Genomic DNA, 55,879 nt, shown 5'->3' with positions numbered 1-55,879 from the left:
TATTTTATTTATTCAGCATCCATGATGATAAATTCAAGAGAGTCCTACTCTTGTGATTTTGGTCTCAACATTCTATCTTGTTGGCGTAAAACATATCTTATCCATTAAAATTTTTTACTTTTCTTTAACTGGACGCATTTTACCCACCCTGAACAAGTTATGGCCATTGCCCTATGGGCTTATCAAGATAATAGTCAGTATAATTGTTTTGAAGAGTAAAATTAAGATGGCAAAGATTTTTACTAAAACTTTTCTGATAAGAGCGCAAATTTTCAGATGAAAAGTATCAAAAAATGACACCAATCGATTTATAAAAGCGTGAGATCACAATTGGAAAGTGAATCTATGGAAATTTTGAATTTCAATGACCAGTAAAAACCTTGTTATATTCTGAAAATAACAAGGTTAATTTATAAAATAATTATTGAAGTAAGATCATGTTATTAAGTCAAAATTATATCTGGCTCACATATTTCTTTTTCTCGCCACCATTGTTTATTTATATGTTCTTGATGAACGTAAAAACTCTCCCCCGGCATTGGCGTCAGCAGCGTTATATGTTCTTTTTGACAATGGGCAAGCAAATCTAAAATCGGTTCGTCCCAGCGGTGAGTAAATAGCTCGTATGTAGCCCAATGTACTGGCAACAGTTTTTTCGCATTTAAATCGTGAAACGCTTGCACGGTATGATGAGCCTGCATGTGCCCCCAGTTTTCGACCGGATAACCTTGGCCTTTCACATCGGCAGCCACTTCCAAACAAGCAATGTCGATTGGTCCACATCGCTGTGCTATCTCGGAAAAGTGCGAATCGTAAGCTGAATCGCCACTAAAATAGAGCGTCTCTTCTTTGCCTTTGATGACCCAAGACGCCCACAGGGTCGCGTTTTTATCGAAATAAGTACGACCCGAATTATGGTTAGCAGGCGTACAAATCAGTTCGATTCCAGCATAGTGCACGCTATCCCACCAATCGAATTCCACGATGTTGTCTGCGCAAACGCCCCACTTTATCAGATGCTTGCCAACCCCTAAGGGTACATAAAACGTCACGGGTTTATCGGCGTAGAAACGTATGGTCGATGCTTCTAAATGGTCGTAATGATCGTGCGAAATCACGATAATTTCAGGAATCGGCAAACAATCTCTGGCATGGGTATTGGGAATATTGCGTTCAAACCACGCTTTTGCGATGAACGGAGAAGCGTAATCAAATACCGGATCGGTCAGAATTCGAATGCCATCGACCTCCACCAGCATGGTGGAATGGCCCAGCCAAGTAAGGCGCATCGATTCACTTCGCTGCGCAAACTGCGTAGGTTGAATTGGGGAATGTGGCAGATGCTCGTTAGGACTCAACGGCGTTCTACCACCAAGATAACTCCAACACACCTGCCAGAATGATTGCGGACTAGGCACATTTGGCATCTCGTTTTTAACGCGGCCGTTTTCAAATTGAGGCGAGTGGTGAACACGATGCGCCAACTGCGCATGGTAGGTTTGAGGTGGAATCAGTGAACTTGGCTTTTGTGTCTTTTGTTCACTCGTTAGGTATGTGCGCTTAAGTATCGTCTCAGACATATCGTAGTTTTGTCTCGCTTGCGAACGCTCAACAGTAGGTTTATTAAAACGTGCGTGTATGTCTATTTCGTGACCAAAATGAGGTGTAAGATGAAGATTCAGTTTCAATCAAACGTCTTCTATTTAAGGATACGGTTCTCAAACCTTCTGAATACTGCGTCGGTTTGAAAGGAGAAAACTATGGTGACTTGCAGCCAATACGATTTTATTGAAATCGCCTGTATGTTTAAGCTCCCTATCGAGATCACACTAAAAAATGGTGAAACTCATCAGGGCAACGCGTTCGACACAGGCTACGACATGCAGCGACAAGAGTGTTTGTTTTTAGATATGGATGGAGAGCACACCGCCTTCCCGACTGAACAATTAGTCGCAATGCGCGCGCTCAAAGCCAATCCGCATTTTGACGAAGTGACGTTTGAGTAAACGTCCTTCTTTCACTGACACCGTCCAATAAAAAATGCCTCTCAAGCTGACACAACTTGAGAGGCGTTCTCTTACACGGTTCACCTGAACTTGTTGTTATTCACGCGACCGGATGAAAACCAGCATCGGCATCATGATCACGAACATCACTCCCACAAGCTGGAAGGTGTGCACAAACGCGACCATTTGCGATTGCTGCTGCAACATCTGTTGGTATTGGTCTAACGCAACCGGGTCGGTAATAGAAAGCCCCTGATTGGCCGCCCAGTCATGCAAGTTAGGATTATAAGGATTAATACCCTCTCCCAGCGCATGCCATTGCTGCTGACTATCACGATATTGGAACGTGGTGGCGATAGAGATACCAAACGAACTACCAATCGTACGGAACAGATTGTAAATACTTGCCGCCGCGACAGATTGCTCTTTCGGAATCGTTAAATACGCCAAGGTGGACAGCGTCGAGAAGGTTAAACCAAGCCCCATGCCCTGAATCATACTCGGCATCACAATCCAAAATGTATCGATCTGCAGTGAGTATTGCGTCATCAAATAACTACCAATCCCGATGCAGCTCAAGCCAAAGACTATTTTGATTCTGGGATCGAATTGCGGATTGAGCTTAATCACCAAAATCAACATCGCCGCTGACGCCAACCCACGCGGTGCCATTAATAAGCCAGTGGTTGAGACCGGATAATCCAGTAAGCTTTCCAACAACATAGGTTGTTGAGTCGTCAGGCCAAACATCGCCATCGACACCACGGCAATCATCAACGACGAGACCATAAGATTTCGGTCTTTAAGCAGCCATAATGGCGCTATTGGGCTTTTGGTTTTCCAGCTGCGATAAATCCACATCACCGACCCCATGACAGCGAGTAATATCGCGGTCTGGATCATACGTGAGTTGAGCCAGTCTTCTTCGTTACCTTTATCCAACACAAACTGCAACGCGCCAACACCTAACGCCATGTAACCGATGATCCACCAGTCAAAGTTAGGTTTGGATTTGTTGTCGATGTGGATATAGCGATAAATCAAAGAGGTACAGATCAAACCGAATGGCAAGTTGATGTAAAAAATCCAGCGCCAGTTGATGTTGTCGGTGATCACCCCACCCACGACTGGGCCCAAAATAGGACCAAGCAAAATGCCGATGGAGAAAATCGCCATCGCTTTGCCTTTTTGCTCGTACGGATAAATCTGCACTAATGTCGACTGCGCCAATGGAATCACCGACGCGCCGAAAGCGCCTTGAATAATGCGAAATAGCACCATCTCTTCAAGAGACTGTGCTTGCCCACAAAGCGCACTGGCAATCACAAAACCGATCACGGCAACCAGCATGACTTTGCGTTCACCAAAGCGCGACACCCAGAAACTGGTCATCGGAATGAAGATCGCTTCCGCCATGCTGTAACCCGTCAGCACCCAAGTAATTTGGTCTGCTGTTGCGCCCAACGCGCCCATCATGTGCGATAGCGACACGTTCGCAACGGTCATATCGATTAACACCATGATGGCAGAAAGCATCACGGCGACGGTGGCAATCCCCCGTTTGTCTGCCGTAATTTGATGACTCATTGCACGCTACTTTGCAAATCAATGGTGACTTCTGAGCTCGCACCCACGCGAAGTTGCGGCGCATCGGCCGGTACTTCTAATGCCAAACGTACAGGGAAACGCTGTTTGATTTTAACCCAGTTACCCGTTGCGTTTTCTGGTGGCATCAAGGAGAACGATGTACCACTCGCAGGCGACATTTGTTCTACCGTTGCTTTCCACACCACGTCTGGGTACATATCAATCACCACATCCGCATGCATGCCAGGTTTAATATGAGTAAGATCGGTTTCTTTAAAGTTCGCGCGTACCCAATAGCTGTCTTTTAAAATCACAGGGAACAGCGTTTGACCCACGCTAACGACCGAGCCTACGTGCGTATTGATTTCACCGGCAATGCCATCCACTGGTGACGTAATGTCGGTGTAACTCAAGTTCAGCTCCGCTTGCGCTAACTGTGCTGCCGCTTGTTGAACGACCGCAGCCTCTGCGCCTTCTTCACCACGGTTCGCAATGGCTTTTTCTACCGTCGCGCGCGCTTGCTCTAGGCTCGCTTGGGCATTGGCTAGTTTGTTTTTCGCCGTATCTAAATCTTGGTCCGACGCCAGTTTGCGTTTCACCAGAGAATCAGTACGTTTGTACTCTACTTGCGCTTCTGTCAGGTTAGAGCGCGCCGCATCTAAGCCCGCAACAGCTTCAGTTACCTGCTTATCGGCAACGTCATGTTGCTGGACCGCCAATTGGTATGCCGCTTTTGCTTGCTTCACTGCCAACAAATATGGGCGTGAATCTATCTTCAGCAGTAGGTCACCTTTGTTAACAGATTGGAAGTCTTTGACATCTACAGAAACCACCTGGCCTTTTACCTGAGGCGCTACCGACAAAATTTTTGCCCTAACATAGGCATCTTCCGTACTTGGGTGACTGTCTGAATACTGCCAAGACCAATACATCGCACCAAATGCGATAACACAGAGAGTGAAGAAAAGAGTTTTTACCAGCTTAGATCTGGCGGAAGAATGCTTCGCGATGTCGCCACTCATTTATATTGTCCACTTGTTCAATTATGTGACCAGTGTAGGACTTTTCGATCTTGGAACAATAAAATGATCTGCAAGGTTAAGATCCAGTTTTAAACCTTGAACTATTGCTTGAATCGTGTGCAATCTAATACACACGGAAATGCAGATAAAAAAAGGGGCAGTCCCCGTAACCGCCCCCAAAGTCATGCCAATAATTGTAATGCGCGTGTAATGTGTGTAACTACCGCTTTTCTTAGAACTTGTAACCGCCGCTGATCATAAATACCCAAGGGTTAATTTTGACGTCAGTTTTTTGCTTCGCTCCACCAAATTTGTATGTTGCTTCTGTTTCAATGTTTGCATACCACGCTGATGCGTTAAGGAACCATTGATCATTGATCATGTAGTCCACACCTACGTTTGCTGCTAAACCAAATGAATCGTCTAGCTTAAGATCAGTTAAGCCCACGTTTTTCGCTTTGTTGTTAAAGCCTTCATCAAAAAAGATAGTGTAGTTGAGACCTGCACCAACGTATGGACGGAACTTACTTTGTGGCTCGCCAAAGTAGTACTGAACCATAAGCGTTGGTGGAAGGTGTTTGGTGTCCGCGATATCACCAAGACCTAACAAGTCTGTTGAAATATCGTGGCTGAATGGTGTTGCTGCTAGAAGCTCTAGACTGATGTTATCTGTGAACATGTAGCCAAACGTCAAACCAAGCTGCGTATTTGAATCCACTTTCAATTCTTCTTGAGAACCAAGAATCTTATCGCTGCTGTCATTTGGAACGACAGAGGCCGCACCAACACGAAGAACGAAGTCACCTTGTTTATGAGCGAACACACTTGGTGACATGAGTGCAGCAACCACTGCTAGACTGCAGATTGTTTTTTTCATTTTTTATTTCCTTTTGTAGGGCTTCGTTATGTCGTACCCAAAGGTGTGCCTGCTGAATGGCCTTAGGTTTCAAGTAAACTCAGCGCCTTGAAGCACACGGGCATCTATATTTTTTTTTGAGCTGCGCGCAATCTAGCACATAGAAACCCTACTATTTTGATGGAAATCAATTTGTGAAAAATATAGGTTTTTTGTATAGAAAAACGCCATACCGATCAACAAATTATGCAAATCGGATACAATTCTGTAATGCAAACTGTGCGTGTGAGAAGCCATGCATACTCAAAAATACGAATCCTCTCGCTAAGGCTCGTAGCCAGCAAAAACTTTTTTCTTCCTCTACGTCTTCTATTTTCAAAAAACAACCCACTTAAAACGCTCTTTTTCCCCTTAAAATCTCGATTTGAGGGGTTTGTAAAACACTGAAATACAAGAAGTTATTTTTCTGGAAAATCAGTCACTTGGAGTGCTAGTCTGCTCGCAGATAAGGAGAAGACATGTTAAAAACCGATCTCATTTTTGAACGAGAAAACTTTTCTCATCACGATTTTCAGAATGCCACCTTTAAAAACTGCCACTTTTATATGTGCAGTTTCGACCATGCCGATCTGCGCGATGCTAAGTTCATCGACTGTCGCTTTATCGAATCCAAAGCGCTAGAAGGGTGTAGTTTTCGCTTCGCGAACTTAAAAGACGCCAGCTTTACGAACTGTATGTTGGCGATGAGCCTGTTTAACGGCGCAAATTGTATGGGCTTGGAGCTGCGTAAGTGCGATCTCAAAGGGGCAAACTTCCAAGGTGCGAACTTTGCTAATCGCGTCAGTAACACCATGTTTTTCTGTTCTGCTTTTATTACTGGCTGCAACCTCACCTACTGTAACTTCGAGCGAGTGTTACTAGAAAAATGTGACCTCTTTGAAAACCGTTGGAACGGTGCGAACCGCGCAGGGGCAACTCTCAAAGGCTCGGATTTATCTCGCTGCGAATTCTCGCCAGAACAATGGGGAACCTTTAACGTTGAGCAGTGTGATCTGACTCATGTCGAACTAGACGGGCTAGATGTTCGCCGCGTTTCTCTGTTTGGTGTTAAAATTTGTGATTGGCAACAAGAGCAATTGCTTGCGCCTTTTGGACTGATCATTCTCTAAGGAAAGGCCATGAACCTGTTTAAAGACTTACCGAATAACCTCGACGAGGAAGTGTTCGAAGACCTGCTGACCCACAAAAACCTGCGTATAGAACGCATTGTCTCAACGGGGCAAACCTCGCCCGAAAGTGGCTGGTACGATCAAGAAGAACATGAATGGGTATTGGTTCTTAAAGGAGCTGGAGAGCTGACTTTTGAATCAGGTGTCGTGCAACGGCTTGAGGCAGGCGAGCACGTTACGATTCCCGCTCATACCAAACACAAAGTGAGCTGGACTGACCCAACGCAAGAAACCATCTGGTTGGCGGTGTTTTATCAATAAACACAAAACGATCTTAAACCCAAAAATAGGCGCTGAATTTGCTCGATACTACTAAGCCGTCACTGGCACTGTTTGATTTTGATGGCACCATCACCCGAGAGGATATGTTTAGCCTTTTCCTCCACTATTCTGCTTATGGTCTGCGCAAACGAGTAGGAAAGGTCGCTATCATGCCATTTTATGCGCTGTACAAACTCGGAGTGTTACCCGCTCGTCTTATGCGCCCACTCAGCAGTTTTATTGCATTTTCAGGGAAAGAAACGCAGCAAATTGAAGCAATTGGCGCTCAGTTTGCCCACGAAGTGATCCCGCTGTACTTACGGCCAGAAGCGATGGAAAGATTGGCGTGGCATCAACACAGAGGCGATACCATTGCGGTGGTGTCGGCATCACTCAATGCGTATCTCAAACCTTGGTGTGAAGCGAACGGTTACCACTTGCTGTGCAGTGAACTGATCTCAGAACTGCCAAAACTGAGTGGCTTTTACCAGCAAGGTGATTGCAGTTTAGAAAGAAAAGTCTCGCGCGTTAAGGCGGCGTTTTCGCTCGACGAGTTTGCGTCTATTTATGCCTACGGTGATACGCACGAAGACATTCCGATGCTCAAACTGGCAGACTACGCGATGCTCAACTGGAGCGAGTGGAGAGCAAGCGAATAACGATATGTGCTCTGATTTTCAAGACAACCACTCGACCAAAGTGGTCATTTTAGACTGAAAAAATAAACCCTTCTCACATGAGAAGGGTTTTACTGTTCAGGGCCAGAATAACTGGCTTAACGCCATACCCCCCATTGACCTGTAGTGCCTGGTTCCTCACCAGACGTCCACCACTGGGCAGTCCATTCTTTGCCGTTGTGCGTCACCACATCACCTTGGTTGTAAACGGCCGTCTTGTCCCACAAGTTGGTTGGTTCAACTGGTGACGGTACATCCGCTTTGATCAGTGACAACGCATAACTGAAGTCTGCACTTGGCGCTAATACTTGGTTTGCATTCACGTTCTTACTATCGAACATGTAGTGATTCATCTCTTGATGCCAAATGCCCACATACCAATCGCCCGTTTGCTGCGCGTTAAATTGATCTGCTATTTCTGCCGCCCAAGTCGCCGTATTGTTTGTGCTGATTGGTAGTGAAATATCGACAATTTCATTCCCCGTCGCATTAAACGTACGGAAACGCACCGTATCGCCAGACTCTACTGGCCCAAAACCTTGCTGAACAAAGTAGCCTAGAGATGTCAGATTGTTGCCCGGTTCGGTTGGATCAACAGGGTCAGTCGGTGGCGTCGTGCCCGTTCCGTTTAACGTAATGTCACTACAGTTGTAGAAACCTTCCCCAGCGACATCAATGCGCTGCCAACGAGTATAAAGCACCGCATCGCCGGAACGATCAGCAGGGAAAGTCACCTGAATACGGTAGCGTTTTTCCGCATCAACATACACATCACCTGCGGTGTCGATCAGCTCTAAATCACTCCAAGCAAGAGGCTTTGAGTCATCATAAGTTGGCTTGGTGAGATAGAATTCCCAGTACGATGGATTGTGCGGCGCTTTGCCGTAAAACACCAATTCAATCTGGTTGTTTGCATCTGGCGTAACATTGGTGCGCTGCCAGTTTGGAGAAGGAATGTTCAAGCCTTTCTTAGCCGCATCGCCGGCAGAACACAGTTCACCGTCACGAACCACCGCCTGAACGTGTGCCATGTCGCGGTAGTTTGGTACGTTCGCCGCAATTTCGCTGCGCTGCACAAACGGGTACGCGCCAGATTCTTCAAAAGCCGCTTTACACGCTTGGTTAGGGATCTCGTTGGTCCAAAAGCCACCGTCTAAATAACACGTATTTTGACGAGCACTTGGAAACTCTACCCAGCCATGGGCGTTGACGTTAAATGAGCTCAATGCGGCAACAGCGCTTAAGCTCAAAAGAGGAAGTGTTACATGTGATTTCATCGTTCATCCTTAATTTTGCTGACTCGCCGCTCTGAAACACAAGCGGTTTAAGCAAAACTAGCAGGATGGGATTATTTAGAAGGTGAGAATAAATATGGAAATTGTAAGAGTGCCATCTGCTTTCCAGCATTTGTTGTGAACCATTCTCATACTCGACTGACTCTTTCGAGTCACTTCAAATTCGTGTGCCACAAAAACTTTCACTCTCGTTTGGCTAGCGCTCGTCTTTTGGTGTGTCCATCACCACCATGGTTGTGATCGACTTGACGTGTTCGCACTCACCCAACACATCAGCGTGAAACGCTTTATAAGCGGCGAGATCTTGCGTTTCCACACGCAGCAAATACTCGTTCGCACCAGTGATGTTGTGACATTCCACCACCTCGTTTACAAAACGCACATGCTCTTCGAAACCCAGCTGCGCCTGCTTAGAGTGCGAGGCCAAACCAATCGACACATAAGCAACAAAACCCACGCCAAGTTGCTGATTATCCAGTACTGCTCGGTAGCCTTTGATCACGCCTTTACGCTCTAAATCTTGTACTCGGCGTAAGGTTGCAGACGGAGATAAACCAACGCGTTCCGACAGCTCCACATTGGAGATTCTTCCGTCTCGTTTGAGCACTTGCAATATTCTTCCGTCAAATCTATCCATGATGATGTTTCATTGCTTATTTAGTTTCTAATCATCAAATAAAAGCACAATATTGACCTCAGTTCTACTTATAGTTGTTCTCAACTTATCGAGAACTGATTCAAGGAACAATCTATGGAATATCATCAACTGGGCGCTTTGGCGTTGTTCGCTTTTGTCTCCACTTTTACGCCGGGTCCCAATAACATTATGTTGATGACCTCAGGGGCAAATGTTGGCTTTAAACGAACCATTCCACACATGTTGGGCATTACCTTCGGTTTTGGTGCCATGTTAATTTTGGTGGGCATTGGCTTGATGAGCCTCTTCAACGCTTACCCGATTACTCACTCCATTTTGAAAGTATTGAGCTTGAGTTATTTGCTGTACTTGACGTACAAAATCGCCACGAGCGGCAAAACCGAAGCAAAACACGATTTTCGCCCAATGTCTTTTTTAGGGGCGGTGGCATTCCAATGGGTGAACCCGAAGGGTTGGTCGATGGCGTTGACGGCCATTACGGTATACACCAGTGGCGGTTCTTGGCTTGAACTGACTTTTATCGCCGGTATCTTCTGTTTAGCCAACTTGCCATCGGTAACATTTTGGACCGCGACAGGCATGCAACTTCAACGCTGGTTGACCACATCTAGGCGTGTAAAAGGGTTTAACTATGGGATGGCAGCGCTTTTACTGCTGTCGACTATCCCAATGATATAGAAGACAAAATAGCCGTAAAACCGTGATCTAATACAAAGTTCAGGTAGATACTGAATCAATAATCACAATCTAACGCCACTTTTGGACAATGCCAGGGTCATAGTAGCGAAGCAATGCGCTATTTATTAAAAGCACACTAATCATAAGCCACAGCTATTTTAATGTTCGTTGCTTGCTCGCAGTAACTGCGATGAATCTATCACCCTGGCCAAAAGCTCATGAGCTTAAGGTCCTTTACACAAGGAGCGTTACACAATGCACACTCGCAAGCTTTTTCTTGCTGCCACTTTTGGATTATTATTGGCGGGTTGCAGTCAAACATCCACCACAACCAATGCTGAAGTCATTCCACCCGAGTATCCAGTGGATTATTTCTTTAAAAACAGCGAAGTTTCTAGCTATCAAATCTCTCCTGCTGGTGACTACATCTCAATGATGAAGCCATGGCAAGACCGTAAGAACGTCTTTGTTTATCCCACAGATAACCCCGATCAGATAAAACGCGTCACATCCGTAACAGGGCGCGACATTGCATACTACTACTGGGTTGGCGAAGACACCGTAATTTACTCTCGTGATACGGGAGGAGATGAGAACTTTTATCTCGTGACGGTTAATGTCAAAACAGGCGAAGAGAAAACCATCACACCGACATCCGGTGTTGTGGCATACGTTATCGACACACTAGACAATCAACCCGATGACATTTTGATTTCGAGTAACGAGCGTAACCCGCAAGTCTTTGATGTTTATCGACATAATCTAAAAACAGGCGAAAATACTCTCGTTGCGCAAAACCCGGGCAATGTGCGCTCATGGGGTACCGATCACGATGGCAACATTCGTGTCATCACCACATCAGATGGTGTTAATACCTCCGTTTTATATCGCGATACGGTTGAAGATGAATTTAAGCCGCTAAAGAATCTCACTTTCAAAGAGAGCTTTAGCCCCATTTCATTCACGCCGGACAACAAAAACTTATATGTGGCATCACGAATTACGCGTGATAAATCAGCCATCGTTGAATACGATGTAAAAGCCAATAAAGAAATACGAGAAATCTTCTCTCACCCAGAAGTTGACGTGAATAGCGCTCACTACTCTGAAGCGCTTAATAAGCTGGTTTCAGTCTCTTACGTGACAGATAAAAACCACTATCACTTCTTAGATGATTCCTACCAACAAACCTTCGAGCGCCTCTCAGAGAAACTGCCAAATGTAGAAATTTCTGTAACCAGTGCGACGCGAGATGAAAGTAAAATGATTGTCGTCACCTACAGCGATGTCGATCGACCAAATTACTACTTCTACGATCGTAAAGCAGACAAATTGGAGAAATTGGCAGAAAACGCTCCATGGCATAAGCCAGAACATATGGCGAAGATGACGCCTATCCAATACACCGCTCGCGATGGAGAAACCATTCATGGGTACCTAACGCTGCCGAAGGGTCGAGAAGCCAAAGATCTGCCTTTGCTTGTGCTCCCACACGGCGGTCCATGGGCTCGTGATCACTGGGGATTTCAGCCTGAGGTACAATTATTCGCTAACCGCGGTATCGCGGTGCTGCAAATGAACTTCAGGGGATCAACTGGTTATGGTCGCGAGTTTTGGGAGAAGTCGTTCAAGCAATGGGGACAATCCATGCAGGATGACATTACCGACGGTGTCAAATGGGCTACCGAACAAGGTTACGCACAAGATGGCAACGTATGTATTTATGGTGCCTCTTATGGCGGCTACGCAACTCTGGCGGGGGTGACATTCACTCCGGATTTATATAAGTGCGGAATCGACTACGTTGGCGTATCTAACTTATTTACCTTTATGGACTCCATTCCACCTTATTGGGCACCATTCCTTGCAATGTTACACGAGCAAGTAGGCAATCCGAATGATCCTGAAGACGCGAAAATGATGAAAGCCTACTCACCAGTGTTCCATGTCGACCAAATTAAGGCACCCTTATTGGTCCTACAAGGTGCACAAGATCCACGCGTGGTGAAGAGCGAGTCAGACCAAATCGTTGATGCACTGCGCGAACGAGGCGTCGAGGTCGAATACATCGTGAAGGAAAATGAGGGGCACGGATTCCGCTCTTTAGAGAACCGTCTTGATGGTTACCAAGCGATGGATAGATTCCTAAAAACACATTTACTTGAGCAGACTCAGTAAGCCTTTACTTCGTTAAGTTCGAAAGGGCATGTTGGCGTGCCCTTTCTTATTTTTTCTACGTATCTTGCTCGACCCAGTCCCCAGTACTACTGCAATACTCCAATAATCCAGCTCAATTCACAGTGTAAATTTATATAAAGACACTACCCTCTTATGAGAGATCTTGATAATCTTAAATGAGAAAGAGAATGATTATCGAGTAGAGTCAAAAATGAAGAAGAAGCCTCAACCTAAAACGATTGTTGTCACAGATACAGAGACAATTACCCCAAATATGCAGCGTATTACTTTGCAAGGTGAAGCGCTAAGCCAGTTTCCACGCGACTGCGAAGGTAGCTACATCAAGCTATTGTTCAATGAGATGGGCGGTACCGATTTGAGCACGCTAAGCGACGATAACCGACCATTAATGCGAACCTATACTATTCGTCGTTTCCATCCGGAAATACACACCATCGAAGTCGATTTTGTACGCCATACAACACAAGATTTACAGTGTGGTTTTGCCGCGCGTTGGGCGATGGCCGCACAAAAAGGCGATACGATTAATATCGTAGGTCCAGGCAGTATCTCTAATTTGAATACCGAGGCTGACTGGTTCTTTATGGCTGCCGATATGACGGCACTTCCAGCGCTTTCTGCGAAAATTCGTACGTTGCCAGAAGAGGCCAAAGGCTACGCCGTGATCAGCGTGATGTCTCCAGCCGACATCCAACCCCTACACGCGCCAGCAGGCATGGAGTTGATTTGGCTAACCGAAGGGCAAACCTTGGCTGATAGTGTTCGCGAACTCGAGTGGTTAGATGGTAACGCTTCGATATGGTGTGCGTGTGAGTTCGATTCAATGCGTGCGCTGCGCCAATATTTCCGCAATGAGAAAGAAGTCGATCGCGAGAATATCTACATCAGCAGCTATTGGAAGCAAGGCGTGTCGGAAGATGGGCACAAAGTGATTAAACGTGAAGACGCGGAATCCAATCAATAGTGATTCATGTCTTTTCGATTCCAGCTCTCATCCCAATAAAAACGCCCGGCATCACCGGGCGTTTTAGCAACATACCTTGTAGTGAGGCACTTTAAGCCGCTAATCAACAAGCTCTTGCGCCAAAAAGTCGATCAACAACCTAACTTTTGGCGACAAATTGCGACTTTGCGGATACAGCGCCCAAATGCCTTCGCGATCGTCGCGGTAATCGGTCAGTACTTCGACTAACTCACCACTGTCTAACGCTTCTTGAACGTAGTAATCCGGCAGCTGCACTAAACCAAGCCCGCGTTTCGCTGCGTCCACCAAAGCAAAACCGCTGTTGCATTTTATCCGTCCCGACACACGTAAAGATTTATCGCGTTTATTTTCCTTAAAGTGCCAATAGTCGACCGAGCCAACCAAGCACTGATGCCGTCCCAATTCCGACAACGTATGTGGCTCACCAAAACGCTCCAAGTACATCGGACTGGCACACACGTAGGTTTGACGTGAGGAAAGACGCTTGGCGATCATGCTGGAATCTTGCAAGCGGCCAAGACGAATCGCTACGTCCACACCTTGCTCAATCAAATCCAGCTTTTGGTTGGTCAGCACTAAATCAAGATCCACACGCGGGTACTTTTCCAAAAACTGATGCAAAAGCGGCGCGAGGTTCATTTCCCCATACGTCACAGGAGCCGTCACGCGCAGTAAACCGCGCGGTTCGGTCTGCATTTGCGTGACGGCAAGCTCGGCCAGTTCTAACCCTTCCACCAAATGTTTACACTGCTGGTAATAGAGTTGTCCGGCTTCGGACAGGGAGACTTTTCGCGTCGTGCGATGCAGCAATTTCACCGCAAGTCGTTCTTCAAGTGCCGATACCCGACGACTGATTTGTGCCACCGATGTTTTCAGCTTAGCTGCTGCTCCGGTAAAACTGTTGGTTTCCGCCACTGCAACAAATTCGCTGACCCCTTCCCAATTCGCCATGCTGTATTCCTGTCGACCTCTTTTAGACAAATAGTGATGAAAATGTTCTCGTCGCGCTACGCTTTGAAAACGTGAGAATTTTAGGCGTCAGGCAACGGACGAAGATCGCCGTACTGCGCATCAAGCTCAATGCCGAAGTATTCTTTCAATGCATCCAGATAGGCTTGGCCTGGCTCTAACTCCAATTCTGTCTGCTCACCTTCGCTGGTGTATTTGAGTGTGTAGTTAAGCAATGTCACCAACCCACTTTCTGTTGCTTTCGCCGCGACTCTTGCGCTGGTAAAACGCGAGTGAGGAGAAGTGGAGGTAAAAAAGTTGCCACACGCGATATCACCCGCAAACACAAACTCTAAATCGAAGCTATAAAGGTTATTCCACGTGTCCGTTCCGTCCGTTGACAGCACTTGAAGGAAGTAACCAAACTGGGCATCTTCAACAAAGCGGAAGGTTTGTAAATCCGTCTGAATCACTTGGTTGAGGATAAACGGCAATGGCGCGCGCGGCGTATTGGAGCCAAAGCCTACATCGACAATCCATGCTTGTTCATCCAGCGTCACCAACGTGATTTGATGGCTGCGACCTGTCGGCGTCCCCATCACGTGAACACGCCCAAGTAAGCTGCGCGCTTCAAACCCGAGGGTCTTGAGCACATCGAGCATTAAGCCATTCAGTTCAAAGCAGTAGCCACCACGGGAGTGATACACGGTTTTTTGAATGATGTCTTCAATCTCAACAGAGATGCCACGCTGCAACGAAATATCAAAGTTCTCAAACGGCAGGCAACGGTGCTGCGCTACGTGAATCTTGTGCAATGACTCCAAATCGGCGGGTAACTCACTCGGCAAACCGAGCTTGGTTAAATAGGCGTTCAGATCCGTCTTATTCATAATCACTCTTACTTATCTGATGGGTTGATTGTTTTCTACTCTAGTCCCTCTACCTAACCTCAGGTCAATCGCCTTTTCCGTTTTCCCTTCTGTTTTGAGGAGGCATCACACTCTTGTTGTCCACTCACTTTAACATTATTACGTATATGTAAAAATCATTTTCAAAATGGACGGATTATCATTTTTATTGAAACACCTAGAATGGACACCAACAAAACGACGCAGCGCAGGAAGCAAACCTTAACTACGCTTATTACGTCACTCCATATACTGAGAATATAAAGGAAAATCCAATGACTCTTGAAATCAAACCTGGTCAAACTCACATCAAATCCAAGGCAATGGTTGCGTGGGCGGCTGGCGAGCCACTGAAAATGGAAGAGGTGGATGTACAGCTTCCTAAAGCGGGTGAAGTGCTAGTGCGCATCGTCGCGACAGGTGTTTGTCATACTGATGCGTTCACTCTGTCAGGCGACGATCCAGAAGGCATCTTCCCTTCGATTCTTGGTCACGAAGGCGGCGGTATTGTTGAAATGGTTGGCGAAGGCGTTACCAGCGTTGAGGTTGGCGACCACGTGATTCCTCTTTACACCGCAGAATGTGGCGAGTGTAAGTTCTGTAAGTCGGGCAAAACCAACCTTTGTCAGGCCGTTCGTGAAACACAAGGTAAAGGTCTGATGCCAGATGGTACAAGCCGTTTTTCTATCAACGGTGAAACCATCTTCCACTACATGGGTTGTTCTACTTTCTCTGAGTACACAGTGCTGCCTGAAATTTCATTAGCCAAAGTGAACAAGCAAGCGCCTCTTGAAGAAGTGTGTCTACTAGGTTGTGGCGTAACGACTGGTATGGGCGCGGTTCTGAACACTGCAAAAGTTGAAAAAGGCGACACGGTTGCGATCTTTGGTCTGGGCGGCATCGGTCTTTCAGCGATCATCGGTGCGCGCATGGCAGGAGCAAGCCGCATCATCGGTATCGACATCAACGAAAGCAAATTCGACCTAGCGAAACAACTTGGTGCTACAGACGTCATCAACCCACAAAAATTCGACAAACCAATTCAAGAAGTGATTGTTGAAATGACGGATGGCGGTGTGGATTACTCATTCGAATGTATCGGTAACGTAAACGTAATGCGTCAAGCGCTTGAGTGCTGTCACAAAGGTTGGGGTGAGTCGGTGATCATCGGTGTTGCGGGTGCGGGTCAAGAGATCTCAACTCGTCCATTCCAGCTGGTTACGGGTCGTGTATGGCGCGGCAGTGCGTTCGGCGGCGTGAAAGGTCGCTCTGAGCTTCCAGAAATCGTAAACCGTTACATGGCAGGTGAGTTTGGCTTACAAGAGTTCATTACTCACACGATGGGCTTGGAAGACGTAAACAAAGCATTTGATCTGATGCACGAAGGTAAGAGCATCCGTACCGTTATCCATATGGATAAGTAATGCTGACTCAGGCTCTCCGTAGGGGGAGCCTGAATTCATTCTGTTGTTAGAGAGTTTATCCATGACCATTGAAAATGTAAGCCAAACCAAAGTGTTTGGCGGTTGGCACAAACAATATACGCACGATTCTAAAGCGTTGAACTGCACCATGCGTTTTGCGATTTTCTTACCGCCGAATGCAACCAAATCCAACCCAGTACCCGCTTTGTACTGGTTGTCGGGCTTAACCTGCACCGATGAAAACTTTATGCAGAAAGCCGGCGCATTTCGTATGGCGGCAGAACTTGGGATTGCCATCATTGCTCCGGACACCAGCCCGCGTGGTGAAGGCGTTGCCGATGATGCAAGTTACGACTTGGGCCAAGGCGCAGGCTTTTATCTCAACGCCACTCAAGCACCGTGGTCACTGCATTACCATATGTACGACTACGTCACGCAAGAGCTGCCAGCCATCATCGGAGCCAACTTCCCAGTATCGGATGTGAAATCAATCTCTGGCCACAGCATGGGCGGACACGGTGCGCTCACCATTGGCCTTAAGAATCCGACACTATACCGCTCGATTTCAGCATTTAGCCCAATAAGCAACCCAATGCAGTGTCCGTGGGGACAAAAAGCATTCACCGCATACTTGGGCACTGATATCGAATGTTGGAAGCAATACGATGCAAGTGAGCTTTTGAAGAAAGAAAAATCACCCTTACCAATTTTGGTTGATCAAGGCGATGCGGACGGTTTCTTGAGTGAGCAACTCAAACCGGAAGTCTTGTTAGCCGCAGCAAAACAACACGGTTCAGAATTGAATCTGAGAATGCAATCTGGCTACGACCATAGTTATTACTTTATATCGAGCTTTGTAGACAATCATTTAAACTTTCACGCAAAACATTTATTTGCGTAAATAACAATGAAAATAACTTGATGATATATAAAAATAAAGCCACCAAATTAGGTGGCTTTATTGTATGACGTATTTAATAAATAAGTGCAATTATTCCAATAAAATTCAACGCACACCAAACATGTTGAGCTCATTATTTAAATCTTAAATTCAATCTTAGTTCTGAGCGAGAGTTCATTAGGTGAGAATGGTATGGATTTTCATTGAAATTCGGCTAAATGACGTTAAATCGTCATATAACTCGATAATAATTTCTTTTTAATGACCTTTTAATTAAGAAGTCACTAAAGAACCTTGACGTGAAGTAAACCTACAGTTACTTTTCAAACATAACATATTATAAAATCTCATACGGTTGGCTTTGTCATTAAAATCATAAATAATTTACCGCTAGCAACTTTTTGTTCTAGCTCGGTAAAAAGAATAAAAAACAAAAGGGCGTATGATGAAAAAAATTGTATCACTCAGTTTGCTGCTGTTCGCACCATTCCTTTCTGCCAATTCCATTACTTTTAGTAGTCCTCAGCAACCTAGCGTCACACTTAAACTGGAAGAGCTTCAATCTCTCCCAACCACCAGCTACACCACTGATTTACCTTGGATTCAACAATCTTCAGAGTTTCTTGGTGTAAAGCTCAGCACGCTGCTGACTCATGTTTATGGAAGCATCCCAGAGCAAGTCGATATCGGCAGTTTAAACAACTATCACTCCACCTTATCTCGCAAAGATATTGTTCGTTATCAGCCAATTTTGGCGTACCAGCAAGATCATCATTACATCAAAGTGAGAAATAAAGGCCCTTACTGGGTGATATACCCTCTCAGTCAATATCCTGAATTGGATCACAATGAATATCATGCCCAAATGGTGTGGCAAGTTAATGAGATGAAAATAAAACAAAAATAATGAAGTTATCAGAAGCTTACCCAATTAAACAAAAAAATTATTCGACGACCAGCAAAATGCTCCTTTTGGTTTTTGCCACTTCTTTATTGCTCGCAAATGTCATATTGCTCCAACAAACTCGGGTCTTAGCGCAAAGTTTTACTGATGAGCAAAAACAAGCGACATGGTTTTTATTCCAGTTATCGAAAGAACTTTCTGAGCTCGTCAGTGAAGCACGTCGACTGGACGAAAATGTTTTAAAAATAGAAGGTGCAGAACTTCAGTATGAGCTTGCTTGGAGCCGTTTTGATTTATTAATAAATAGTAAAGACGTCTACACCTTTTTTTCTCGCAATCACATTCAACAATATTTTTTGCAACTGTTTAATGAGTTTAAAGAGTTAGAACCACTGTTGGTGGAAGCCAAAACCGGCGACAGCCAAGCGGCAGCTCAGTTTTATCGCGCCACTCAAACGCTGTATTTAAACTTGGTGGAGTTTGTGAACCAGAACTTTCGCTTAACCAGCCAAGTGTACGAGACACAAAAAGATGAAAGCCAACGATTGATGAAAGCACAATACATGCTGTTTGCCACTTTCGTCTTGTCGACTTTGTCGCTGACTTACTTCTTCTACAGAGAATCGCACTTCCATCGTAAGCTGGCGTTGAGTGACCCCCTTACTGGCCTTGGCAACCGAAATGCTCTGTTTGTCACGTTGAGAAATAACACCCGCAACCGAACGGCTTTTTCTTTGTGTCTGTTGGATCTAAACGGGTTCAAAAACGTGAATGACACGTACGGCCACCAAGCTGGTGATACGGTGTTGTGCGAAATTGCCAAGCGATTGAAAGACATGAATATTGATAGCTTCAGTACCTATCGGATGGGTGGAGACGAGTTTGCTGTCGTGATTGAGTCCTCAGACGTCGATGCAGAGGAGGCGAAAAAACACATCCATTCCGTGTTTGATACTCCGGTTCTAAACGCGAACAACGTATCGTCACTGTCGACCAGTATTGGCGTCGCGCACTACCCAAGTGACAGCGATAATGTTGACTTTCTTATCAGCATAGCGGATAAGCGCATGTACAAAATGAAATTTCAACGTTAAACGGTATTTATGATGAGAAAGTTCATGCAAGTACTGCTTCTACTGGCAGTCATTGCGGCAGGTGTGTTGGCTTGGGTATTTATCCCATCGCACGAAACCATCGGGCAAAAAACGCTTGAGCAGGCACTCAACGACGACTATAGCCTCGTTGGCCATCGAATCTACTCAACCGATCCAGATGCTGGTAACCGATTCGGTTACTTCGTATTGGCAACAGGTCAGGGCATTGAAGAGCAAGAGCCGTTTTTGGTCACTTCGGATCAGTTTATTCGTATGGAACAAACGGGTGATAACACCTTGTCTGTGACCGTCAATGGCCGTATCTACCAATACCACAACGACTTGTGGGTACCAAAATCGGATGGAAAGTTGCAGCACTTTTTAGTCAGCGCAACTGCCAACTACGTGCGCTAAAAAACGGGAACATTACTACCCCCTCCCATCACACACAAAAAAAACAAAGCCCCGCATGTACTGCGGGGCTTTTTACGTTAAGAAGAAAGTAACATCGAAAGGAGGGCGTTACTTCGCTAACACTTTCTCTTTAATCACTTTGAGTACTCCAGCCTCTTGGTTGCTTGGCGCAGAATAACGAGCGATTTTCTTAATCTCTTCATGCGCATTGGCAACCGCGTACGAATGCTCACTGACTTGCAGCATTTCGAGGTCGTTGAGGTAATCACCAAACGTCATGGTTTCGGCCGGAGTAAAATTCATCGTCTCTTGAAGATGCTTAATGGCCGCGCCTTTAGACGCCTCGGCATTCATCACATCCAGCCAAATTTTTGCGCTCACTACAACTTTATGCGTTGCGCCAAACTTCGCGTTCATAGTCGGGAACAGGAGCTCTTCCGAACCGTCAAAGTGACAAATCGCTACCTTGATGAACTCGTCTTCGACTTCAAGCAAATCCGTCACCGTTTCACAGCGATGGTAGTACTTTTGAAACTCTTCCAGTGATTGCTGATCATGCGTTTCGATGTACGCAGAGCGCTTGCCACACAATACGATGTTCGCTCCGTCAATTTCACGAGCCGCTTTCACAATCTCCGCCACTTCCGCTTTAGGAATGGTGCAACTGTAGAGCTCTTTGTCTTGGTACATCACCAAGGTGCCGTTTTCGGCCACATACAACACTCGATCTTTGATTGGCGCGAACGTGTCTCGCAGACTGTAATACTGACGACCAGACGCAGCGGAGAACAAAATGCCTTGCTCTTCCAGTTGCAAAAACAGGTCGAAAAACTCTGGATCCAAACGACCGTATTGGTCAAGCAAAGTGCCATCCATATCGGAAGCAATAAATTTGATGCGAACTTGTGACATTAACTAAAACTCTAAATGACGCTGCGAAAATATATCCATGTAAGGTACAGGATCTTGTATGAATCTCAAGTCGGGATGACGACGCCTTTCGCGATTACCAAGGGTGCAGTTTAAAGTAATCTTCACTGTGATCGATGAAGGCTCTCACCGCAGGAGACAAGTGTTTACGTGATGAATACAGCGCGTAAATGTTGAGATCATTTGGCTTCCAATTCGGCAACACCGACTCAAGCTGACCCGATTGCAGATAGATATTGCTCAAATAGGTTGGCAGCATCGAAATACCCATGCCTTGTAACGCGCCATGCAATAACGTCGTGGCCTCATTGCTGGTTAGGCGACACTCAATTCCCACCGATTCGAACTGGTCGCCCTGAGACAAATGCCACACGTGACGCTCAAAGTTTTTGTAACCCAAACAGTCGTGTGAAGATAAATCTCGCGGATGCGTGATCGCGTGGTGAGTTTGCAAGTATTGCGGCGATGCCACCAACACCGATTCACACACCGCAATCGGCTTACCAATCAAAGAAGGATCGGGATCTGACGCAATTCGGATTGCCAGATCGATACGTTGCTCGGTTAGATCACTCACTGAGTCTTGCAGATCTATGTCGATATGCACTTTGGGGTGCTTTTGCATAAAACTGTTTACTGCTGGGATCAACTGTGAGAATCCAAATGAAGTGCTAGACGCGAGACGGATTTTTCCGGACAGCTCACCATCAACGGCAATGTTCGACGTCAACGTATCGGCCTGTTTTAACCAGCGCTCAATCTGAGGCAAGCTGCGCTCCCCTGCGGTGGTGAGTGACACCTTGCGCGTAGTGCGGTGCAACAAACGAGTTTGTAGCCAGTTCTCCATAGCCTCTACATAACGAGTCACCATTGGCCGAGACATGTCTAACCGCTCTGCGGTCGCGGTAAAACTGCCAGAATACACCACATCCACAAACACTTTTGCTGCCGTTACTCTGTCCATACATTTGCTCGAAATAAGAAATAGTGATGCACATTATTGTGTATTTTTCCGAGCGTATCAATTTTCTAATATAGCTCCCGTTCCCAAGCCATCGTCGCTTGGCCCCAAATTCTTTAGGAGCTTATTATGAAAAAATTCACTTTGATTGCTGCATCCGTTTTAATGGCAAGCCCTGTCCTAGCGGCAAACCACTCTCCCCTTACTCTTGAGGTTTACAACGCCGACGGTAACAGCTTCCACGTCAACTCAACCTTGGTATACGGTGAGACTGACGCCATGGTCATCGACACTGGCTTCACCAAAGCTGACGCGATGCGCATTGCCGCTAAAGTGTTGGACTCAGGCAAAACGCTTAAAACCATTTTTATCAGCCAAGCGGACCCAGACTACTATTTTGGCGCAGAGACCCTACACCAACAGTTCCCTGATGCGCAGATCATCGCAACGCCTGCGGTTCAAAAAATTATTAAAGAGAAATTGGCTGGAAAGCTGGCGTACTGGGGACCAAAGCTTGGCGCAAACGCACCGGTAAAACCAGTGATCCCTGTCGCGTACGATAAAGCATCATTGGAGCTAGAAGGTCATAAGATTGAAATTCGTGGTAATCATGGCACATCAGCACACCGCCCTTACCTATGGATTCCAGATAACAAAGCGATTCTAGGTAACGTAGCCGTGTACTCAAACGTACATTTGTGGATGGCTGATGCCGCTGACCAAACCGCCATCAATGCTTGGGAGCAGCAGCTTAGCGAGATGCTTGCGCTTAAACCTCAAGTGGTCATTCCTGGTCACATGAAAGCAGGCACAAAGCTGAACGCAGACACCATTCGCTACTCGCAACAATACTTGCAGGATTTTCAGCAAGCGAAAAAACACAGCAATAACAGCGCTCAACTCATTGACACCATGTCAGCGAAATACCCAGAAGCTCAATTGCCAATCGCGCTAGAAATCGGTGCGAAAGTGCATACTGGTGAAATGTCATGGTAACCGTGCATTACTTCTTCGATCCCATGTGTGGTTGGTGCTACGGGGCATCACCACTCATCGAAGCCTTGATGGACACCTCTCAATTCAAGGTAGAGCTTCATCCCGGCGGTATGATTGAGAAACGCGCGATTGAGCCTGAATTTCGTCAGCACATCATCAACAGTGACGCTCGTATCGCAACCGAAACCGGAGCAACGTTTGGTGAAGCATATCTACAACGCGTGAAAAGCGAAGATGCGTTTGTTCTTGATTCTTATCTACCAACACAAGCGATCTTGAGTGCGGAGAAAATGGGGCTGAATCCATGGCACATGCTAAAGACCATCCAATCCGCGCATTATCAGCTCGGGTTAAAAGTGAATGAAGCATCGACGCTCAAAGCCATTGCAGAATCGCTAGGTTTAGCAAACGATGCGTGGGAGCAAAACATGACGTTAAGCGAAGCCGAACTAAACGAGAGAATTCGCTCTAGCCGACAATTGATGCGCCAGTTACACGTTGGTGGTTATCCAACCCTGATTGCAGAAGTAAATGGCGAGTGCTTGACCTTGCCGCACTCGACCTACTACGACAAACCGGCACAGTGGAAGCTTGCATTACAAAAACTGCAATAAGCTCTTCCCCACTCGCTCTTGTTCTTAATCCAAGAGCGAGTGCCAACACCGACATGGCAATCCTGACTCAAACAGGTACAATCCTCGCTCGAATTTTTACTCGCGCGGATACCCACCATGCACTCGCCTGAACATTGTTTTACTCGTTTTACTGCTGATACTTCTGACTATGAAATACCAACGCAGTTTACGTTTCCGTTCTACTACACGCCGCATCCTCTTTGCGTTATGGCCGCAAAGCAATTGCAACAGCACTTATTAGCGCAAACCGACTTCGAACACGATTTTGGTTTGGTTAATGAAGAAACGGGACGAGGCAAAATGTTTGGCGTATTGCTGGTAGAAAGCCCTCAAGGCGAGCTCGGCTTTTTAAGTGCGTTTTCTGGCAAAATTGCTGACCAAAACTTGATTCCAGGATTTGTCCCTCCTGTGTACGACATGCTGACCGATGAAGGCTTCTTCCGCGCAGAAACGGATGCCATCAACGCCGCCAATGCGGAGTACAAAACCTGTGCCGCGAATCCGGAATTAGCGGATCTTAAAGCGCAAATCCAAGCCGACCGAGCCGCTTATCAGCAAGAGGAGCAAACACAGCGCCAAGTGATGATTGATGGCCGAGCAGCACGCAAGCGACAGCGCCAACAGGGCGAGCAAACGCTCAATGCCGATGATCTCAAAATCTTGTTGGATGAGTTGGGTAAGCAAAGTGTCGCCGAGAAAAACGTTCTCAAATACTTAAAGCAAGCGTGGGATGAAAAGCTTGCAATCAAAGAAGCGCGCTTGGCCGAGTTAGAGCAGCAACTTGCTCATCTGAAAGAGCAGCGCAAAACACTCTCCAACGCTTTACAGCACAAACTGCATAAACAGTACCGCTTTCTAAACAGCCATGGCGAAACACGCGACTTGGTGGACATTTTTGCGGACACCACAAACCCAGTACCACCAGCAGGTGCAGGGGAATGTGCTGCGCCAAAACTGCTCCAATACGCGTTTAAATACGGATTCAAACCGCTGGCGTTGGCAGAATTTTGGTGGGGTGTGTCGCCAAAGTCTGAGGTTCGCCAACACAAAAAATTCTACCCATCGTGCAACAGCAAATGTCAGCCGATTTTAGGCCATATGATGCAAGGGCTGGATGTCGAACCCAACCCATTGGCGGAGAATTGGGCAGAAGACAAAGAGCTAGAGATAATCTACCAAGACGAAGCTATGGTCGTCGTCAACAAGCCCTCGGGCTTACTTTCAGTGCCAGGTAAAACTATCAAGGACTCTGCTTATACGCGCCTACAAGCGATGTTCCCTGATGTGGAAGGGCCGTTTGTGATTCATCGCCTCGACATGGCGACCTCTGGCATTTTGGTGTTTGCCTTAACTAAGCGCGCGAACAAAAGTCTGCAAAAACAGTTTATGGCTCGCGGCGTACAAAAACGTTATATGGCACTACTCGAAGGCGTATTGAACGCGCCAGAAGGGGAAATTTCACTGCCAATGCGTGGTGACCCCGACGACCGCCCACGTCAACTGGTGTGTTTTGAACACGGGAAACATGCAGAAACCTACTGGCAACTGATTGAAGTCAAAGATGGACGCAGCAAGGTATACATGTATCCGAAAACCGGGCGAACTCACCAACTACGTGTACACAGTGCTCATCACATGGGGTTAAACATGCCGATGGTTGGTGATGGTTTATACGGCGAAAAAGCGAATCGCTTACACCTGCATGCTGAGATGCTAGAGCTGGATCATCCATACAGCAAAGAGCGCATGGTGTTCCAAGCTGAGTGCGAATTCTAACGTCTTCCAGATTTTAAATAACAAAAAGGCACTGACTAACAGTGCCTTTTGGGTTTCTAACAACAGAATAAGCGCGATACCGAAAACCGTTAGCTCACCTTAAACTTGGTCCACACCTGAGAGCGCCAACGCCTTGCCATGATGATACCACGTACCCATTCATCGAGTGCGATTGCCATCCAAGCCCCTAAAACGCCATAACCCAAGTGGATGCCAAAGATGTAAGAGAAAAGCACGCCTAGTCCCCACATACTCAAAATACCCATTTGCACTGGGAACTTGATGTCACCCGCGCCTTTGAGCCCCGCGATAAAAATCAGGTTAAACACACGTCCGGCCTCGAGCAAAATTGAGCCCATGACTAACGAACCTGCCAATGCGAGTATTTCTGGTTGATCGGTAAATACGCGCAGAATCTCTTCTCTAAACAGGTAAATCAGTGTGGTTGCCGCCGTTGATGCCACAAATCCCACTAAGAAGTAGATTTGTACACGTTTTAAAATGCTGCTCACCCAACCTTTACCGATGTAGTAACCAGTCTGAATTTGCGCTGCCTGACCAATTGCCAACGCGAAAGCAAACGAGAAACGGGCAATGTTTTGTGCATAAGTGAAAGCTGCCAACGATGCCGTCCCCATTTGCACCACAAAGTACACAATGCAGATTTGCGCCACGTTGTAAGACAGCACTTCACCCGCGTTCATACCGCCGATTTTTAAGATCTTTTTGTAAATCTCTGCGGGCACTTGTTTCATGGTCGACATCGGTAGTTCAATGCTGCTGCGAGCGAGAATAAACCATAACATTAACGTACCGATGACTTGGCTGACGACGGTTGCTATTGCTACACCTTGCACACCATACACAGGTAAACCGAATGGCTGGTAAAGCGCAATATAGTTACCAATGATGTTGAACACACCCGAGATCAAGTTCACCACCATTGGAGAGCGTGAATAGCCATGGCTACGCAGAATGGTCGTAAAGACTATACCTATCGTAACGTTGAACGTCATCGCTCCGCTGATCAGTAAATATTCACGTGCGTATTGCTCGACTTGTGCCTCCAAACCGTAATACGGGAGCAGGAATATCGCGCCAAGCACGGCAATCACACTCAATAGCACACCGATGATCACAGACAGCGCAATACTTGCTACACCGACATTCACAGACTCTTGCTCGCGCCCTGCGCCATTGTATTGGGCAATCAAAATCCCCGTTCCGCTGCTGACAAACGTCGAAACGATGATTAAGAAAAAAGTAATCTGCGTGATCACACCAACAGCGGATACGGCCTTGTCCGAGTAGCCACTCAGCATGAACACGTCACTGGTTCCTAAAGCCGTCCGTAGCAAAATTTCGACAAGAATCGGCCAAGCTAATGCCACGATGGACATTCGTTGGTTGATGTTTTGGCTTTTAGGCATGTTTTTAACCTTTACAACAACTAAAACTGCCTCGCAGAGAACTGTGAGGCAGTCTATAAAAAGTAATTCGGGATTCGTTTGAGATGAAACTGAGATTCAGCGCGGATTTTAGTCGGAGATTGGTCACAACGACAACAATAATTCCTGTCATTTGAGGAAAATATTTCTAATGATTTTTCAAGCCCACGCGACTCATTGACGGAGCTTAGAGATCATCGACTGACGAACAATGAGCTCAATAGGTACGCGGTTAATAAGTGGCTTAACGCCGTTAAATGATGCCATTCAGCGAATTGAGAATCGACTCGCCAACAGCCGTTTTTATGCATTATCTGTATTTATCAACGTGCACACATCAAGGTAATTTTGTAACTGTCATCACCATATTGCAGGCAACATATCGATAGATATCGTAATAAACAAAACCCTTGGCGTCGTCACACCCAGAAAATTCCTTACAAGATTCAATCACCTCGCAACATGACTAAGTTCACATTTGGCGATTTTGTTATTCTATTTATCGCTAAAATACCGCCTAGAATAGACGTACATATCAATTTAAGTAGGGATAGAAGATGTCGACATTGGCCGGGGCTCGCCTAGAAGAAATGGCGGATATCCGCTCGACGAGAAAAAAGAAAATCGTTTTTCTGTGTTCTAGCATTGCCGCCACACTATTGGTGTACGGCGCTATCGTCCAATCGCTCGAAAATCATTGGGGGTTAAGCGTTTTGCATGCCTTCAGTGCCATCGCCTGCTTAGGGATCTGCTATCTCATAAAAGTACAAAGGCATCACAAATATGCCGATTTACTGCTCAGCGCCGTCATCATGTTTGAGGGGTTATTACTGCTTCTTTTTAATGATGCGCCCTCCGGAAAGTTATTGTGGCTCTACCCCATCGTCGCAACCATCATTTTGATTAACGAGTTCAAAGTCGGTTTACTCTTTAGCGCTACCTACATGATTTTGGTTTTCTTTGGCATTACGTTTTTAGACGGCTTACCTGCCACTGGCGATATGATCGAGCGTCGGTTCATGTTCACCTTGATCGCCATCAGTTTTGTCTGCCATACCTTCTCCTACTACTACGCAAAAGTCGTCAGCTACATTCAAACCCTTTACCGAGAAGGGATTGAGGAGTTAGCCTACCTAGACCAACTGACGGGCTTAGCGAATCGTTGGAGCTTTGAAACGTGGGCTAGAGCAAAACTGCACGACATTGACCACTCAGACGAACGCAGTGTCACCGCGTTGGTTTTTCTCGATATCGACAATTTTAAGTACATCAACGACACCTATGGCCACGATGTTGGCGACCAAGTGTTGAAAGCATTTGCAACTCGATTGAAGAAAAGCCTTCGCAACAGCGACCGAAAAACCGATAAACATGACTACTCCATTGCGCGCTTTGCAGGCGATGAGTTCGTGTTAATGCTTTACGATGTGCGCAGTAAACAAGACCTAGATGGCATTTTGGATCGCATCGTTAATTTGTTCCCAAAGGGATATCAAAACTACGATACCTATAATGAGCTGACGATGAGCGTAGGAGCCGCAATCTATAAACAAGACGCCAACGATTTATCAGAGCTTACCCGCTGCGCAGACAAAGCGATGTATGCCGCGAAACACACGGGTAAAAATCAGTACGCGTTTTACGAACATTGTTCTCATGCTGGTGAGCTGCGCAAACAACAAGAATCAATGCTTGAGATGACAGAGGCGTGCTAAGCCTCTGTGAGTCGCCCGATTATGCAAAAAAGTGCATCGCCCACAACCCAAGCGCTAAAAACACGATCAACCAGAAGGCTTGACGCGCCCGGCTTGGTTTTCCTTGTTGTGGTGCAATCACTGGCTTAAAAGCTCGCTCCTTCATTTTTCCGACCAAGCTTTTTTCTATCGCCTGTTTGTAAAACTTGCGTCTTTTGTGCGCCGCGTTCGCTACTTCAGTAAAGCGGTGTCGCTGTTCATTCGTTAAATCGCTCGCTTCGTAGCGAGGAGGGAGATCAGAATGCTTACGTTGTACTGCCATCACTTCCTCCTTGGTTGATGGGTGTACTTATACTAAGTATATACACAGTTGCGCATAAATAGCGCCAAGATACCGAATTCTAAGCGATATCTCGTGCGCCAGTTCAAGGAAATTACGCAACTAAAAAAGCCACCCGAAGGTGGCTTAAAGCAATTCAGCATTTGTACCGATTATAGGTATTCGCACAAGTAAGCCGTTGCGTCTTTCACTTGCAGCTCAAATGATGAGTTACCTTCAACATCAAACGACTCACCGCTGCTGTAGGTTGTCCAGTCGGCTTCACCTACGCGTTTCACCACGAGAGCACCTTTAACGACTGTCATGCGCTCAGGAGCCTGCGTACCAAATGTGTACTCGCCCGGAAGCATCACACCGACACTAACATCCTGTCCGTGCTGGTTAAAACCTAGTGACTTTACACCGCCTGCAAAATAGCTATTTTCCTTAATACTCATTATTGGTTTCCTTATCAAAAGTCCGCTCTTTTTTACCCTGTTTTTTTCTGCGACTCAAGCCTTTAAAGCACAGAGATTCTACCGAATTGAGAACTCAGTTAATCAGCACAGAATTTGGCTAACGCAACAGGAAAGAATAATTCGAAATTTGCAGTCCATTCTTAATCACTAAGGAGTCAATCATTAACGACAAATCAATCAGTAATAGTGTATCCGATTGTAAAAGTGGACATTAGATCATAGTTTCTGGGTCGCAACGGCGAGATTGTTTGTTTTTAGTGCGGAAGGTTTCCACCATATTAAAAAAGGACGATAAGAGTACTCATGGCCATACCCGCTCGCAGGAAAAGGAAACAAGATAAAGAACCGCAACTTTCATTTTGGGCTCGACACCAGCTTAAGATGATCAAAAGTGCGTTCGTTATTTTTGTCTGCAGTTTGGTGGCTTTTTTCGCTTATCAGCTCCACGTCTCCTACCAAGATTACATCGACCCCGAACACGTCTATGGTGAGTGGATCGAAATTGGTGCTCCACCTTATCAAACCGAACGCCTTATTTTTACATCCGATGGGGTGTATCGAAATCATCGTTTGATCACGACGGAGTTTGCGTTTGATGGCAAAGTCATCACCTTAAATACCGGATTAGGTGAAACCGCGTATCAACTTTCTGGCTCTCATCTGTCACCACAAATACGCCGAATTGAACCTCGAATCCCAGATCAGCGATTCATTCGAAAGGGATTTGAGCATACTGTTCAAGGTTCAGAAGTGGGCGCAGCATCAAAACGACGAGCCGCTCTGAGTGAACATTTCAGTCGCGACTAGCACGTTTTTTACCACTATTTTACCGTCCTAAGGCACTTCTACGCGATGAAATAAAACCTTAATAAACAATCAAATAAGATATTCGTCGCATTTATACCCACCCAAATTGAGTAAACAATTAATTTAATTCCTGCCAAATATTTATAAATTATTGACTCAGTCTTACATTTTCCGTGTAACAGAGTGTGGGTTTTATTTAAGTTCTCTCATGTGACTCGAAAACCGTTTTAATTTTTTTTGACGAAAAAAAACTCTCTGAAATGCTGAGTGTGATGCTTTTGCACGTGGTGTAAATCTGATCATCTTATCTGGTGCAAGAGCAGCTTATGTTCACGAAAGAACATGAATCCAAGGATTGAGAGAGAAGTTATGATTCGATTTAACCTATGTGCAGCTGGGGTTGCTTTAGCGCTATCAGGTGCTGCAGTCGCAGCTCCGACCGCACCAAGTGTCGATATGTACGGTTCTAATAACCTTCAATTTTCTAAAATTGAACTGGCTATGGAAACCACATCTGGCTACTACGACATGGTGAAATACCATGACCAAGCTAAAATCACCGTTAAATTCAACCAGTGGAGCGGTACACCTGGCGACACTTACAACATCTATTTTGATGGCGTAAAAGTCGCAACAGGCGCTATCACTGGCGGCCAAACCACAGCAACATTTGATTACGGCCAAGGCGGCTTGTACCAAATGGAAATTGAAGCGTGTGATGCTACAGGCTGTTCGAAAAGTGCTCCTGCAGAAATCACCATCGCGGATACAGATGGCTCTCACTTGAAGCCACTAACGATGAACGTTGATCCAAACAACAAAACATACAACACCGACCCTAGCGTCGTGATGGGTACGTACTTTGTTGAATGGGGCATCTATGGTCGTAACTACACCGTAGACAACATGCCAGCCGACAACTTAACTCACATCCTTTACGGCTTTATTCCAATCTGTGGTCCAAACGAATCTGTTAAGTCTGTTGGTGGTAACAGCTTTAACGCTCTTCAAACTGCATGTCGCGGTGTGCCTGATTACGAAGTGGTAATCCATGACCCATGGGCCGCTTACCAGAAGAGCTTCCCGCAAGCTGGCCACGAGTACAGCACGCCTATCAAGGGTAACTACGCAATGCTAATGGCATTGAAACAACGTAACCCTGATCTAAAAATCATCCCATCTATCGGTGGCTGGACACTGTCTGACCCATTCTACGATTTCGTTAATAAAGCGAACCGCGACACATTCGTGGCATCGGTTAAGAAATTCCTGAAAACTTGGAAATTCTACGATGGTGTAGATATTGACTGGGAATTCCCTGGTGGCGGCGGTGCTGCAGCAGATAAAGGCGACCCAGTAAACGATGGTCCAGCTTACGTTGCATTGATGCGTGAACTGCGCGCAATGCTAGATGAGCTAGAAGCAGAAACTGGCCGTACTTACGAGCTAACTTCAGCAATCGGTGTCGGCTACGACAAAATTGAAGACGTAAACTACGCAGATGCCGTTCAATACATGGACTACATCTTCGCGATGACTTACGACTTCTACGGCGGCTGGAACAACGTTCCTGGTCACCAAACTGCGCTTTACTGTGGTTCGTTCATGCGCCCTGGCCAATGTGACGGCAGCGGCGTAGATGAAAACGGCGAAGCTTACAAAGGCCCTGCGTATACAGCAGATAACGGTATCCAACTTCTTCTTGCTCAAGGCGTTCCTGCGAACAAGCTAGTCCTTGGTACTGCAATGTACGGCCGTGGCTGGGAAGGCGTAACACCAGATACGCTCACTGATCCAAATGACCCAATGACAGGTACTGCGACAGGTAAACTGAAAGGCAGCACTGCACAAGGTGTTTGGGAAGATGGCGTAATCGACTACAAAGGCATTAAGTCATTCATGCTAGGTGCAAACAACACTGGCATTAACGGCTTCGAGTACGGCTACGATGCACAAGCTGAAGCACCATGGGTATGGAACCGTACAACGGGTGAGTTGATCACATTTGATGACCATCGCTCAGTGCTAGCAAAAGGTAGCTACGCGAAATCTCTGGGTCTTGCGGGTCTATTCTCTTGGGAAATCGACGCTGATAACGGCGACATTCTCAACGCAATGCACGAAGGTATGGCTGGCGGTGTGGTTCCTCAACCAAACCGTAAACCAACCGCAGCAGCTGGCGCAGATCAATCGGTAACTGGCCCTGCAAGTGTGGTTCTAGATGGTAGCCTATCGAAAGACTCTGACGGCACTATCGCGAGTTACGCGTGGGAACAAGTATCTGGCACAGCAGTGGTACTAGCAGGCGCAAACACAGCGAAAGCAAGCTTTGATGCAGCAGAAGTTACTGTTGAAGAGCAATTAACTTTCAAGCTGACAGTGACTGACAACGAAGGTGCAACGGCATCTGACCTTGTTGTAGTAACTGTGAAGCCAGCAGGTGTGGTTGACCCAGTGAACAACGCACCAGTAGCGCAAGTTGTTGCTCCAGCAACAGCAAACGCTGGTGACGTTGTGGTTGTAGATGCATCTGCGTCTAGCGATGCAGACAACGATACTCTTACTTTCAACTGGACTCTGCCTCAAGGTCTAAACGCAACGGTAAACGGATCTAAAGTGACATTCACTGCTGCGGAATACCCGCAAGACACAAGCCTAAGTTTCACTGTAAGTGTGAGCGACGGTAAAGCGTCTTCATCGGCAAGCGCGACAGTGGTTGTTGCACAGCACACAACCGATCCAAACCCAGGTACTTGTGACAACGCATGGGATGCGAGCGCAGTGTACACAGGTGGCAACCAAGTGACTCACGCAGGTAAAACGTGGGAAGCGAAATGGTGGACTCAGGGTGACGATCCAAGCAAGTCTGGCGAATGGGGTGTATGGAAAGAAGTTGGCGTAGCTAACTGTAACTAAGCCTAACATTCTGAGTGTAAACCTTGCACTCACAGAAGCTAAAGCTAAAAACGAAAAAGGACAGCCCCCGGCTGTCCTTTCTTTTTTCATTGTGATTAAACATCATTAAGCCAATAACTACACGCGTTCAATCAAGCGGTCGAAGCCGCTAAATACTTGCTCACACTTCATGACTCGCCCATGGCCTTGACCTTGTGTTGTCACCAACTCAACATTTTCAATCTCGTCAGCGGCTTGAGCGGAAATACTGTGTTTAGTGAATTTATCTTTCTCATCATGCACGATGATCGTGGGTGCCGCTCGCTCCGAGAGTCGCTTCAGAGGGTCGATCGATTGCAATGGGTAGCCATACTGATCTTCCACTTCCGATACCACCGCTTTGAACAGTTTCATTGAATAGCCAGAACGCGCAATGCTGCCAAACAAGTTCTCTACGTAATTCAACACTGGCGCAATCAATAGCAGTGGCTTGTTTTCCAACTTATGATGACGGCACTCAAGTGCAGACGCCGTTCCCATACTATGTCCAACCAATCCGGCGACGCCTTCTTCTACCGAGTCGAGAACCTCTTCCAAACCACGCACAAAGCCCGGAATATGGCCATATTGACCATCACTTTCACCATGTGCTGGATGATCGTAAGCCAACGCTGTAAATCCACAAGCCGCGATATGTTCCATCAACGGATAAAACTGGCTCGCCGTGCCCGACCAACCATGAGTCAGAACCCACACAGGCCCCTGACCCAACGAATACGTTTTGATAGCCCCAGTGTGCCCTTGGATTTCTGCTTTAACTAATCCTTGTGGCTCCGCATTTTTTGGTTGCGTACGCGCTGGAGTAAGCAGAAGTTTTCGCGCCGTTTTCTTCGCATGCGATGGGGCTAATGTGTGGTGCAAGCGGGTACTGATGTTGACGAGACTGCGCTTCACACTAAAACGCTGCGAGGTATTAAAATAGATTTTCTCACTCATGATCTTTTCCTTAGTTATCAGCACACTTACAAAAATAGAACGGTCGTGCTTTTTATGCTGATAAGAAAGAGCGAACTCTGTCGCTCTTTAAAATGTATCTTCGTTACCCGTAGACGGTGTTAACCTCTCCATCGAGCAAGCAAGTTGTCGATGCCTTGCCAAAATAGGCGTAAGCTCTCTTCCTCACCTTTGATCGAATAGAAAACATGCGCGCTCAGGTACTGCCCGTATAAATCGAACGTCGCCTGACGAGTATCTAAGTCGCTTATAAACTCTTGGTTTTCTTTGCCTTTCGCAATTTGAATTTCTAGATAACTTAACCAAGTATCAATCGCTTTACGTAATGCCGCTTGTAACGGACAACTTTTGTCTGCGGCATCATTCCACGCATCAAGGAACATACAACTGCCTTGAAATGAATGGTTCCACGTCATCCAAGAATCCAACAACCCTCGGATTTTCCGCTCAATATTGCCATCACCAAGCCCGCGTGCAGGTTCAATCACTCTTTCAGCAAACACTTGGTTTGCGTACTCAAGCACGGAAAGCTGCAAATTCAACTTGGAGTTAAAGTGAGCAAACAGACCACTTTTGGACATGCAACACTGCTTCGCTAGTTCGCCAATGGTGAGACTTTCTAAGCCGTCTTCACTGGCAATTTCAAATGCGCGCTGCAGAATGAACTCTTTCGTTACTTTTCCTTTTTTCATAACTGTAGTTTTAGCACGGTCGTTCTTTTTTGCAATGAAGAGTTAACTGGTCTAACCATCTATCCATATTATTTTCTTGCTAAGATCGACCTATTGAGTGGGTTAATAGATGCGGAATCAAGAAGTTTGAAGTGAATCTTAAATTCAGACATTGCTAAGGTTCAAGCTGCAATGTGTTGATTTTTTCATGCATGAAGTGCGTCGCGAACTGTTACTTTCGCTGAAGTTTTTTATTCATTTAGGTAAGTAACGTATGGCGACAAACCGAAAAATAGCCAGTTTAGAATTTGCACGCATCATTGCCATGGTGGCAATTGTCGGGCTGCATTGCCAAATGGCCCTCACTTATTGGCAGTGGGATGGCGTACCTTGGGTTGGTTATCTTCTTAATCAGCTCGCTCGTTTTGCGGTTCCACTTTTTTTCCTTATTTCTGGTTACCTTATCCAACCTAAGCTGAGCAGCAATCCACTCGAAACTTTAGCCAACTATGCGAAACCTCTAATGAAAATTTGGTTGGTTTGGAGCTTGCTCAGCTTACTCATGCCGTTCCAATGGCAAGTCGTAGCAGAAGCGGGATACCTTGCCGAACGACAAGGCTACTGGGGATACTTAGCGTCTGTACCACTGAATTCATTACTAGAAGGCGGGCTTGTCCACCTGTGGTTTATTCCAGCATTGGTGATTGCGGTCGCTATCATCGCCTGCTTAGTTCGAATTGGCATGACGCAGTTACTGCTTCCAACAGCAGTGCTGCTTTACGTCTATGGTGTTTTGGCAGGCAGCTATGCACCTCTCACCGATTTACCTGCTCCGTTTTTCACTCGTAATGGGCCATTTTTCAGTACCTTTCTTGTGGTACTTGGCTACTTGATTCGAGAAAAACAGTGGCTTTGGTCACGCAACAACACCATTCGCCTGATTCTCCTCGGTATGGCTCTGCACTTTGGTGAAGCCTACTGGTTGATGCAATACGATGTGGCCTTCAACTCTAACGACTTCTTGTTTGGCACCGTCATTTGGTCGCTCGGCGTGTTCATGTGGCTGTTAGTTCATCCTAATTTTGGCAACATGCCATGGGTATTCAAGTGGGCCCCAAGTGTTTTAGGCGTTTACGTGAGCCATCTGTTGGTCATTATTGTCATGATGAACATAGCGGGCTTTTTAGGATTACAAGACTTAGCAAAAGATGCCTTCTTGTTTCCTGCCACTCTCGTCGTGACCTTGTTGTTGGTAAGGGCAATTGAAGCATCTCCACTGAAAAAAGCCCTACTCCGCTAAATGGATTCAGCAACACGCTAACACTAAAGTGTTAGCGTATTGATTTTTAAAGTGAGAGTTCTCTCTCACTCACCAAAATTTGACTTTCTAATCCTTCAGAATTTGCCGTCACTCACAAAAAACATTGTTCATTTGCTTTAGATTGACCCGACTATTACAACATTGCTCATTAAACGGAGGCTGTATGTGGGCAGGTCAGGGACTCATTCCTTTTCTAGAAATTAGCCATTGGCTAACTTATGGTTTATACGCTGTTGCGATCTTATTTGGCGCGGCGAGCATTGCGTCACTCAGAAAATAGTGGCGCAAGCTACCCAAATCTTAACTCCTACTGTTAATTCGAGCTCTCTCACAACTAACCCCTTAATTTATGGCTAATATTTCTCCAACAAGACAAGGGAGAAATGTCTATGCCAATCTATCCTATTGTGGCTTTCTGCTGTTTGTTGTTCTCAAGTTCCAGCTTTGCAGCGGCATCCGGTGATCTTAATCTGGTGAACTCCGCCGTAGGCTATATCGCTCTCATTCTTTTCTCGATCGCTTATATTCTGGTCATGCTCGAAGAGTATTTGAAGATGAGAAAATCCAAACCTGTACTTCTCGCGGCAGGTCTGATTTGGATTTTGATTGGTTACACCTTCGCCCAGCACCACCAGCAAGATGTGGCAAAAGCGGCGTTGGAACATAACCTACTTGAGTACGCCGAGCTGCTGCTGTTTTTGCTCGTCGCAATGACCTACATAAACGCGATGGAAGAGCGCAAACTCTTTGATGCTCTACAAGCGTGGATGGTCGGGAAAGGGTTCGGGTTCAAAAAACTGTTTTGGCTGACAGGCTTTCTAGCGTTTGTCATTTCTCCAATCGCAGATAACTTAACCACGGCCCTTTTGATGTGCGCGGTGGTAATGAAAGTGTCTGGCGACAATCCAAGGTTCGTCAATCTTGCTTGCATCAACATCGTTATCGCAGCCAACGCGGGCGGGGCATTCAGCCCATTTGGTGACATTACAACCTTGATGGTTTGGCAAGCCGGGCACGTGCGGTTCTCTGAATTCATGCCTTTGTTTGTCCCTTCTCTAATCAACTATGTCGTGCCAGCGTTTTTAATGTCCCTTTTTGTACCGAACACCAAGCCCAATACCATCCACGAGCATGTCGAATTAAAACGTGGTGCAAGGCGCATTGTGCTGCTGTTTGTCCTCACGATCGCTACGGCTGTCTCCTTCCATGCTGTTCTTCACTTCCCACCCGTGGTTGGCATGATGATGGGCTTGGCGTACCTACAATTCTTCGGGTACTTCTTAAGAAAAACCCTCAAACATTCGCTCGCGAAAAAAGCGGCCATGGCGATTGCGAATGGGGACGATCATGCGCTGAAACGTTTAGGCTCTGTCGTACCGTTTGACGTATTCCATCGTGTTTCTCGCGCCGAATGGGATACCTTGCTGTTCTTCTATGGCGTCGTGATGTGCGTAGGTGGCTTGAGCTTGCTCGGTTATCTCGAATTGGTTTCAAACGTCATGTACACCCAATGGAATCCGGTTTGGGCGAACGTGATGGTTGGTGTGCTTTCTGCCATTGTCGATAACATTCCGGTCATGTTTGCGGTACTAACGATGGACCCAAGCATGTCCACTGGTAACTGGTTGCTTGTTACGCTCACTGCGGGCGTAGGGGGGAGTTTGTTGTCGATTGGTTCTGCCGCGGGTGTGGCTTTGATGGGCGCAGCGCGTGGCCAATACACTTTCTTTGGCCACTTAAAATGGACGCCCGTGATCGCTCTGGGCTACGCCGCCAGTATTGCCGCTCATTTGTGGATGAACGGCGGCTTGTTTACCTAATCCCAACGAACCTCAATGACACGCCTAGCTACTTAGTCTAACGATCCGATGGATGGTTCACGCCATCCATCACTTCAATATCACCCAATTCGTACGGGTTAACGCCCTCTAAACATCCCACGTTGTAGCCGTACTCACTTGGGTCTGATCGGCGTTGATGGTGCGTGTAAATGCCACATTCACCACAGAAAAAATGCTTCGCGGTATGCGTATTAAATTGGTAGCGCTTTAAAACATCGTCACCTTGAACGATACGAATACCACTCAAAGGGACTGAAGCCACAATCGCACCTCGACGACGACACATAGAGCAATCACAGCGTCTCGGCTTTTCAATTCCGTTGGGTAACGTAAGTTCCAGTTCGACTTTTCCGCAGTGACAGGTCAGTCGATGCAGGGGGTTAATTTGAGTGTTGCCAACTTGCTTAATCATCGCTTTTCCTTGTTGTTTTTATTCATGTGTACATTATGTTAAACAGCTTAACATCATCATAATCTTGTCCAAAAACTCGACATTGGTCACTTTTCGCGACATTTTATCGGCCGATTTATTAGTCGCTATTTTGGCGACTTTTTACCGCGTTCGATAGACAGATTGTCTCCGCTGCGGTTTTTAAACCAAGGAAATTGTTTTATGGATAAAGATCATAGCCTCAGAGAAAACCTCTTGGCTCTGACGCTCGGGAGTGCGTTGGTGTCACTTGGGGTGATATTTTTAAGCAAAGTAGGATTACTAACTGGCGGCACCGCTGGCTTGGCTATCTTTCTGACCAAAGTCAGTGACTTCCAGTTTTGGTCAAATATTTTTCGCCCTTAACCTCCCTTTTTATATTCTGTCTGTGATGCGCATGGGCTGGAGGTTTACGGTTAATACCTTTATTGCAGTTTCTATTGTCTCCTTCGCGGTCGACCATCTGCACCACGTGATCGAAATTTCCCGAATCGAACCTTTTTACGCAGCGTTGTTGGGCGGTGGATTGATCGGTATTGGTATGCTGGTGATATTTCGTCACAAGATGAGTTTGGGCGGCTTTAACATTTTGGCCTTGTACCTTCAGGAACGCTTTGGGATTCGAGCGGGCAAAATTCAGATGGCGCTCGATTGTGCCATCGTGGTGATGTCGCTGTTTATTGTGGATGTGCACCTTATCGCTCTCTCCGTTCTTGGTGCCATTGCGACCAACTTGATTTTGGCGATGAACCACAAACCTGGACGATACCAGCCAAAGCCGCAAACGGCATAATCAACACCTAGAAATGCGAAAGTGTTTAGACAGCCCAAAAGCCCCGAGCCATTAGCTCGGGGCTTTTTGCTGTGGCGGTAAACCTACGCCAGTTCGCTGGTTGTGCAGTATTGCTGCACCTGCGCATCCAATTGTTTTTTGCATTGCTGGCTAAGTTGAAAATGCACTTGCATCAATAAGTCATGCGCATAAAAAAGCTCAAACGCATCGCCGCCGTTTTGCAGACAAATGGCTTCACATCGTTCAGCATGCACTTTGGCTTCTTTAGGTGCATCGGCTTTCAGCAAGCTCATCGCCAAACGATATTCTGCACGCTCTTCCTGCATCCAACCGCCCGCTATTTTCCAATAATCCAGTGCTAACCTTGCTGACTCTAACATCCTCGCTTTCTGCTCGTCAGTACGCTCTGAGAGCTCTTCATACTGACAAGTCAAGTTGTTTGCGGTGATTGCGATCGAACGCGCTAGCACCTCTTCTGCATCGTGTGGTGTCATTCCTAATGCGGCTTTCGCCAACCATTGACTCGCTGGTTCAAGCTGAGTAAGAGCAGAAAGTTCGTTCGCAATAAGAGAGAACACGCGACGCTGAGCTTGCTCCTCTAGCAATGCCACATCCTCAGTGCCATCGACAAAAAAGCGTGCAACTGCGATGCTACGTTTAAACGCCAAACTCTCGGTAATGGCGCGGTCATCTAAGCGGTCTAAACAGGCAAGAAACAGTTCGGGACGCTCAAGGTGACCAATTGCGGTGTGCAGCATCAGTGCAAATATTCGCTCAACTTGGCTGAGCGCTTCCACCTCATTCAGCGCCGTTTCTAGCTGAGCATAGACCTGTTCTGGCTTTTCCTCGTGCAGCTGCCAACACTCACTCATGAATGCATCAAAATCCGTTTTGAAAGACATGCCCTTGTTATCCTTTGTTATCTTGTTCGTAAATAAACCACTCTACACAATTCTCAACCGTGCGTTGCACGCCAAACAACAATATGAGAATCGCCTCACTTAAAGTGGTGTACCTTGCTCTAATGCGAGCAAACGTTGTTTGCGTTCTACCCCACCAGCATACCCAGTCAGTTTGCCACTTTTACCAATAACGCGATGACAAGGCACCACAATGGAAATAGGGTTCTTGCCATTTGCTAACCCAACCGCACGTACGGCTTTCGGGTTGCCAATCGCGTTGGCGAGATCTTGATAGCTCCACGTCTCACCGAATGGAATGGTCGTTAACGCATGCCACACTTGATTTTGAAAATCAGTGCCTGTCGCTGCCAAAGGCAAATCAAATTCGTTGCGCAGACCCGAAAAGTATTCGTCCAACTGGGTGACGGCTTGGCGCAAAATCGGATGCTGATCATCTCTTCGCCCCAATTCACTTGGCTTGGTCGTACAAGTCTCAAACCAAATGCCAAGTAAGCCCTCAGCGTTAGATTGGATAGTGACCGCACCTAGTGGGCTCGGCATCTCGGTATAAACTGTGTTCATGATTGATTCCATAAGTGAAACGTCGCGTAGCTTCCCCAAGGGGCTGCGGTGTGCGTATTGAGTGATGGGTAGCGCTGCATCGCTTTTTTCACCACTAAGTCTTTATCTAAAAAGCAATCGGGTTGGGATTGCCCACGCAGTTGAGCATAACTGACCGTCCAAGGTCCAATGCCTTTCAACGCTAACCATTGTTGCGGATCCGTCTCCGCGTTGCTTTGCATAAACTGAGCGAAACGCACCAACGTCTCTGTACGACTTTGCGGCATCCGCAAAAAACTCACGTCGGCATTCGCAATCGCATCTGGCGTCGGGAAAAAGCGCTTGTCAGCATCACCACAGAGCGTTTTTACCAATAAGTTAAGCTGGCCTATCGCGGCCTTGACCGACACTTGTTGACCCAAAACTGCTCTAACCCCGGCTTCCCAAGCATTCCACACCCCAGGAATCCGAATGCCTCGGTTCGAAACAAGCCCCGGCGCCACATAATCCAAATGCTGCTCGACAGTACAAATATCGGTGTCGAGATCGAACATACGACGCACTCCAGACACTAAATTTTGCAGCTTCGCAACTTCTTCAATTTCGAATTCAAGCTCAAGGTTTCCTTCACCTTTGCTCGCCTTAAACCACGCTTTGCTGTTATCCAAACAAACGTTGCGTTGGTAACTCTCGCCGCTCACCCGCTCCACGCCCTCAATGGCTCTTAATCGGTAAAAATCCAGCATGTGTTGCCAATTCAACTCGCCACGATAAGACAACGCAATTCGATTCGTGCTCACGCCATCAAATTCTCTTCGACGAACTTGAGAAGGCGTGAGCTTCAGAAACTTTTGGAATGCATCGTTGAAACGGCGCGTGCTGTTAAAACCGGCGGCGAAGCCGACTTCCGTAACCGACATCGAACTGGAATGCAGCAACTGTTTGGCGAACATTAACTGCTGATATTGCGCGTACTGTTTTGGTGACATGCCGAGATACTGCTCGAACAACATGCGCAAGTAACGATCAGAAATCCCAACGCGCTCTGCCAGTTCAGACACCGAGTGGTGATGCAGCTCTCCTCGCTCAATCAACGAAATCGCGCGTTGAAATGTTGTTTCTACGCCTTTCCATGCCCACGATCCCGGCGCGCTGTCTGGGCGACAACGCAAACAAGGACGATAACCCGCTTTAAGTGCTTGGGCTTTATCGGTGAAGTACTCTACATTTTCTTCTTTGGGTAGGTTCGCCGGACAAATCGGTCGGCAGAAAATCCCTGTGGTTTTTACCGCGACGTAAAATCGCCCATCAAAACGGCTGTCTCGCGACACTCGCGCCTTTTGGCACTGCTCGAAGGTCAACGATGTATGAGGATGGATAAACATGAAGCGATCCTTGCTCGTGCATTCTGTGAAAACAACTCGATATAACTTCATTGTAGAACGCAGAACAAATGAAGATTAGCCATTTTCGGAACTCAATATTGAGATTTATTGGCATTAGCGAATTTGTACACTAAAGTTAAATCCAGAACATCACAACAACGTCGGCTAAAGGGAATTGGCATGGACTTACATACTTGCGTAATTGTACTAAGAAACCAAAAGGTTATTACCAGTAAATCCGTTGATCACTCCATTGGGATCATCGAACGTGACTCAGGTAACGAAATTTCAGAAATTCAAATCAATGCCACAGATGGCGTGAATATTCGGACCTATCACTACAACAATGTCGAGGAGTCGTTAGAAAGTTTGATGAACCTTTGATCTTCTACTTTGGACACACCTTTCTCCCTTGTAATCGTGAAAGCAATGAGCACAGCCCCCTGTGCTCTTTTTTTTTTTGCGTTTTGATCAACAATATCTTTTCTCTCACATACCAAATCCATCGAAATTTACGACTTAGTTGTCGTTAAAATCGCTAAATTAGCCAATCTTACTCCCAATAAATTACAGATAAGCATCTGAGCAAAAATGTTAAAATATACTAATTCGAATTTATTGAACGAGAAGGTCAAATAAAGCCAATTAATAACCTCATCAACCACGCCTAAACTGTTCTCAACAGCTCAGGAGCAGACACACTCCCACTGAAACAAACATATCGAGGACAGCATCATGAAAACACTTTTACACAAAATCACGACATCACAATCAGGTTATAGCGCACTGGCACTACGTATCCCTATCGGCATCATCTTTATGGCGCACGGCGCTCAGAAACTGTTTGGTTGGTTTGGCGGCTACGGCTTGGAAGGCACAGGACAATGGATGGCATCAATTGGACTTGGCCCTGGCGTATTGATGGCATTTCTTGCTGGTAGCGCAGAATTTTTCGGCGGCTTGTTTATTCTACTTGGTTTGCTGACACGCCCTGCGGCAGTCGCACTCTCATTCACTATGGTTGTAGCGATTTTCTCAGTGCACTTCGAAAACGGCTTATTTATGGCAAACAACGGCTACGAATTTGGCCTAGCTCTGCTAGCAGCAAGTGTTTCACTGGCCTTTTCTGGCGCAGGTAAAGCGGCGTTAGATAACTTCCTAAACAAAAAATTCTCCTAACCACGGACACTGGAGGCACTGATGATCACCGTAAGACACGCCGAAGACCGAGGTCGAGCAAACTTTGGCTGGCTAGACAGCAAACATACGTTTTCTTTTGGTAGCTATTACGACCCCAAACACATGGGCTTTTCTGAACTGCGAGTCATCAACGATGACCTAGTTCAACCCAACGCAGGCTTTGATACTCATGGTCACCGCGACATGGAGATCATCAGTTATGTGCTAGAAGGTGTTATTGCGCACAAAGACAGTGAAGGCAATGTACAAACGTTACCTGCGGGGGAGTTTCAGCTGATGTCGGCAGGTAAAGGCATTTACCACAGCGAATATAACGCATCAGAAACAGACCCTTTACGCTTTTTGCAAATTTGGATTCAACCTAACACCTTTGGGAATAAACCGGGCTACCAGCAAAAAGATTTTGGACGTAATGCAGGGTTAACCACCATTGCAACCCCAACGGGAGAGAGTGGCACACTGCACATCAAACAAGATGCGTATTTGTATCAATTGATTTTGGAGCCGAATCGCGAACTCGCCTTCGACATCCACTCTGGAAGAAATGTTTACATTCATCAGGTATCGGGAGAGCTTCATGTCGACAACACCCTGCTAACGGGCGGTGATGGCGCTAAAATCGAAGCACAGAGCAAGGTGACATTTCGTAACCTGACCAATCAATCAGTTACTGCGCTAATCTTTGACTTGCCGTAACTATCGGTTCATAGATATCGAACTATCGCTATCTGGTGATAAATCTCGCTTAAAAAGAAAGCCACCAAGGCAAACGCCAAGGGGGCTTTTCATTTTTCCGTTTTCATTGACGCCAAGCGTTAATGGTTTGCGTCCGATGATGCAGACCCAATCTGTTGCAAGCTGTAAGCCGTGAGAGGATCGATTTCTTTCACAATCTCTTCGACCTGTTTAATTGCTTCTACAGACGTGCTGGCTTTGCGATAGCTTAAGTAGATAGGTCGGTACCAATCTTCCACTCCAGACACCTTGTAGAGCTGCCCATTCGCAATAAACGGCTCTACGAGAGACACCGGCAGATACGCCGCGCCGCCTTTCTCTAAAATGAAGTCCAAAGCAATACGCGCAGTCGATGTGCGCAGGTACGGAGCCGGAATTTTAGGGTGACGCTCAGAGTGCTCAGAAGCGAAGCGTGTTCCCCAATCCACATACACATATTTGTGCTCAAACACCGTATCTAATGAATCTTGCTCGGTAGAAACCAGCACAAGGACAACATCCGCGACTTTTTTACAATTAAGCTCATCAGCTTTGATTTGGTCAAACGCAAATGCCATATCTAACGTGCGCTCTAATAAGCTACGGCTTAGCATTTCACGACCCATCACCTCGGCCATAAAGCCGTAACCGCCGAAAGAATCCGTCACAATACTCAAACAGTTTTGCAAATACGCATCCCAAATGTTCGGCGTACCGCCCATGGTGAGCTGTAATGCTTTTCCATCTTCAAGTGATAATTCCAGTTTTGCTTGCTGCAATGTGGTGACCATAACTTCGGCATAACTGATTAAGCGTTCCCCTGCTGAGGTCAGCTTTATGTTATTTCGATCACGAATAAACAATTGAGTATCGAAGTAACTTTCCAATTGTTTGATGCGGGCACTGACCGCTGCTTGCGTAATATACAGGTTCTCAGCTGCGCGTCCGAAGTGACGAACCTTTGCCAGCTCTAAAAATGTTCTAAAGACCTTAACATCCATAAACCAACTCCTGGTTAATATCAAACCAGATTAACAATTAATTAAAATCTTGACGACAAAAAAGTTTTGTTTTTCTTTTGTTAGCTTTGCGCCTAATTTTCGCCGTAGTTCACTACATTCATCAATAACGGTTACAGAGGCTGTTGACATGTCTGACACTGAATTCCGTCATGGCAAAAAACGTTTTTACGACAACGTAAAATTCCCACGCGGCTTTGCAAAGTCTGGCGATTTTACTCTTTCGGAAGAGGAAATCCTAACAATTTATGGGGATACTATGCTTGGCTTAGAGTCAGGCGAGTTAACACCTGAGAATAGCGAAGAGAAACACTTCGTCAAGGTGCTAGAAAACCCAGGCAAAGCGAAAACTAAAATCGAGCGCACTTGGTTAAAATACACCCAATTGGCTCGTGGTCGTAAGCGCTTCCATACGCTAAACGGTCGCAACAAACCAGATGCGACTGACGACTATGCAGAAGAGAGTTTGGCTGAAGACGATTAATAAGAAATAACCAAACGTCAGATGTTCAACAAACGTTCATCATTCGGTGTGAGTGAACGCTTCTGACCCATTTCTTCTCCTAAAGCCCAAGGGCGCGTTCTCCCGAGGGCTTTTTTAATATCTGCGATTTTGGTGCATGGGAAATGTCGACCTATTTCGCCAGCATCGCAATCTTTTTCAAAAACGTTTCTTTTAAGTGCTCCTGCTCGTACTCTAGGTGATACGTGTTGTGGAAACCCACTTTCAGCTCCACGCCGTTGCCTCTTAAAAAGACGTTGTAACCATCGTAATCCGAGAACGCCTCCACACCTTCATAGATCTTACCGAACTCCGTTGGCGAACCGTTGTTCATGACGTTTTCGTACGCTTGTAGCACTTTGCTTGGATCCAATTCGTTTTTCATAGTGATATCCCTACCTGTTCACACGCTGTAATTATGGTTAAGGAATGATTTACCTGCCATGTACGAGGTTGAGTGAGATCAAAATATTTGAATTTTTTCCGCCACTTACCATCCAATAAACCCAGAACATCGACGCTTGATGTTTACTTTACAACTTAATTCAAGCCATAAATTTTACGCATCTATCAATGAACTCAAGTGACCAAAAAACGCTCACAAGTTAACAATTTAGCGTAAAGCAAACGTAAAACTGGTTGCAAAAGGCAACATTGGTTAAAGAAAAAGCAAATTTTTGACCTAAAACAATAGCAGTTCGCCATTACTTATTTTATAATGCGAATTAATGTTTCAGTACATCTTAAATTCCAATAACTAGGGGCACAAAATGAGACTTATCCCGTTAACTCGAGCAGCACAAGTAGGTAAGTGGGCAGCTGCGCACATCGCTAAGCGTATCAACGATTTCAAACCTACTGCTGAGCGTCCATTCGTTCTGGGTCTACCAACTGGTGGCACTCCTCTAGCAACTTACAAAGCACTGATCGAGCTTTACCAAGCTGGTGAAGTAAGTTTCAAACACGTTGTCACTTTCAACATGGATGAATACATCGGTATCCCTGCGGATCACCCAGAGTCATACCGTTCATTCATGTACAACAACTTCTTCAACCACATTGATATTCAAGAAGAAAATATCAACCTGTTGAACGGCAACACTGACAACCACGAAGCAGAATGCAAACGCTACGAAGACAAAATCAAGTCTTACGGCAAAATCAACCTATTCATGGGTGGTGTAGGTAACGACGGTCACATCGCATTCAACGAGCCAGCGTCTTCTCTGTCTTCTCGCACTCGCATCAAGACACTAACTGAAGATACTCGTATCGCGAACTCTCGCTTCTTTGATGGCGACATCAACCAAGTTCCTAAATACGCACTGACTATCGGTGTAGGCACACTACTAGACGCAGAAGAAGTGATGATCCTAGTGACTGGTCACAACAAAGCACTTGCACTAGAAGCGGCTGTTGAAGGTTGTGTAAACCACCTATGGACAGTTTCTGCTCTTCAGCTGCACCCTAAAGCAGTGATCGTATGTGACGAGCCTTCACAACAAGAGCTTAAAGTGAAGACAGTTAAGTACTTCTCTGAGCTAGAAGCGGAAAACATCAAAGGCTTCTAATCCTTCGGGCAATGAGCCAAGATAACCGCTAAAAACACAAAACCCGTGAATCATCACGGGTTTTTTCGTTTCTGGGCATGACAAATACCATCACATCGCAAGCATCTTCGTTCATTTGAGAAGAACCTCAGTACGCTTGGATGCCAAATTGGCGCAGACGTTTTGGCAATACTTCATCCAGCTTGTCTAGTTCACTTGGCTCTACTTCGATCAAATTGAAGTTGTGTTGCTGATACACCGCGCGAATGGCTTCTCGCTCTTTTTCTGGCGTCTCTCCGCTATCACTTCCCCAAAACTGAAGGTACAGCTTGCCAGCAGGAAGATAAAAATCGCTCACCACTTCTTGCTCTATAGGAAGTTGCCGCTCATAAGCGTGGACGATGCCAGCCAAATACAACCAGTTATCAATCAACAACTCCCCTTTTGAGCGAACATAGTGACCATCTAAGGTGCGGTGTTTGGCTTCGAATTTTTGGCGAAAACTTGAGTAGGATTTATCCGTCGAGTGCGACTCTGCATCTTGCCCCAAAAACTCCACTACAGATTGCTTCAAGCGCTTGTTGCGCAAAACGACATCGTGCCAAACCACAAAGGTGTTTTGTGATTCTTTATCTGCACGCTGTTGGCCACCCGCTCGAATGCCCGCTTCGGTGACTTGCCATCCGTCTTCCGATTTACTTATCCAGCCTAGCTCACTCAACAATTGGTTGATTCGCTTGGCATTAAGGCGAAGTTTATCGCCAAGTTGTGTGGCACTCAGTATTTTCCCAGAGGTAGGATTCAGCTCAATATGCAAGTTCGTAGGCCAGACAATAAACTGCCCAAACTTGGGGTGGTCAACATATTCACCGCCGAACTTAGCGCCCTCTTCCGTCAGGATCCATTTGTCCTCTTGGCGAGTGATGTAACCGGCGCGTTTGAGATCTGAAAACAGCAGCTTGGCGTCAATATTGCGCATTTTCGCTAATGCTGATGTCGATATTTTTTCTGACATGTGTGGAGCCTCCTGCTGCTGGGAAAATAACATCCGGTGAATGATATTAACGCATTGATTTCATTGCTTGAAGCAAGAATGAGAAAGATTCATACCAAGAAACAAAAAAGCCAGTCTTTTCCGACTGGCTTTGGCTTTAAATGATCTTAAAATTGGCGTGGTTACGCCTTTCGCCGATTATTTGATAAAGGCGATGCAGCCTTGCAAAATCACTAAGTTAACGATGTCGATGAAGAATGCACCGACAATCGGCACCACCATAAATGCCTGTGGTGACGGGCCGAAACGGTTCACGATAGACCCCATGTTCATCACGGCCGTTGGGGTCGCCCCCAAACCAAAACCGCAGTGTCCACTAGAAATTACCGCCGCGTCGTAGCTGCTGCCCATGACGCGGAATGTCACGTAGTAAGCGAACACCGCGAGAATTGCCGACTGCACGGCAAGGATGATCAAGAACGGAATGGCTAGGTCAAAAATGTTCCACAGTTTTAGGCTCATTAGCGCCATTGCTAGGAACAGAGACAATGAAACCGTACCGAGAATATCCACGGTTTCTAAGTCGACTTTGCGAACTTTCGTCACTTCCATGATGTTGGTGATCACCACACCAATAAACAACGCGTAGACAAAGTCTGGAATCATCAACCATTTGATGCCAAAGCTGCTCACCCAGTTTTCTAGATAACCCGCCCCTGTCACACACAACAAAATAATCGACAAGCTTTCAACCACTTTCTTTGCAGTAACTCGGTCTTCTTCGTGCTCGTTATAAGTCACGAGTTCAGGAAAACGTTGGTGACTTTGATTTGTACGGCCGTATTCCGATTCTAGGTTGTTTTTGTCTATCAAACGCTGTGCCACTGGACTGCCGATGATGCCGCCAATCACCAAGCCAAACGTCGCAGATGCCATCGCAACCTCAAGTACGTTATGTAGCCCGTACATATCTTGGAAAGTCTGCGACCAAGCTGCGCCTGTTCCGTGACCACCAGAAAGCGTAATAGAACCCGCAATTAACCCCATTAGCGGATCTAAGCCCAATGCGGTCGCCAAAGACACACCAACGGCGTTTTGAATAAGAATGTACGCTGATGCCACCGCGAGAAAAATAAACACCTTCGCACCACCTTTGATCAGCTGGGTGTAGTTTGCCGCTAATCCAACAGTGGCAAAAAACATCAACATAAAGGTGTTTTGCAGTGGTAAATCGAAGGATAAATCAACGCCATTAAAGTGCATGGCGGTAATCACACAGGCGATAACTAACCCACCAACAATCGGTTCTGGGATATTAAATTTTTTTAAAATTGGAAGTTTGGTGTTGATAAATTGCCCTAGGAACAACACACAAATAGCGACGAGAAACGACTCCTGTGGGCCGATTGAAATAACATGATTCATAAAACCTCTTTTTTCCTTTTTCTCATCCGCTGAGTAATGCTTCAACGAGAGATAGGTAACGAATCCAATCAGGTTGCCTATTGAGTCCTTATTTTTCTAGGGTGAATTCCACTCTAATTCTCACCAAATAAGAATGTTTTGATTTTAATATTCAATAGATTCTCATTCAGTGATAAACGCGAGTTTTGTCGTAAGTTTCTCACGCTCTGAAGTACCTCTAATTGCGGATTCTCAGCTTATGAGAAGTGGTTGTTTTTATATCAATTTAAAATAGAAAAAACGCATCCGATTGCGTGCAAATATTCGGTACAACGTGTCGAAAACGGACTCCATAAACACGCGGTTGTGTGATGGCAAAAAGATTAATTCTTTCTATTTCTCAAACTCAGTGTTATACATATATATAACACCAATTCAGCCATAGGATGTTTATTATGACGCATTGGCATGATCGCCAACCGATTTTTCGCCAGTTGGCTGATCAGATCACCCAACAAATATTGCAGGGCGTCTGGAAAGAAGGCGAGGCTTTACCCTCGGTCCGCAACATCTCTGCCGATATGAAAATTAACCACCTTACCGTCATGAAAGGCTATCAGTTACTTGTTGATGAAGGACTAGTGGAGAAAAAACGTGGCCAAGGCATGTTTGTCGCACAAGGGGCAATTCAACAATTGCGCTCTGCGGAAAAGGCTCGCTTTCTTGAACAGCAAATTCCTCAAATAGCCGATACATTACAACGTCTGGACATGTCAGTTAATGAACTTGTCCAGCAACTCAACCCCCATATGAAAGGTGACCAATGAGCGCATTAGTCAGTGTAAAAAACGTCTCCAAGCAGTACCGTCAACAAGGAGAGGCGCTTCATGATGTGAGTTTTGACTTACATGCTGGTCAAGTGCTTGGTTTGCTCGGGCACAATGGCGCGGGTAAGTCGACGCTTATTAACGCCCTACTCGGCGCCCACGACTACGAAGGGACTATTCGCATCAATGGCTTCGAGCCCATGATGCAGCGTGACAAGATCATGCAGAATTTGTCGTACATCTCAGATGTGAATGTTTTGCCAGATTGGATGACGGTCTCTCAGCTTCTGAGTTATACCGAAGGGGTTCACCCGGGTTTCAATCGCAGCAAAGCGGATGCGCTGCTTCGTCAAACCGACATTAAACCACGTGCGAAAATCAGAGCCCTTTCGAAAGGGATGAAAGTGCAATTGCACCTTGCCATTGTTATCGCAACCAATACACAAATCCTGATTTTGGATGAACCAACTCTTGGTTTGGATTTGGTTTACCGCGACACCTTCTACCGTCATTTACTGGAATGGTTTCACGATGGTGAACGCGTTCTGATCATCACCAGCCATGAAGTTTCCGAGATCGAGCATCTGTTAACCGATGTGTTGATTCTTAAACACGGTCGCCCGGTGCTGCAAACCTCAATGGACAGCATCAGTGAAGACTACTTTATTCTCGATGCCAATGACGAACACCGTGCGCAAATTGAAGCGATGCACCCACTCTCTTCTCAAAAAGGATTGGGCACAACGAAATGGCTATTGTCTTCACAATACGCTGATCAAGCGGCAGGGCTTGGCGATGTGCATGGTGTAAAACTGGCGGATCTGTTTTTAGCGTTACAAAAGGAGGCAGCATGATGCGCTCTGTCGTCGCAATGTTGCGTAAAGAGTGGTTAGAAAACCCACTAGTATTGCGCTTACCTTTGTTTATGTTGGCGTGTGGAGCGTTGCTTTTTATTAGTTTGATGAGTAACACCACGTTGCAACACAACATGTTTTTCGAAATGAGCCTCGGTGGCGATGTGAGTGATATTCACAAAGAACTTGGGGATGACGTCAACATGCTGATCACTGGTGGCGCTGGTTTGCTGTCTATGTTACTTGCCATCCAGTACTTCCCTAGAACGCTGCGTAAAGAGCGTGCCGAAGGCAGCATTATGTTTTGGCGCAGTATGCCAGTCAGCGATCTAAAAACGCACCTCGTGAAGCTGACGTTTGGTTTGTTGGTGATCCCGCTGGTGTGTTCTGGCCTCGTTTTGGCGGCTGATTTTATGCTGTGGTTACTCAATATTTCGACCGACCAACAACTGGCTTTGCTCTATCGTCAAACTTCGCTTGGCTACGTGCTGCTGCACTGGGTGGAGTTCTTAGCAAGAATGGCGCTCGCAGGCGTGTTGATGCTGCCACTAGCACTTTGCGCGATGGCAATTTCTCAAAAGGTAAACTCGCCGTTGGTGATTCTCTTCATCGCGATTTATGCGCTACGTTGGATGCCAATTGCGATGTTTGGTTACTACGGGTTGGATCAGTTCTTCTCAGCTGTGCTCTATTTGCCTCTGCATGCGATCATCGCCTCTAACCCATTCAGTGCGATTCCTGAAGCGGGTTGGGCCAACGTCGGCATCTACGCCTTTATTGGGATACTGGCGTGGACGGCAAGTTTGAAGTTCAGCCGTACCATTCAATAAACAACGGCTCGAACAAAAACCGAGACATAAAAAAACGGTCACAACCTGCGTTGTGACCGTTTTTATTTTAACCCTTAGGGGCTCATCTATCCAATCGTCTAGCCAAGGAAAGAAATGTAACCTTGCAAGATGATTAAGTTGACGATGTCGATAAAGAACGCGCCAACAATTGGTACCACCATAAATGCCTGAGGCGAAGGACCAAAACGGTTAACAATAGAACCCATGTTCATCACCGCTGTTGGCGTCGCACCCAAACCAAAACCACAGTGACCACCCGAGATTACCGCCGCATCGTAGTTGCTGCCCATTACCTTAAAGGTCACGTAGTAGGTGAAGATGGCCAAAATCACCGACTGAATCGCCAGAATCACTAAGAATGGGATCGCCAAATCAAAGATGTTCCACAGCTTCAAGCTCATGAGAGCCATTGCCAAGAACAGAGACAGCGACACCGTACCGAGCATATCGACGGTTTCAGCGTCCAGTTTACGAATCTTAGTCACCTCTAAGAAGTTCGTAATAATCACACCAATGAACAGCGCGTAAACGAAATCAGGAATCATCAACCAAGAAATTTCGTAGGTACTCACCCACTGTTCAACGTACTTCGCACCCGTCACACAAATCAGTAAGAAGAAGAGTTTTTCCACGACCTTTTTCGCCGTTACTTTGTCTTCTTCGTACTCGTTGTACGTCACCAGCTCTGGGAACTTCTCGTGGGTTTTGGCATCTCTACCACCACGACCGTACTCAGATTCGATACCATGTTTTTCCACTAGGCGTTGAGCCACTGGGCTACCAATGATACCGCCGATGATCAAACCAAAAGTGGCCGATGCCATCGCGATTTCCAGAACGTTATTTAATCCGTACACGTCTTGGAAAGTTTGTGACCACGCCGCCCCCGTGCCGTGACCACCAGACAGAGTAATCGAACCCGCGATTAACCCCATTAATGGGTCTAAACCCAATGCCACCGCAAGTGACACGCCGACACCGTTTTGAATGATGATATAGAAAGACGCGACCGCTAAGAAGATAAAAACCTTCGCGCCTCCTTTCATCAACTGAGTGTAGTTTGCCGCTAAACCAACCGTGGCAAAGAACATCAGCATAAAGGTGTTTTGTAACGGTAGATCAAACTCCAAGTCGACACCGTTAAAATGAAGAGCAGTAATGATGCAGGCTACGATAAGGCCACCTACAATCGGCTCAGGTATATTGAACTTCTTTAAAATCGGTAACTTAGCATTAATAAAATGCCCCAAGAAAAGCACACTGATCGCAACCAAGAAGGATTCCAGTGCACCTACAGATATTAAATGATTCATATCGCCTCTTATTATTGTTCTCTTCATCCTCCGTAATGATTGAGTGTTAGTTTAACCTTCATTCAATAGCAAATTTTCTCGCTTTATTTCCGAAAATACTCATTAGATGGTGTCATGCGCCTTAGGCTAGTTTAAGGGCGCTTGTTAAGCATTGTGCCAATGGTTTGCTGTTTGCCGCCCTTAAATGTGAAAGGAGCCTTTACAGCTCCTTCAAATGCCCTTTGCCTCAACCAAAAACGCGTGGTCAATGCGCCGGGTATAATGTTGTGAGTAAGTTCTAGTGACACTTTCTGAACCGCGCAATGGGCTCCCTTACTTAAACAGAATGCGTCGATTACTATCGAACAAAGTTCCTTCCCGCTGTAACCGTCAAAACGCCGAGATCGCGTTCAAACAATTGAGTTTGCTTGTTCCTATCGTAGTTTTTCAACTCTGACTCATGGTGATTTAAACGAATCGATGCCAAGGAAACGCACAAGCTGCAACAATAGTTTTCGTCACAACGGAGCGAGATTATAACATATCGCTGATAATTTTCCTCATTTCAGTGACATTCGCCATCTTTATAGTTGCTTTCCGCAATGATTAACTGCTCAATATCATTTCCACAGATAAAAGAGCGAAGCGCGTTAAACTTAGCCTCATCCCAAGAATACATCTTAAGAGCCAATAACTTATCAATCGTCTCTGAGTCAAAACGAGTTTTGATCGGCTTAGCAGGAGCGCCCGCTACCACGGTGTACGGCGGCACGTTTTTCGTTACGACACTGTTTGCGGCAATCACCGCGCCCTCGCCAATCGTAACGCCTGGCATGATCATCGCGCGCATTCCAATCCAAACAGCATCTCCGATAATCGTGTCGCCCCTGCTTTGATAGGAGCGTTCGACATCATCAAGAAACGGATACAAGCAGAACCAATCGGTTCGATGATTGTGGTTGCCACCCATTAAAATCACCGCTTCGGCGGCGATACAAACGTAGTCACCAATATAGAGTTGGTCGACTTCCCAACGGGGTTGCCACTGCTTGCTGATTTCATCCCCCAGCAGATAACGAACGACGGATTCCTCAAAACCATTATCCCAGCAATCGCTGTAATAACTGTGAGTACCTTTAATATGGATGTTGGCGTTTTGCACCACTTGGTGCAGATACTGAACTTTAGACCAATGTTTAGTCATGGCATTTGCCTCTTCAATAGAGAGTAAAATTTTGCCACGGAACGATTTCTCGTGGCGCTGTTGCTGCGTTCTCAGTCAACAACGCCTATTGGATTCGGGGTTGTAACAACAGTGGATTAGGCATAGTGATCTCCTTTAGGCGAACTATAAAACGAATTGTCGCAGAGTGACAGACGCCAATCCCGATTATTCATTCGCCAAAAACATGTATAATTTTTATGCAAGCCATTCAAATAACAAGAGCTCAACATGAAAATTCAATCGCATCTCCCTGCACTATTACTCTGCGCCGCTTCTGCCAACGCAGCGGACAATATTCGTATCGAGTACATGCCCGCAGAAACAACTCATGACAAACTTGCCGAGCAATCCATTCAAAGCAGCGATGTGAACCCGATTTTTGTTCGACTTTCTCAAGCCTACTTCCCTTTTCGTAAACCGCTCACTCTGATTTATGGCGGCGAAGATGGCCCTATGTACGATCCCGACACGCACACCATCCATATTCCGTATACGTTTTACTTGGAGTCACTCAATTACTTCTCCAACAACCAATATGAAGATCGCTACGGAAAATCGCCAAAGACTGGTGCATTAGATACCTTATTACACACTTTGCTGCATGAAGCAGGGCATGCGTACATCGAGGATCAAAGCATCCCTGTGTTGGGGAAAGAAGAAGATGCCGTTGACAATTTCGCCACTATTTTACTGATCGACTATTTAGACGATGGCGCCGATATGGCCATCAGTGCTGCCGACATGTTTGCGTTTGAGTCCGATGACAGACCCGACTATTACGATTTCGGCGAGTACATTGACGAACATAGTTTTGACCTGCAGCGTTACTTCTCCACTTTGTGCTTGGTGTATGGCAGCGATCCTGAACAGTACAAATCGTTACTCGACGAAGTTGAAAAAGACTACCTTCGAGATCGCAAAGACTTCTGCCAATACAATTACGAAAACATTCGCACTAACTGGCAGCACTACCTGTAGCACAATGAACCCAAAGAAGCATCGCCACGTAAAAGCAGCGAGAAACCATCAAGCAGCCCCAATGCAATGACGAATTGATATGACTAAACTGACTATTTTCTACGACGGCACTTGCCCACTGTGCGCCAAAGAGATGAAGGCATTACGCCAACACGATCATGAGCAAGAGATAAACACCGTTGATATTTACAGCGACGCTTTTTCGGCCTACCCGCAAATCGCCCCTGATCGTGCCAACACCATTCTGCATGCCTTGGACAACCACGGAAATTTACTCCTCGGGCTGGATGTGACCTACCGAGCTTGGCAGCTTGTTGGACGAGGTTGGTTGTATGCACCACTGCGCTGGCGACTCATCAGACCTGTTGCGGACTGGCTTTATCTGCGCTTCGCCCAAAATAGGTATCGCATCTCATATTGGTTAACGGGCACTTCTCGTTGTAATTCTAGCCGCTGCTCTCGGTAATTGTGATCACGCTTGAAAATGTTAATACGCTCGCGATAAATCGTGCATTTCCAGTACTTCTCTCCTACTAAGTCGGTTAATCTGCAATCACTACAAAAA

At 46.2% G+C, this 55,879-nt stretch carries 54 protein-coding genes and 2 pseudogenes; 31 read left to right on the top strand and 25 right to left on the bottom strand.

Annotated features, from left to right (window positions below; all coding sequences use genetic code 11):
• Positions 1–443 precede the first annotated feature (443 nt).
• Positions 444–1,580 (bottom strand): MBL fold metallo-hydrolase, encoded by a 1,137-nt coding sequence (locus tag ACF8EG_RS02320; protein ID WP_069505675.1) that lies wholly within the window; start codon positions 1,578–1,580, stop codon positions 444–446.
• Between the two features lie 180 nt (positions 1,581–1,760).
• Here ACF8EG_RS02320 and ACF8EG_RS02315 point away from each other — a divergent pair, with 180 nt between their 5' ends.
• A complete protein-coding gene (locus ACF8EG_RS02315) occupies positions 1,761–2,006 on the top strand; it encodes a Rho-binding antiterminator (protein WP_005460845.1) in 246 nt (81 codons plus the stop codon).
• Between the two features lie 96 nt (positions 2,007–2,102).
• Here the strand turns inward: ACF8EG_RS02315 and ACF8EG_RS02310 are convergent, their stop codons facing one another.
• The 3 genes from ACF8EG_RS02310 to ompW form a co-directional block, all read right to left on the bottom strand.
• Positions 2,103–3,593 carry an MDR family MFS transporter gene (locus tag ACF8EG_RS02310; RefSeq protein WP_005460814.1) on the bottom strand — a complete coding sequence of 497 codons (1,491 nt, stop codon included), beginning with the start codon at positions 3,591–3,593 and terminating at the stop codon, positions 2,103–2,105.
• On the bottom strand, positions 3,590–4,615 hold the full coding sequence (locus tag ACF8EG_RS02305) for an HlyD family secretion protein (protein WP_069505646.1): 1,026 nt from the start codon (positions 4,613–4,615) through the stop codon (positions 3,590–3,592). The genes ACF8EG_RS02310 and ACF8EG_RS02305 overlap by 4 nt, the downstream gene beginning before the upstream one ends.
• 232 nt (positions 4,616–4,847) lie before the next feature.
• Positions 4,848–5,492, bottom strand: a complete 645-nt coding sequence (gene ompW / locus ACF8EG_RS02300; protein ID WP_029838642.1) for an outer membrane protein OmpW — start codon at positions 5,490–5,492, stop codon at positions 4,848–4,850.
• A 497-nt stretch (positions 5,493–5,989) separates the two neighbouring features.
• Between ompW and ACF8EG_RS02295 the strand changes: the two genes are divergently transcribed.
• Genes ACF8EG_RS02295 through ACF8EG_RS02285 form a run of 3 tightly spaced genes read left to right on the top strand, consistent with a single transcriptional unit; the run spans position 5,990 to position 7,620 of the window.
• Positions 5,990–6,640 (top strand): Qnr family pentapeptide repeat protein, encoded by a 651-nt coding sequence (locus ACF8EG_RS02295; protein WP_069505645.1) that lies wholly within the window; start codon positions 5,990–5,992, stop codon positions 6,638–6,640.
• A 9-nt stretch (positions 6,641–6,649) separates the two neighbouring features.
• Positions 6,650–6,961, top strand: a complete 312-nt coding sequence (locus ACF8EG_RS02290) for a cupin domain-containing protein (RefSeq protein ID WP_021450380.1) — start codon at positions 6,650–6,652, stop codon at positions 6,959–6,961.
• A 38-nt stretch (positions 6,962–6,999) separates the two neighbouring features.
• The gene (locus tag ACF8EG_RS02285; RefSeq protein WP_069505643.1) at positions 7,000–7,620 is read left to right on the top strand and encodes an HAD-IB family hydrolase; all 621 of its coding nucleotides are present in this window, start codon (positions 7,000–7,002) and stop codon (positions 7,618–7,620) included.
• Positions 7,621–7,736: 116 nt separating this feature from the next.
• Here the strand turns inward: ACF8EG_RS02285 and ACF8EG_RS02280 are convergent, their stop codons facing one another.
• Both ACF8EG_RS02280 and ACF8EG_RS02275 read right to left on the bottom strand, forming a co-directional pair.
• Positions 7,737–8,915 (bottom strand): lytic polysaccharide monooxygenase, encoded by a 1,179-nt coding sequence (locus ACF8EG_RS02280; protein WP_025626768.1) that lies wholly within the window; start codon positions 8,913–8,915, stop codon positions 7,737–7,739.
• Between the two features lie 214 nt (positions 8,916–9,129).
• Positions 9,130–9,570, bottom strand: coding sequence for an Lrp/AsnC family transcriptional regulator (locus ACF8EG_RS02275; protein WP_069505641.1), 441 nt, complete (start codon positions 9,568–9,570; stop codon positions 9,130–9,132).
• A 114-nt stretch (positions 9,571–9,684) separates the two neighbouring features.
• Here ACF8EG_RS02275 and ACF8EG_RS02270 point away from each other — a divergent pair, with 114 nt between their 5' ends.
• The 3 genes from ACF8EG_RS02270 to ACF8EG_RS02260 all read left to right on the top strand — a co-directional run bounded on the left by ACF8EG_RS02270 (position 9,685) and on the right by ACF8EG_RS02260 (position 13,432).
• Positions 9,685–10,269: a LysE family translocator gene (locus tag ACF8EG_RS02270; RefSeq protein WP_069505640.1), complete on the top strand. Its 585-nt coding sequence runs from the start codon at positions 9,685–9,687 to the stop codon at positions 10,267–10,269.
• A gap of 255 nt (positions 10,270–10,524) precedes the next feature.
• Complete coding sequence (locus ACF8EG_RS02265; protein ID WP_006740963.1) at positions 10,525–12,447, top strand: S9 family peptidase; 1,923 nt, start codon at positions 10,525–10,527, stop codon at positions 12,445–12,447.
• Positions 12,448–12,658: 211 nt separating this feature from the next.
• The gene (locus ACF8EG_RS02260) at positions 12,659–13,432 is read left to right on the top strand and encodes a siderophore-interacting protein (RefSeq protein ID WP_069505638.1); all 774 of its coding nucleotides are present in this window, start codon (positions 12,659–12,661) and stop codon (positions 13,430–13,432) included.
• Between the two features lie 99 nt (positions 13,433–13,531).
• Here the strand turns inward: ACF8EG_RS02260 and ACF8EG_RS02255 are convergent, their stop codons facing one another.
• Together ACF8EG_RS02255 and ACF8EG_RS02250 are read right to left on the bottom strand one after the other, a co-directional pair.
• Complete coding sequence (locus ACF8EG_RS02255; protein WP_020841645.1) at positions 13,532–14,404, bottom strand: LysR family transcriptional regulator; 873 nt, start codon at positions 14,402–14,404, stop codon at positions 13,532–13,534.
• Positions 14,405–14,484: 80 nt separating this feature from the next.
• The gene (locus tag ACF8EG_RS02250; RefSeq protein ID WP_025501292.1) at positions 14,485–15,291 is read right to left on the bottom strand and encodes an arylamine N-acetyltransferase; all 807 of its coding nucleotides are present in this window, start codon (positions 15,289–15,291) and stop codon (positions 14,485–14,487) included.
• Between the two features lie 293 nt (positions 15,292–15,584).
• Here ACF8EG_RS02250 and ACF8EG_RS02245 point away from each other — a divergent pair, with 293 nt between their 5' ends.
• From ACF8EG_RS02245 to ACF8EG_RS02225, 5 genes are all read left to right on the top strand, one after another.
• Positions 15,585–16,733: an S-(hydroxymethyl)glutathione dehydrogenase/class III alcohol dehydrogenase gene (locus ACF8EG_RS02245; protein ID WP_005464962.1), complete on the top strand. Its 1,149-nt coding sequence runs from the start codon at positions 15,585–15,587 to the stop codon at positions 16,731–16,733.
• Positions 16,734–16,794: 61 nt separating this feature from the next.
• On the top strand, positions 16,795–17,634 hold the full coding sequence (gene fghA / locus ACF8EG_RS02240; RefSeq protein WP_069505636.1) for an S-formylglutathione hydrolase: 840 nt from the start codon (positions 16,795–16,797) through the stop codon (positions 17,632–17,634).
• A gap of 445 nt (positions 17,635–18,079) precedes the next feature.
• Positions 18,080–18,541 carry an oxidoreductase gene (locus ACF8EG_RS02235; protein ID WP_005482833.1) on the top strand — a complete coding sequence of 154 codons (462 nt, stop codon included), beginning with the start codon at positions 18,080–18,082 and terminating at the stop codon, positions 18,539–18,541.
• On the top strand, positions 18,541–19,632 hold the full coding sequence (locus ACF8EG_RS02230) for a GGDEF domain-containing protein (protein WP_069505634.1): 1,092 nt from the start codon (positions 18,541–18,543) through the stop codon (positions 19,630–19,632). Before ACF8EG_RS02235 ends, ACF8EG_RS02230 begins: the two co-directional genes overlap by 1 nt.
• 24 nt (positions 19,633–19,656) lie before the next feature.
• The gene (locus ACF8EG_RS02225; protein WP_005497697.1) at positions 19,657–20,046 is read left to right on the top strand and encodes a hypothetical protein; all 390 of its coding nucleotides are present in this window, start codon (positions 19,657–19,659) and stop codon (positions 20,044–20,046) included.
• Between the two features lie 108 nt (positions 20,047–20,154).
• Here ACF8EG_RS02225 and ACF8EG_RS02220 read toward each other — a convergent pair whose 3' ends face one another.
• Together ACF8EG_RS02220 and ACF8EG_RS02215 are read right to left on the bottom strand one after the other, a co-directional pair.
• Positions 20,155–20,958: a Cof-type HAD-IIB family hydrolase gene (locus tag ACF8EG_RS02220; RefSeq protein ID WP_005464970.1), complete on the bottom strand. Its 804-nt coding sequence runs from the start codon at positions 20,956–20,958 to the stop codon at positions 20,155–20,157.
• A gap of 94 nt (positions 20,959–21,052) precedes the next feature.
• Positions 21,053–21,940: a LysR family transcriptional regulator gene (locus ACF8EG_RS02215; protein WP_069505633.1), complete on the bottom strand. Its 888-nt coding sequence runs from the start codon at positions 21,938–21,940 to the stop codon at positions 21,053–21,055.
• A 126-nt stretch (positions 21,941–22,066) separates the two neighbouring features.
• On the opposite strand from ACF8EG_RS02215, the gene ACF8EG_RS02210 reads away from it, so the two are divergent.
• From ACF8EG_RS02210 to ACF8EG_RS02200, 3 genes are all read left to right on the top strand, one after another.
• Positions 22,067–22,933 carry an MBL fold metallo-hydrolase gene (locus tag ACF8EG_RS02210; protein ID WP_069505631.1) on the top strand — a complete coding sequence of 289 codons (867 nt, stop codon included), beginning with the start codon at positions 22,067–22,069 and terminating at the stop codon, positions 22,931–22,933.
• A complete protein-coding gene (locus ACF8EG_RS02205; protein ID WP_069505629.1) occupies positions 22,927–23,547 on the top strand; it encodes a DsbA family protein in 621 nt (206 codons plus the stop codon). The genes ACF8EG_RS02210 and ACF8EG_RS02205 overlap by 7 nt, the downstream gene beginning before the upstream one ends.
• Before the next feature lie 117 nt (positions 23,548–23,664).
• Positions 23,665–25,344 (top strand): pseudouridine synthase, encoded by a 1,680-nt coding sequence (locus tag ACF8EG_RS02200; protein ID WP_069505627.1) that lies wholly within the window; start codon positions 23,665–23,667, stop codon positions 25,342–25,344.
• Between the two features lie 89 nt (positions 25,345–25,433).
• Here the strand turns inward: ACF8EG_RS02200 and ACF8EG_RS02195 are convergent, their stop codons facing one another.
• A complete protein-coding gene (locus tag ACF8EG_RS02195; RefSeq protein ID WP_015312755.1) occupies positions 25,434–26,774 on the bottom strand; it encodes an MATE family efflux transporter in 1,341 nt (446 codons plus the stop codon).
• A gap of 575 nt (positions 26,775–27,349) precedes the next feature.
• Between ACF8EG_RS02195 and ACF8EG_RS02190 the strand changes: the two genes are divergently transcribed.
• Entirely contained in the window at positions 27,350–28,507 is a 1,158-nt protein-coding gene (locus tag ACF8EG_RS02190) for a GGDEF domain-containing protein (protein WP_021452808.1), read from the top strand.
• Positions 28,508–28,526: 19 nt separating this feature from the next.
• Here the strand turns inward: ACF8EG_RS02190 and ACF8EG_RS02185 are convergent, their stop codons facing one another.
• Together ACF8EG_RS02185 and ACF8EG_RS02180 are read right to left on the bottom strand one after the other, a co-directional pair.
• Complete coding sequence (locus ACF8EG_RS02185) at positions 28,527–28,808, bottom strand: hypothetical protein (RefSeq protein ID WP_005464981.1); 282 nt, start codon at positions 28,806–28,808, stop codon at positions 28,527–28,529.
• Positions 28,809–28,978: 170 nt separating this feature from the next.
• On the bottom strand, positions 28,979–29,263 hold the full coding sequence (locus ACF8EG_RS02180; RefSeq protein ID WP_005464991.1) for a pyrimidine/purine nucleoside phosphorylase: 285 nt from the start codon (positions 29,261–29,263) through the stop codon (positions 28,979–28,981).
• Between the two features lie 324 nt (positions 29,264–29,587).
• Here ACF8EG_RS02180 and ACF8EG_RS02175 point away from each other — a divergent pair, with 324 nt between their 5' ends.
• Both ACF8EG_RS02175 and ACF8EG_RS02170 read left to right on the top strand, forming a co-directional pair.
• Complete coding sequence (locus ACF8EG_RS02175; RefSeq protein WP_021452810.1) at positions 29,588–30,091, top strand: DUF2850 domain-containing protein; 504 nt, start codon at positions 29,588–29,590, stop codon at positions 30,089–30,091.
• Positions 30,092–30,460: 369 nt separating this feature from the next.
• A complete protein-coding gene (locus tag ACF8EG_RS02170) occupies positions 30,461–33,007 on the top strand; it encodes a glycosyl hydrolase family 18 protein (protein WP_005497676.1) in 2,547 nt (848 codons plus the stop codon).
• 117 nt (positions 33,008–33,124) lie between these two features.
• Here ACF8EG_RS02170 and ACF8EG_RS02165 read toward each other — a convergent pair whose 3' ends face one another.
• Positions 33,125–33,982 carry an alpha/beta fold hydrolase gene (locus tag ACF8EG_RS02165; protein ID WP_021450398.1) on the bottom strand — a complete coding sequence of 286 codons (858 nt, stop codon included), beginning with the start codon at positions 33,980–33,982 and terminating at the stop codon, positions 33,125–33,127.
• Between the two features lie 119 nt (positions 33,983–34,101).
• Complete coding sequence (locus ACF8EG_RS02160; protein ID WP_069505625.1) at positions 34,102–34,692, bottom strand: TetR/AcrR family transcriptional regulator; 591 nt, start codon at positions 34,690–34,692, stop codon at positions 34,102–34,104.
• Positions 34,693–34,945: 253 nt separating this feature from the next.
• Between ACF8EG_RS02160 and ACF8EG_RS02155 the strand changes: the two genes are divergently transcribed.
• Both ACF8EG_RS02155 and nhaD read left to right on the top strand, forming a co-directional pair.
• Complete coding sequence (locus ACF8EG_RS02155) at positions 34,946–35,971, top strand: acyltransferase (protein ID WP_069495123.1); 1,026 nt, start codon at positions 34,946–34,948, stop codon at positions 35,969–35,971.
• Between the two features lie 410 nt (positions 35,972–36,381).
• Complete coding sequence (gene nhaD / locus ACF8EG_RS02150) at positions 36,382–37,812, top strand: sodium:proton antiporter NhaD (RefSeq protein WP_005482814.1); 1,431 nt, start codon at positions 36,382–36,384, stop codon at positions 37,810–37,812.
• A 37-nt stretch (positions 37,813–37,849) separates the two neighbouring features.
• On the opposite strand, the gene ACF8EG_RS02145 is transcribed toward nhaD, so the two are convergent.
• Positions 37,850–38,245: a GFA family protein gene (locus tag ACF8EG_RS02145; RefSeq protein ID WP_053318171.1), complete on the bottom strand. Its 396-nt coding sequence runs from the start codon at positions 38,243–38,245 to the stop codon at positions 37,850–37,852.
• Between the two features lie 201 nt (positions 38,246–38,446).
• Between ACF8EG_RS02145 and ACF8EG_RS02140 the strand changes: the two are divergent.
• A pseudogene (locus ACF8EG_RS02140) lies at positions 38,447–39,056 on the top strand (YitT family protein).
• A gap of 83 nt (positions 39,057–39,139) precedes the next feature.
• On the opposite strand, the gene ACF8EG_RS02135 reads toward ACF8EG_RS02140, so the two are convergent.
• The 3 genes from ACF8EG_RS02135 to ACF8EG_RS02125 form a co-directional block, all read right to left on the bottom strand.
• Positions 39,140–39,958 (bottom strand): hypothetical protein, encoded by an 819-nt coding sequence (locus ACF8EG_RS02135; protein WP_069505621.1) that lies wholly within the window; start codon positions 39,956–39,958, stop codon positions 39,140–39,142.
• A gap of 99 nt (positions 39,959–40,057) precedes the next feature.
• Entirely contained in the window at positions 40,058–40,540 is a 483-nt protein-coding gene (locus ACF8EG_RS02130) for a methylated-DNA--[protein]-cysteine S-methyltransferase (RefSeq protein WP_069505619.1), read from the bottom strand.
• Positions 40,537–41,904, bottom strand: a complete 1,368-nt coding sequence (locus tag ACF8EG_RS02125; protein ID WP_069505617.1) for a DNA-3-methyladenine glycosylase 2 family protein — start codon at positions 41,902–41,904, stop codon at positions 40,537–40,539. Before ACF8EG_RS02125 ends, ACF8EG_RS02130 begins: the two co-directional genes overlap by 4 nt.
• 180 nt (positions 41,905–42,084) lie before the next feature.
• Here ACF8EG_RS02125 and ACF8EG_RS02120 point away from each other — a divergent pair, with 180 nt between their 5' ends.
• From ACF8EG_RS02120 to ACF8EG_RS02110, 3 genes are all read left to right on the top strand, one after another.
• A complete protein-coding gene (locus ACF8EG_RS02120; protein WP_005464930.1) occupies positions 42,085–42,288 on the top strand; it encodes a hypothetical protein in 204 nt (67 codons plus the stop codon).
• 351 nt (positions 42,289–42,639) lie between these two features.
• Positions 42,640–43,083, top strand: coding sequence for a DoxX family protein (locus ACF8EG_RS02115; protein WP_015312747.1), 444 nt, complete (start codon positions 42,640–42,642; stop codon positions 43,081–43,083).
• Positions 43,084–43,104: 21 nt separating this feature from the next.
• The gene (locus ACF8EG_RS02110; RefSeq protein ID WP_025632511.1) at positions 43,105–43,800 is read left to right on the top strand and encodes a pirin family protein; all 696 of its coding nucleotides are present in this window, start codon (positions 43,105–43,107) and stop codon (positions 43,798–43,800) included.
• A 119-nt stretch (positions 43,801–43,919) separates the two neighbouring features.
• Here ACF8EG_RS02110 and ACF8EG_RS02105 read toward each other — a convergent pair whose 3' ends face one another.
• Complete coding sequence (locus tag ACF8EG_RS02105; RefSeq protein WP_005464903.1) at positions 43,920–44,819, bottom strand: LysR family transcriptional regulator; 900 nt, start codon at positions 44,817–44,819, stop codon at positions 43,920–43,922.
• A gap of 148 nt (positions 44,820–44,967) precedes the next feature.
• On the opposite strand from ACF8EG_RS02105, the gene ACF8EG_RS02100 reads away from it, so the two are divergent.
• A complete protein-coding gene (locus tag ACF8EG_RS02100; RefSeq protein ID WP_069505615.1) occupies positions 44,968–45,321 on the top strand; it encodes a DUF413 domain-containing protein in 354 nt (117 codons plus the stop codon).
• A 151-nt stretch (positions 45,322–45,472) separates the two neighbouring features.
• Here ACF8EG_RS02100 and ACF8EG_RS02095 read toward each other — a convergent pair whose 3' ends face one another.
• Complete coding sequence (locus tag ACF8EG_RS02095; protein WP_005464900.1) at positions 45,473–45,724, bottom strand: DUF3081 domain-containing protein; 252 nt, start codon at positions 45,722–45,724, stop codon at positions 45,473–45,475.
• Between the two features lie 385 nt (positions 45,725–46,109).
• On the opposite strand from ACF8EG_RS02095, the gene nagB reads away from it, so the two are divergent.
• Entirely contained in the window at positions 46,110–46,910 is an 801-nt protein-coding gene (gene nagB, locus ACF8EG_RS02090) for a glucosamine-6-phosphate deaminase (protein WP_005464933.1), read from the top strand.
• A 127-nt stretch (positions 46,911–47,037) separates the two neighbouring features.
• On the opposite strand, the gene ACF8EG_RS02085 is transcribed toward nagB, so the two are convergent.
• Together ACF8EG_RS02085 and gltS (ACF8EG_RS02080) are read right to left on the bottom strand one after the other, a co-directional pair.
• Positions 47,038–47,904, bottom strand: a complete 867-nt coding sequence (locus tag ACF8EG_RS02085; protein WP_045607265.1) for a hypothetical protein — start codon at positions 47,902–47,904, stop codon at positions 47,038–47,040.
• Positions 47,905–48,081: 177 nt separating this feature from the next.
• A complete protein-coding gene (gene gltS, locus ACF8EG_RS02080) occupies positions 48,082–49,308 on the bottom strand; it encodes a sodium/glutamate symporter (protein WP_053318169.1) in 1,227 nt (408 codons plus the stop codon).
• A 434-nt stretch (positions 49,309–49,742) separates the two neighbouring features.
• Here gltS (ACF8EG_RS02080) and ACF8EG_RS02075 point away from each other — a divergent pair, with 434 nt between their 5' ends.
• From ACF8EG_RS02075 to ACF8EG_RS02065, 3 genes are read left to right on the top strand one after another with little or no spacing between them, the layout of a single operon-like run.
• On the top strand, positions 49,743–50,114 hold the full coding sequence (locus tag ACF8EG_RS02075) for a GntR family transcriptional regulator (RefSeq protein ID WP_053318168.1): 372 nt from the start codon (positions 49,743–49,745) through the stop codon (positions 50,112–50,114).
• On the top strand, positions 50,111–50,968 hold the full coding sequence (locus tag ACF8EG_RS02070) for an ABC transporter ATP-binding protein (protein ID WP_005497657.1): 858 nt from the start codon (positions 50,111–50,113) through the stop codon (positions 50,966–50,968). The genes ACF8EG_RS02075 and ACF8EG_RS02070 overlap by 4 nt, the downstream gene beginning before the upstream one ends.
• Positions 50,968–51,798, top strand: coding sequence for a hypothetical protein (locus tag ACF8EG_RS02065; RefSeq protein ID WP_005497655.1), 831 nt, complete (start codon positions 50,968–50,970; stop codon positions 51,796–51,798). Before ACF8EG_RS02070 ends, ACF8EG_RS02065 begins: the two co-directional genes overlap by 1 nt.
• A 98-nt stretch (positions 51,799–51,896) precedes the next feature.
• On the opposite strand, the gene gltS (ACF8EG_RS02060) is transcribed toward ACF8EG_RS02065, so the two are convergent.
• The gene (gene gltS, locus ACF8EG_RS02060) at positions 51,897–53,132 is read right to left on the bottom strand and encodes a sodium/glutamate symporter (RefSeq protein ID WP_069505612.1); all 1,236 of its coding nucleotides are present in this window, start codon (positions 53,130–53,132) and stop codon (positions 51,897–51,899) included.
• A gap of 544 nt (positions 53,133–53,676) precedes the next feature.
• Positions 53,677–54,315, bottom strand: a complete 639-nt coding sequence (locus ACF8EG_RS02055; RefSeq protein WP_025516515.1) for a CatB-related O-acetyltransferase — start codon at positions 54,313–54,315, stop codon at positions 53,677–53,679.
• 249 nt (positions 54,316–54,564) lie between these two features.
• Between ACF8EG_RS02055 and ACF8EG_RS02050 the strand changes: the two are divergent.
• A pseudogene (locus tag ACF8EG_RS02050) lies at positions 54,565–55,311 on the top strand (DUF4344 domain-containing metallopeptidase); the annotation flags it as partial.
• 82 nt (positions 55,312–55,393) lie between these two features.
• On the top strand, positions 55,394–55,780 hold the full coding sequence (locus tag ACF8EG_RS02045; protein WP_020838350.1) for a thiol-disulfide oxidoreductase DCC family protein: 387 nt from the start codon (positions 55,394–55,396) through the stop codon (positions 55,778–55,780).
• Positions 55,781–55,879: the final 99 nt, after the last annotated feature.

The sequence above is a fragment of the Vibrio sp. YQ_11 genome (assembly GCF_043103065.1).
In the GTDB taxonomy this organism is placed as follows: Bacteria; Pseudomonadota; Gammaproteobacteria; order Enterobacterales; family Vibrionaceae; genus Vibrio; species Vibrio parahaemolyticus.
Note: the sequence above shows the minus strand (reverse complement) of the source record. Positions and strands in the feature narration are given on the sequence as shown.

What these genes read in the sequence shown, in the direction of transcription:
- ACF8EG_RS02125 (WP_069505617.1), bottom strand. Translation starts at nt 41,904, where the DNA reads ATGTTTATCCATCCTCATACATCGTTGACCTTCGAGCAGTGCCAAAAG.
- ompW (WP_029838642.1), bottom strand. Translation starts at nt 5,492, where the DNA reads ATGAAAAAAACAATCTGCAGTCTAGCAGTGGTTGCTGCACTCATGTCA.
- ACF8EG_RS02215 (WP_069505633.1), bottom strand. Translation starts at nt 21,940, where the DNA reads ATGGACAGAGTAACGGCAGCAAAAGTGTTTGTGGATGTGGTGTATTCT.
- ACF8EG_RS02235 (WP_005482833.1), top strand. Translation starts at nt 18,080, where the DNA reads ATGAAAAAAATTGTATCACTCAGTTTGCTGCTGTTCGCACCATTCCTT.
- ACF8EG_RS02135 (WP_069505621.1), bottom strand. Translation starts at nt 39,958, where the DNA reads ATGTCTTTCAAAACGGATTTTGATGCATTCATGAGTGAGTGTTGGCAG.
- ACF8EG_RS02165 (WP_021450398.1), bottom strand. Translation starts at nt 33,982, where the DNA reads ATGAGTGAGAAAATCTATTTTAATACCTCGCAGCGTTTTAGTGTGAAG.
- ACF8EG_RS02265 (WP_006740963.1), top strand. Translation starts at nt 10,525, where the DNA reads ATGCACACTCGCAAGCTTTTTCTTGCTGCCACTTTTGGATTATTATTG.
- ACF8EG_RS02275 (WP_069505641.1), bottom strand. Translation starts at nt 9,570, where the DNA reads ATGGATAGATTTGACGGAAGAATATTGCAAGTGCTCAAACGAGACGGA.
- ACF8EG_RS02220 (WP_005464970.1), bottom strand. Translation starts at nt 20,958, where the DNA reads ATGTCACAAGTTCGCATCAAATTTATTGCTTCCGATATGGATGGCACT.
- fghA (WP_069505636.1), top strand. Translation starts at nt 16,795, where the DNA reads ATGACCATTGAAAATGTAAGCCAAACCAAAGTGTTTGGCGGTTGGCAC.
- gltS (WP_069505612.1), bottom strand. Translation starts at nt 53,132, where the DNA reads ATGAATCATTTAATATCTGTAGGTGCACTGGAATCCTTCTTGGTTGCG.
- ACF8EG_RS02170 (WP_005497676.1), top strand. Translation starts at nt 30,461, where the DNA reads ATGATTCGATTTAACCTATGTGCAGCTGGGGTTGCTTTAGCGCTATCA.
- ACF8EG_RS02105 (WP_005464903.1), bottom strand. Translation starts at nt 44,819, where the DNA reads ATGGATGTTAAGGTCTTTAGAACATTTTTAGAGCTGGCAAAGGTTCGT.
- ACF8EG_RS02065 (WP_005497655.1), top strand. Translation starts at nt 50,968, where the DNA reads ATGCGCTCTGTCGTCGCAATGTTGCGTAAAGAGTGGTTAGAAAACCCA.
- ACF8EG_RS02295 (WP_069505645.1), top strand. Translation starts at nt 5,990, where the DNA reads ATGTTAAAAACCGATCTCATTTTTGAACGAGAAAACTTTTCTCATCAC.
- ACF8EG_RS02045 (WP_020838350.1), top strand. Translation starts at nt 55,394, where the DNA reads ATGACTAAACTGACTATTTTCTACGACGGCACTTGCCCACTGTGCGCC.
- ACF8EG_RS02055 (WP_025516515.1), bottom strand. Translation starts at nt 54,315, where the DNA reads ATGACTAAACATTGGTCTAAAGTTCAGTATCTGCACCAAGTGGTGCAA.
- ACF8EG_RS02075 (WP_053318168.1), top strand. Translation starts at nt 49,743, where the DNA reads ATGACGCATTGGCATGATCGCCAACCGATTTTTCGCCAGTTGGCTGAT.
- ACF8EG_RS02310 (WP_005460814.1), bottom strand. Translation starts at nt 3,593, where the DNA reads ATGAGTCATCAAATTACGGCAGACAAACGGGGGATTGCCACCGTCGCC.
- ACF8EG_RS02320 (WP_069505675.1), bottom strand. Translation starts at nt 1,580, where the DNA reads ATGTCTGAGACGATACTTAAGCGCACATACCTAACGAGTGAACAAAAG.
- ACF8EG_RS02100 (WP_069505615.1), top strand. Translation starts at nt 44,968, where the DNA reads ATGTCTGACACTGAATTCCGTCATGGCAAAAAACGTTTTTACGACAAC.
- gltS (WP_053318169.1), bottom strand. Translation starts at nt 49,308, where the DNA reads ATGAATCATGTTATTTCAATCGGCCCACAGGAGTCGTTTCTCGTCGCT.
- ACF8EG_RS02085 (WP_045607265.1), bottom strand. Translation starts at nt 47,904, where the DNA reads ATGTCAGAAAAAATATCGACATCAGCATTAGCGAAAATGCGCAATATT.
- ACF8EG_RS02230 (WP_069505634.1), top strand. Translation starts at nt 18,541, where the DNA reads ATGAAGTTATCAGAAGCTTACCCAATTAAACAAAAAAATTATTCGACG.
- ACF8EG_RS02110 (WP_025632511.1), top strand. Translation starts at nt 43,105, where the DNA reads ATGATCACCGTAAGACACGCCGAAGACCGAGGTCGAGCAAACTTTGGC.
- ACF8EG_RS02180 (WP_005464991.1), bottom strand. Translation starts at nt 29,263, where the DNA reads ATGAGTATTAAGGAAAATAGCTATTTTGCAGGCGGTGTAAAGTCACTA.
- ACF8EG_RS02205 (WP_069505629.1), top strand. Translation starts at nt 22,927, where the DNA reads ATGGTAACCGTGCATTACTTCTTCGATCCCATGTGTGGTTGGTGCTAC.
- ACF8EG_RS02185 (WP_005464981.1), bottom strand. Translation starts at nt 28,808, where the DNA reads ATGGCAGTACAACGTAAGCATTCTGATCTCCCTCCTCGCTACGAAGCG.
- ACF8EG_RS02270 (WP_069505640.1), top strand. Translation starts at nt 9,685, where the DNA reads ATGGAATATCATCAACTGGGCGCTTTGGCGTTGTTCGCTTTTGTCTCC.
- ACF8EG_RS02120 (WP_005464930.1), top strand. Translation starts at nt 42,085, where the DNA reads ATGGACTTACATACTTGCGTAATTGTACTAAGAAACCAAAAGGTTATT.
- ACF8EG_RS02190 (WP_021452808.1), top strand. Translation starts at nt 27,350, where the DNA reads ATGTCGACATTGGCCGGGGCTCGCCTAGAAGAAATGGCGGATATCCGC.
- nagB (WP_005464933.1), top strand. Translation starts at nt 46,110, where the DNA reads ATGAGACTTATCCCGTTAACTCGAGCAGCACAAGTAGGTAAGTGGGCA.
- ACF8EG_RS02070 (WP_005497657.1), top strand. Translation starts at nt 50,111, where the DNA reads ATGAGCGCATTAGTCAGTGTAAAAAACGTCTCCAAGCAGTACCGTCAA.
- ACF8EG_RS02210 (WP_069505631.1), top strand. Translation starts at nt 22,067, where the DNA reads ATGAAAAAATTCACTTTGATTGCTGCATCCGTTTTAATGGCAAGCCCT.
- ACF8EG_RS02255 (WP_020841645.1), bottom strand. Translation starts at nt 14,404, where the DNA reads ATGGCGAATTGGGAAGGGGTCAGCGAATTTGTTGCAGTGGCGGAAACC.
- ACF8EG_RS02195 (WP_015312755.1), bottom strand. Translation starts at nt 26,774, where the DNA reads ATGCCTAAAAGCCAAAACATCAACCAACGAATGTCCATCGTGGCATTA.
- ACF8EG_RS02115 (WP_015312747.1), top strand. Translation starts at nt 42,640, where the DNA reads ATGAAAACACTTTTACACAAAATCACGACATCACAATCAGGTTATAGC.
- ACF8EG_RS02225 (WP_005497697.1), top strand. Translation starts at nt 19,657, where the DNA reads ATGCAAGTACTGCTTCTACTGGCAGTCATTGCGGCAGGTGTGTTGGCT.
- nhaD (WP_005482814.1), top strand. Translation starts at nt 36,382, where the DNA reads ATGCCAATCTATCCTATTGTGGCTTTCTGCTGTTTGTTGTTCTCAAGT.
- ACF8EG_RS02095 (WP_005464900.1), bottom strand. Translation starts at nt 45,724, where the DNA reads ATGAAAAACGAATTGGATCCAAGCAAAGTGCTACAAGCGTACGAAAAC.
- ACF8EG_RS02250 (WP_025501292.1), bottom strand. Translation starts at nt 15,291, where the DNA reads ATGAATAAGACGGATCTGAACGCCTATTTAACCAAGCTCGGTTTGCCG.
- ACF8EG_RS02160 (WP_069505625.1), bottom strand. Translation starts at nt 34,692, where the DNA reads ATGAAAAAAGGAAAAGTAACGAAAGAGTTCATTCTGCAGCGCGCATTT.
- ACF8EG_RS02200 (WP_069505627.1), top strand. Translation starts at nt 23,665, where the DNA reads ATGCACTCGCCTGAACATTGTTTTACTCGTTTTACTGCTGATACTTCT.
- ACF8EG_RS02305 (WP_069505646.1), bottom strand. Translation starts at nt 4,615, where the DNA reads ATGAGTGGCGACATCGCGAAGCATTCTTCCGCCAGATCTAAGCTGGTA.
- ACF8EG_RS02280 (WP_025626768.1), bottom strand. Translation starts at nt 8,915, where the DNA reads ATGAAATCACATGTAACACTTCCTCTTTTGAGCTTAAGCGCTGTTGCC.
- ACF8EG_RS02130 (WP_069505619.1), bottom strand. Translation starts at nt 40,540, where the DNA reads ATGAACACAGTTTATACCGAGATGCCGAGCCCACTAGGTGCGGTCACT.
- ACF8EG_RS02315 (WP_005460845.1), top strand. Translation starts at nt 1,761, where the DNA reads ATGGTGACTTGCAGCCAATACGATTTTATTGAAATCGCCTGTATGTTT.
- ACF8EG_RS02260 (WP_069505638.1), top strand. Translation starts at nt 12,659, where the DNA reads ATGAAGAAGAAGCCTCAACCTAAAACGATTGTTGTCACAGATACAGAG.
- ACF8EG_RS02290 (WP_021450380.1), top strand. Translation starts at nt 6,650, where the DNA reads ATGAACCTGTTTAAAGACTTACCGAATAACCTCGACGAGGAAGTGTTC.
- ACF8EG_RS02155 (WP_069495123.1), top strand. Translation starts at nt 34,946, where the DNA reads ATGGCGACAAACCGAAAAATAGCCAGTTTAGAATTTGCACGCATCATT.
- ACF8EG_RS02245 (WP_005464962.1), top strand. Translation starts at nt 15,585, where the DNA reads ATGACTCTTGAAATCAAACCTGGTCAAACTCACATCAAATCCAAGGCA.
- ACF8EG_RS02175 (WP_021452810.1), top strand. Translation starts at nt 29,588, where the DNA reads ATGGCCATACCCGCTCGCAGGAAAAGGAAACAAGATAAAGAACCGCAA.
- ACF8EG_RS02145 (WP_053318171.1), bottom strand. Translation starts at nt 38,245, where the DNA reads ATGATTAAGCAAGTTGGCAACACTCAAATTAACCCCCTGCATCGACTG.